Annotated in this window: 37 protein-coding genes, 2 pseudogenes and 1 riboswitch; of the genes and pseudogenes, 32 read left to right on the forward strand and 7 right to left on the reverse strand. The window is 28.5% G+C overall.

Features of this window, described 5'->3' with window-relative positions:
* Window positions 1-148: 148 nt before the first annotated feature.
* A complete protein-coding gene (locus KGF52_RS08255; RefSeq protein ID WP_227827844.1) occupies window positions 149-799 on the forward strand; it encodes a cyclic nucleotide-binding domain-containing protein in 651 nt (216 codons plus the stop codon).
* Between the two features lie 149 nt (window positions 800-948).
* On the opposite strand, the gene KGF52_RS08260 is transcribed toward KGF52_RS08255, so the two are convergent.
* Window positions 949-2,325 carry an MATE family efflux transporter gene (locus KGF52_RS08260; RefSeq protein WP_227839776.1) on the reverse strand — a complete coding sequence of 459 codons (1,377 nt, stop codon included), beginning with the start codon at window positions 2,323-2,325 and terminating at the stop codon, window positions 949-951.
* Between the two features lie 15 nt (window positions 2,326-2,340).
* Window positions 2,341-4,254, reverse strand: coding sequence for an ABC-F family ATP-binding cassette domain-containing protein (locus tag KGF52_RS08265; protein WP_227839777.1), 1,914 nt, complete (start codon window positions 4,252-4,254; stop codon window positions 2,341-2,343).
* Window positions 4,255-4,389: 135 nt separating this feature from the next.
* Between KGF52_RS08265 and KGF52_RS08270 the strand changes: the two genes are divergently transcribed.
* Both KGF52_RS08270 and KGF52_RS08275 read left to right on the forward strand, forming a co-directional pair.
* On the forward strand, window positions 4,390-5,022 hold the full coding sequence (locus tag KGF52_RS08270) for a redox-sensing transcriptional repressor Rex (RefSeq protein ID WP_227434586.1): 633 nt from the start codon (window positions 4,390-4,392) through the stop codon (window positions 5,020-5,022).
* Between the two features lie 146 nt (window positions 5,023-5,168).
* Entirely contained in the window at window positions 5,169-5,714 is a 546-nt protein-coding gene (locus KGF52_RS08275; protein WP_413894801.1) for an FmdE family protein, read from the forward strand.
* Between the two features lie 213 nt (window positions 5,715-5,927).
* Here the strand turns inward: KGF52_RS08275 and KGF52_RS08280 are convergent, their stop codons facing one another.
* On the reverse strand, window positions 5,928-6,098 hold the full coding sequence (locus KGF52_RS08280; protein WP_009888017.1) for a DUF362 domain-containing protein: 171 nt from the start codon (window positions 6,096-6,098) through the stop codon (window positions 5,928-5,930).
* Between the two features lie 283 nt (window positions 6,099-6,381).
* On the opposite strand from KGF52_RS08280, the gene KGF52_RS08285 reads away from it, so the two are divergent.
* From KGF52_RS08285 to KGF52_RS08300, 4 genes are all read left to right on the forward strand, one after another.
* Window positions 6,382-7,449, forward strand: a complete 1,068-nt coding sequence (locus tag KGF52_RS08285) for a CapA family protein (RefSeq protein WP_227839779.1) — start codon at window positions 6,382-6,384, stop codon at window positions 7,447-7,449.
* A 170-nt stretch (window positions 7,450-7,619) separates the two neighbouring features.
* Window positions 7,620-9,521 carry an anaerobic carbon-monoxide dehydrogenase catalytic subunit gene (gene cooS / locus KGF52_RS08290; protein WP_227839780.1) on the forward strand — a complete coding sequence of 634 codons (1,902 nt, stop codon included), beginning with the start codon at window positions 7,620-7,622 and terminating at the stop codon, window positions 9,519-9,521.
* Window positions 9,514-9,987, forward strand: a complete 474-nt coding sequence (locus KGF52_RS08295) for a 4Fe-4S dicluster domain-containing protein (RefSeq protein ID WP_227839781.1) — start codon at window positions 9,514-9,516, stop codon at window positions 9,985-9,987. Before cooS ends, KGF52_RS08295 begins: the two co-directional genes overlap by 8 nt.
* Window positions 9,962-11,188 carry an FAD-dependent oxidoreductase gene (locus tag KGF52_RS08300; protein ID WP_227839782.1) on the forward strand — a complete coding sequence of 409 codons (1,227 nt, stop codon included), beginning with the start codon at window positions 9,962-9,964 and terminating at the stop codon, window positions 11,186-11,188. The genes KGF52_RS08295 and KGF52_RS08300 overlap by 26 nt, the downstream gene beginning before the upstream one ends.
* Window positions 11,189-11,314: 126 nt before the next feature.
* Here KGF52_RS08300 and KGF52_RS08305 read toward each other — a convergent pair whose 3' ends face one another.
* Complete coding sequence (locus tag KGF52_RS08305) at window positions 11,315-12,502, reverse strand: SAM-dependent methyltransferase (protein WP_227827836.1); 1,188 nt, start codon at window positions 12,500-12,502, stop codon at window positions 11,315-11,317.
* A gap of 266 nt (window positions 12,503-12,768) precedes the next feature.
* On the opposite strand from KGF52_RS08305, the gene KGF52_RS08310 reads away from it, so the two are divergent.
* From KGF52_RS08310 to KGF52_RS08380, 16 genes and pseudogenes are all read left to right on the forward strand, one after another.
* Window positions 12,769-13,593 (forward strand): ATP-binding protein, encoded by an 825-nt coding sequence (locus KGF52_RS08310; RefSeq protein WP_227839783.1) that lies wholly within the window; start codon window positions 12,769-12,771, stop codon window positions 13,591-13,593.
* 127 nt (window positions 13,594-13,720) lie between these two features.
* On the forward strand, window positions 13,721-14,986 hold the full coding sequence (gene gluD, locus KGF52_RS08315; RefSeq protein WP_227434603.1) for a Glu/Leu/Phe/Val family dehydrogenase: 1,266 nt from the start codon (window positions 13,721-13,723) through the stop codon (window positions 14,984-14,986).
* A 410-nt stretch (window positions 14,987-15,396) separates the two neighbouring features.
* Window positions 15,397-16,162 (forward strand): annotated as a pseudogene (locus KGF52_RS08320) (M56 family metallopeptidase); the annotation flags it as partial.
* A 216-nt stretch (window positions 16,163-16,378) separates the two neighbouring features.
* Window positions 16,379-16,537: a hypothetical protein gene (locus KGF52_RS21615; protein WP_413894731.1), complete on the forward strand. Its 159-nt coding sequence runs from the start codon at window positions 16,379-16,381 to the stop codon at window positions 16,535-16,537.
* A 195-nt stretch (window positions 16,538-16,732) separates the two neighbouring features.
* Window positions 16,733-17,863 carry a M56 family metallopeptidase gene (locus KGF52_RS08325; RefSeq protein WP_227839784.1) on the forward strand — a complete coding sequence of 377 codons (1,131 nt, stop codon included), beginning with the start codon at window positions 16,733-16,735 and terminating at the stop codon, window positions 17,861-17,863.
* Window positions 17,864-18,299: 436 nt separating this feature from the next.
* A complete protein-coding gene (locus KGF52_RS08330) occupies window positions 18,300-19,328 on the forward strand; it encodes an NlpC/P60 family protein (protein WP_227827831.1) in 1,029 nt (342 codons plus the stop codon).
* A 290-nt stretch (window positions 19,329-19,618) separates the two neighbouring features.
* The gene (gene pyrB, locus KGF52_RS08335) at window positions 19,619-20,539 is read left to right on the forward strand and encodes an aspartate carbamoyltransferase (protein ID WP_227839785.1); all 921 of its coding nucleotides are present in this window, start codon (window positions 19,619-19,621) and stop codon (window positions 20,537-20,539) included.
* A 35-nt stretch (window positions 20,540-20,574) separates the two neighbouring features.
* Window positions 20,575-21,267, forward strand: coding sequence for a dihydroorotate dehydrogenase electron transfer subunit (locus KGF52_RS08340; RefSeq protein WP_227839786.1), 693 nt, complete (start codon window positions 20,575-20,577; stop codon window positions 21,265-21,267).
* A complete protein-coding gene (locus tag KGF52_RS08345; protein WP_227839787.1) occupies window positions 21,260-22,162 on the forward strand; it encodes a dihydroorotate dehydrogenase in 903 nt (300 codons plus the stop codon). Before KGF52_RS08340 ends, KGF52_RS08345 begins: the two co-directional genes overlap by 8 nt.
* Window positions 22,163-22,249: 87 nt before the next feature.
* Window positions 22,250-22,834 carry an orotate phosphoribosyltransferase gene (gene pyrE / locus KGF52_RS08350; protein ID WP_227827827.1) on the forward strand — a complete coding sequence of 195 codons (585 nt, stop codon included), beginning with the start codon at window positions 22,250-22,252 and terminating at the stop codon, window positions 22,832-22,834.
* 220 nt (window positions 22,835-23,054) lie between these two features.
* Window positions 23,055-23,981, forward strand: coding sequence for a ketopantoate reductase family protein (locus KGF52_RS08355; protein WP_227839788.1), 927 nt, complete (start codon window positions 23,055-23,057; stop codon window positions 23,979-23,981).
* A gap of 311 nt (window positions 23,982-24,292) precedes the next feature.
* Window positions 24,293-24,955, forward strand: coding sequence for a GntR family transcriptional regulator (locus KGF52_RS08360; RefSeq protein ID WP_227839789.1), 663 nt, complete (start codon window positions 24,293-24,295; stop codon window positions 24,953-24,955).
* 134 nt (window positions 24,956-25,089) lie between these two features.
* Entirely contained in the window at window positions 25,090-27,126 is a 2,037-nt protein-coding gene (locus tag KGF52_RS08365; protein ID WP_227839790.1) for an alpha/beta hydrolase family protein, read from the forward strand.
* Between the two features lie 18 nt (window positions 27,127-27,144).
* The gene (locus KGF52_RS08370) at window positions 27,145-29,100 is read left to right on the forward strand and encodes an alpha/beta hydrolase family protein (protein ID WP_227839791.1); all 1,956 of its coding nucleotides are present in this window, start codon (window positions 27,145-27,147) and stop codon (window positions 29,098-29,100) included.
* 15 nt (window positions 29,101-29,115) lie between these two features.
* Window positions 29,116-30,306: a permease gene (locus KGF52_RS08375; RefSeq protein WP_227839792.1), complete on the forward strand. Its 1,191-nt coding sequence runs from the start codon at window positions 29,116-29,118 to the stop codon at window positions 30,304-30,306.
* A 590-nt stretch (window positions 30,307-30,896) separates the two neighbouring features.
* A complete protein-coding gene (locus KGF52_RS08380; protein ID WP_227839793.1) occupies window positions 30,897-31,631 on the forward strand; it encodes an MBL fold metallo-hydrolase in 735 nt (244 codons plus the stop codon).
* Window positions 31,632-31,867: 236 nt separating this feature from the next.
* Here the strand turns inward: KGF52_RS08380 and KGF52_RS08385 are convergent, their stop codons facing one another.
* Window positions 31,868-32,764 (reverse strand): LysR family transcriptional regulator, encoded by an 897-nt coding sequence (locus KGF52_RS08385; RefSeq protein ID WP_227839794.1) that lies wholly within the window; start codon window positions 32,762-32,764, stop codon window positions 31,868-31,870.
* Between the two features lie 190 nt (window positions 32,765-32,954).
* On the opposite strand from KGF52_RS08385, the gene KGF52_RS08390 reads away from it, so the two are divergent.
* The 8 genes and pseudogenes from KGF52_RS08390 (at window position 32,955) to guaA (ending at window position 43,006) form a co-directional block, all read left to right on the forward strand.
* Complete coding sequence (locus KGF52_RS08390) at window positions 32,955-33,986, forward strand: putative sulfate exporter family transporter (RefSeq protein ID WP_227839795.1); 1,032 nt, start codon at window positions 32,955-32,957, stop codon at window positions 33,984-33,986.
* 293 nt (window positions 33,987-34,279) lie between these two features.
* A complete protein-coding gene (locus tag KGF52_RS08395; protein ID WP_227827818.1) occupies window positions 34,280-35,155 on the forward strand; it encodes a DNA-3-methyladenine glycosylase family protein in 876 nt (291 codons plus the stop codon).
* 19 nt (window positions 35,156-35,174) lie between these two features.
* Window positions 35,175-36,665: a cardiolipin synthase gene (cls, locus tag KGF52_RS08400; protein WP_227839796.1), complete on the forward strand. Its 1,491-nt coding sequence runs from the start codon at window positions 35,175-35,177 to the stop codon at window positions 36,663-36,665.
* Window positions 36,666-36,857: 192 nt separating this feature from the next.
* A complete protein-coding gene (gene groES, locus KGF52_RS08405; protein WP_003420907.1) occupies window positions 36,858-37,142 on the forward strand; it encodes a co-chaperone GroES in 285 nt (94 codons plus the stop codon).
* A 32-nt stretch (window positions 37,143-37,174) separates the two neighbouring features.
* Window positions 37,175-38,803: a chaperonin GroEL gene (gene groL / locus KGF52_RS08410; protein WP_227827816.1), complete on the forward strand. Its 1,629-nt coding sequence runs from the start codon at window positions 37,175-37,177 to the stop codon at window positions 38,801-38,803.
* Between the two features lie 266 nt (window positions 38,804-39,069).
* Window positions 39,070-39,810 (forward strand): nickel pincer cofactor biosynthesis protein LarB, encoded by a 741-nt coding sequence (gene larB, locus KGF52_RS08415; protein WP_227839797.1) that lies wholly within the window; start codon window positions 39,070-39,072, stop codon window positions 39,808-39,810.
* A 140-nt stretch (window positions 39,811-39,950) separates the two neighbouring features.
* Window positions 39,951-41,083: pseudogene (gene larC / locus KGF52_RS08420) on the forward strand (nickel pincer cofactor biosynthesis protein LarC).
* A gap of 59 nt (window positions 41,084-41,142) precedes the next feature.
* Window positions 41,143-41,244, forward strand: a riboswitch (purine riboswitch).
* Window positions 41,245-41,467: 223 nt separating this feature from the next.
* Entirely contained in the window at window positions 41,468-43,006 is a 1,539-nt protein-coding gene (guaA, locus tag KGF52_RS08425) for a glutamine-hydrolyzing GMP synthase (RefSeq protein ID WP_227434621.1), read from the forward strand.
* A 192-nt stretch (window positions 43,007-43,198) separates the two neighbouring features.
* On the opposite strand, the gene KGF52_RS08430 is transcribed toward guaA, so the two are convergent.
* Entirely contained in the window at window positions 43,199-43,678 is a 480-nt protein-coding gene (locus KGF52_RS08430; protein WP_227839798.1) for a MarR family transcriptional regulator, read from the reverse strand.
* Between the two features lie 161 nt (window positions 43,679-43,839).
* Here KGF52_RS08430 and KGF52_RS08435 point away from each other — a divergent pair, with 161 nt between their 5' ends.
* Window positions 43,840-44,739, forward strand: coding sequence for a hypothetical protein (locus KGF52_RS08435; RefSeq protein ID WP_227839799.1), 900 nt, complete (start codon window positions 43,840-43,842; stop codon window positions 44,737-44,739).
* A 168-nt stretch (window positions 44,740-44,907) separates the two neighbouring features.
* Here the strand turns inward: KGF52_RS08435 and KGF52_RS08440 are convergent, their stop codons facing one another.
* Entirely contained in the window at window positions 44,908-45,741 is an 834-nt protein-coding gene (locus KGF52_RS08440) for a serine aminopeptidase domain-containing protein (RefSeq protein WP_227839800.1), read from the reverse strand.
* Window positions 45,742-46,005 lie beyond the last annotated feature (264 nt).

A 46,005-nucleotide genomic window follows, 5' to 3' on the forward strand; every position in this document is an offset into this window, starting at 1 on the left:
AAATATATATGTATAAGTTTATTCTGCTTGAGTAGAATAGATTTGTCAAGATTAATTTAATTGTTATATTATCTTTTGTTAAAAATTAATCTAAATTAAAATATATAAATAGAATATTTTATACAATATATCATAAAAGGAGAATTTAATGAAAGCAGAAGAAACGAGCATATACCCAATTATTAAAAATAACTTAAATCAAGTATCCATTGTCGAATATAAAAAAGGGCAAAGATTTGTAGCGTCAGATGAAGATTTACAAGAAGTCTTTTTTATAATAGAGGGAGTTGCATTAGTAGAATGCTCTACTAGAGGAGGAAACAAATTTCTTGTTGATATTGTACCAGAAAATGAATTTATAGGTAAAATTAGTTATATATATGAACATAATTTGAAATGTGATATCTTTGCGAAAACTAATATAAAATTATTCCGATTTAAAAAAGATGTCTTTGATGACCTATACCTTAAAAGAGATTTTATTGAATTATTTCACAGTAAATGTACAAGAAGAATATATGAGTTGTACAAGACTAGAATGGTAAGAGAATTATTTTCTTGTACAGAAGTCATTGCATATTGTATATTAAAAAAACAAGAGAATAGTACATGTAAAGCAAAGTATATTCGTAATTTTAGTGAAATTTATTCAATCAGTAGAAAGAGTAGATACCACTCCCTATTGAATTTAATTGAAAAGGGTATAATTAAAAAAATAGATAGTACATATGAAGTTTTGAATTATGATAAATTATATAGATTAGCCTTTGAAGTAAAGGAATTTTTAGAAGATAAATAGTTATAAATATTATTGCTATTTCACTTAAATATAATATAATAATTTCTATAAAAAATAAAAAATAGCTTCACTGAAAACCAGAAATAATTTAGCTGTTTTCAGTGAGACTATTTTAAAGTATTATATACTACTAAAATATACTATTGTTATTAATCAATTTCTTTAACTATGTTAATAGCCCATTTTTTAGATAATGCTCTAGGTACACCAAATATAAATTTTACAACTTCTTCACTGTAAGTGAGTAGAACAAGGATAAATATAGGTGCCCCTTTAAATGCTGCTATAAAAGTTAAAGGAAGTGAAGCTAACCACATACATCCTAATTCTAAAAATAGAGCATATTTAGTATCTCCACCACTTCTCAAAATACCAATTATAATTAATGTATTAAATGATTTTAGAGCCATTAGTATACCCATTATAAAAAATATTTTAGTTATATCAGAAGACAAGCTATCAGAAACACTGAACATCTTTAATAATAATGGGATATTTAAAATTAAAATAATTCCAAGTATTAAACCAGCTAAAAACACTAGTATAGAAAATTTCTTAGCATATTCAATGGCTCTTTTGATATGGTCAGCACCAAGTTCATTACCAAGCATAATAGATGCACCAGATGCAATACATACAGCAGTCATTATAAAGAAGTTACCTGTACTAGTTGCTATTTGACTTGCCGCTATAGCAGATGTACCTGCCCTTGAATAGGCAACAGAATACAGAACAGTTCCAACTGCCCATGCAGAGTCATTTACAAATATAGGGAAACTCTTTGATGAAAAAGATTTGATAAAAATCTTATCAATAGCCTTTAGATTTTTCAAACTAAATTTTAATATATAGTCTTTTTTATAAAAATAGACATAAGTAAGCATTAAAATTAATTCGCATATTCTTGCAATTACAGTTGCTAAAGCAGCTCCTTTTACGCCTAATGCAGGAAGCCCTAAATTACCAAATATAAATCCATAATTTAAAATAACATTTGTTACAAGAGCAAATGCACTGCAAATCATACCTAACTTAGGATTCCTAACACCTCTAGAACCAGTACTAAACACTGTACTTATAGCTATCAATGGATAACTAAATACTGCAATGCTAAAATACTCTATACAAAGTCTTACAACCTCTGAATCATAAGAAAATATGTGTATTATTGGTTTTGGCGTTAGTAGAGCAGGGATAACAAATACAAAACTTAAAGCTAGTGCTAATATACAGGTAAGACCTGTAACCTTTTTTATATTACTAATATCTTTCTTTCCATAAAACTGTGAAATAAAAACTCCAGCTCCACCTGTAATACCAGATAGAGACATATTAAAAAGGAAGAAAAATTGGTTTGCAACTCCAACTGAAGCTACAGATACTTCACCTAAACTACTTATCATAACTGTATCTATTACATTTACAGATGTAGAAATTAAGTTTTGTATGATAATAGGTATACATAAAGATAGAAGTATCTTGTAAAACCTTTTATTTTCATCCTTTAAAGAAAACAATGCTTGCAAATAATCCTCTCCTTTTTACATAAACTCTTCCCACTCATCATATAGAGAGGAAAGGTCATTTTCTAAACTGATTTTTTCTTGACTGACTTCTTTAGCTTTCTCAGGATTAGAGTATACTTCTTCTTGACACAATAGCACATCTAATTCTTCAATTTTAAGTTCTAGCTTTTCAATTTCTTTTTCTATACTTTGCCTTTTTATTCTATTTTTCTTTTCTAATTCTCTTTGTTCTCTTTCTTTTCTTTTTTCATCCTTTATTTGAGTCCTTGTTTTTTCTTCTTTCTCTTCAACAATACTCATTTCCTGAACTTGTCTTTTCTTATCAATATAATAATCATAGTTACCTAAATATTCAGTAACTCCGTCTTCATCTAAAACAAGAATCTTATCTACAACAGTATTTAGAAAATATCTATCGTGTGATATTGTAAATATAGTACCATCATAATTAGTTAATGCTTCCTCAAGGACCTCTTTAGAATCAATATCTAGGTGGTTAGTAGGCTCATCTAACAATAAGAAATTTGCATTGGATAGTATAAGTTTAAGTATAGCCACTCTGGCTCTTTCTCCACCACTTAATGTAGAAATTTTCTTGAAAACTTCTTCATCAACAAATAAAAATGCTCCTAACATATTTCTTAAAGTGGTTTGAGTAAGATGATGATTATTTTCCCAAATTTCATCAATTATGGCGTTATCCAAATTAAGAGTTTTTTGTTCCTGATGGAAGTAAGAAACATGGACATTAGTTCCAAACTTAATATTACCATTAAGAGGTTGTAGTTCGTTAGTTATTATTTTAAATAATGTAGACTTACCAATACCATTTGCACCTATAAGAGCAACTTTTTCTCCTCTATATATGTCTAAGTTTAAATCTTTAAAAAGTATTCTTTTTCCATATCCCATAGATACATCTCTAATTTGAAGGACATCATTCCCACTTTGAACAGAGGGAGTAAACTGTATACGAGCTTTTTTTCTATAAGCTTCTGGCTTATCTAAAACATCTACTTTGTCCAATGCTTTTTCTTTGCTTCTCGCACGTTTTAGGTGCTTTTCCCGACCATACGCTTTTAGTCTTTCAATAGATTCTTCTTGTTTTTTTATTTCTTTTTGCTGGTCTTCGAATTTTTTTAGTTCTAGTTCTTTTTCTATTTTAGACAGCTCAACAAATTTAGAATAGTTACCATTATATACTTTAAGTCTTTTATTGTGAATTTCAAAAATTCTATTTACAGCTTGGTCTAAGAAATATCTATCATGAGATATTAGCATAACAGTACCTTTGTATTGTTTTAAAAATACTTCTAGCCATTCTATTGCTTCAGAATCTAAGTGGTTAGTAGGCTCGTCAAGTAATAATAAAGTTGGTTTTTTAAGAAGTAATTTTCCTAAAAGAACCCTAGTTTTTTCACCACCAGAAAGTATACTTATTGGTTTATCCATATCATTGTCACTAAATCCTAATCCTTTTAAAACTCCTTTAGCTTCAGACTTATATCCATATCCATTTAAATCTGAAAATAATTCTAACTTATGTGAATATTCATCCATGATTTTTTCTAAAATTGGAGAGTTTGTTTTTGTGCTTTCCTCAGATATTTTAACTTCCAATTCTCTTAAATAGGATTCCATATCTATCAAATCTTTAAAAACTTCCAACACTTCTTCTAAAATGGTATTATCCGAATAAAAATTGGTATTTTGTTCTAAATATCCGATTTCACAATCTTTAGAAGTGTAAATATCTCCACTATCATAGCCATAAATTCCCGATATTATTTTAAATAAAGTAGTTTTTCCAGTACCATTAATGCCAATTATACCAATTTTATCCCCTTCATTTACTGTAAAACTAATATTTTCCAATATAGAATCTATACCAAAACTTTTATTTAAGTTGTTGCATGACAAAACAATCATAAATTTCTACCTCCTTGAACTATCTAAAATTATAATGTTTTGATATAATATAATCAAGGTTATATGTATTAGTTTTGAAAAAGAAATATTTTATTGTGAATCAAACAAAAAAGAGGACACTTTTAGGAGGTGAAAATGTTGGGAAATAAAAATATATCAATGGCAGTTATAAGAAGGCTCCCAAAATATCATAGATATCTTGGAGACTTATTAGATAGGGATATACAAAGAATATCTTCTAAAGAATTGAGTGATATAATAGGTTTTACTGCTTCTCAAATAAGACAAGATTTAAATAACTTTGGTGGATTTGGACAACAAGGGTATGGTTATAATGTAGAGGCTCTTCATACTGAGATAGGTAAAATACTTGGATTAGACCGACCATATAATGCAGTTCTTGTAGGAGCGGGTAACTTGGGACAAGCTATAGCCAATTATGCAGGATTTAGAAAAGCTGGATTCGAGATAAAAGCTTTGTTTGATGCAAATCCTAGAATGATAGGTTTAAAGATAAGAGAATTTGAAGTGTTAGATTCAGACACTTTAGAAGAGTTTATAAAAAACAATGATATAGATATTGCTGTATTATGTATACCTAAAAATGGAGCACAAGAAGTTATTAATAGAGTTGTAAAAGCTGGAATAAAAGGTGTATGGAATTTTGCACCATTAGATTTAGAAGTTCCGAAAGGTGTTATAGTTGAAAATGTAAACCTAACAGAAAGCTTATTTACTTTATCATATTTGATGAAAGAAGGAAAGTAGACAACTTAAACATATTAATAATAAGTAACTATGAAGAGTATTGAGAAAGTCAGAAGATTTAATATTAAATCATCTGGCTTTTTAAAATATAAAAGCTAAAATTAATATAATATAGAAGTAAACTTAATATAAAGGGAGTGATGTTAGTGGAAGAGTTATGGCAAAAAGCTATTGAATTTCATGGTCATGAATGTCCAGGTCTAGCTATAGGATTTAAAGCGGCACTTGCAGCGAGAAAATATTTGGAATGTAATCAGTCAGGGGATGAAGAGATTGTATGTATTTCTGAAAATGATGCATGTGGAATAGATGGTATACAAGTGGTATTAAGTTGTACGATGGGTAAAGGGAATTTGCTACTTAGAATGACAGGTAAATCAGTATACCATTTTTTTAATAGGGAAAATGGAAAGTCTATAAGAATATATGTGAAATCAAAACCATTTGATATGGATAGAGAAGGGTATAAAAAATACTTATTAGAAAGTGAATTTGAAGATATATTTGAAATTACAGACACAAAATTAAGACTTCCAGAAAAGGCAAGAATATTTAAGTCTCTTAAATGTGAAGTGTGTGGAGAGTTTGCACCTGAGCAATATATAAGAATTCAAGATAGTAAGAAGGTATGCCTTGATTGTTTTAGCAAATACGAAAGATTTTATGAAGAAGGAAAAGAAACATCAAATTAAAAATATTAAGTTTATACATAGCAATGAAAGAGTCACAGCAAAGGATTATATACAATACTATTAAATTTATATAATAGAAATAAATGCTTTATTTTAATTGAGTAAAGTGATGATATTTAAAAATAAATGTTATTTAATTTATGCATAATAAAAAGAGACTGATTAATATTGATAAAATCAAATTAAGCCAGTCTCTTTATGAATAACCAATTATTATTCTGGTTGAGGTGCATCTACAGGACAAGCTCCTGCACAAGAACCACAGTCTATACAAGAACCAGCATCTATAACATATGCGTCGTCTCCAGCTGATATACAGCTAACAGGGCATTCAGCCTCACAAGCACCACAGCTTATACAAGCGTCAGTAATTTTATATGCCATTTTGAAATCCTCCCTTTTATATGTATTGTAATTCAATAACATTATAACAAATATTATTGAATATAACAATTAAATTAATTCTACAATAAAAACTTTATTGTGATATTCTTATTTTAAAGTTTTACAATAAATTTTAATCTGCTTATATTTTTATTTATCTTAGAGAAGTTTACCTTAAAAATAAAATTAAAGTTTAAAAGTTGTGTATGGAGTACATTTAAAAATGTTATACTCTTAAAGAGTACATTTTATTAAGAATTTGTTGATTTAAAGGAGATTTAATATGAAAAATAAGTTAGTTTACATATGTATTATGAGTTTATTGTTGCTTGTAGTGGGGTGTTCTAATAATTCGAATAAAGAAAATAATATTAAAAAAGATTCTAATAATAATCAAAGTCAGGTTGAAGAGCAAAAAAAAGAGCCTGTAATAAAAGATATAACTATAAGTTTTGCTGGTGATGTAACTATGGGAAACTATAAAGGTTCATCATACTATGGTAGTTTCGACCATGAATTTGAAAGACAAGGAAAGGACTATGATTATTTTCTTAAAAATGTAAAACCTATATTTGAAAAAGATGATTTGACAGTAGTTAACTTAGAAGGTCCTCTTACCAATGCATCAAAGGCGAAGGAGAAGAAGTTTGCATTTAAAGGCAAACCAGAATATATAAACATTTTGAAGTCTGGAAGTGTAGAGGCAGTAAGTGTTGCAAATAACCATTCAGAGGATTATTTTGAGGAAGGTATGAAGAATACTAAGTTTATATTGGATGAAAATAAGATAAATTACTTTGGTTTAGGTAAAGATGCAGTAATAGATGTTAATGGAATTAAAGTAGGTTTATTGGGATATAATGGATTGTCAACTGAATACAATGAAAAAAACTTAAAACAAATGGAAGATGAGATTAAAGCCCTAAAAGAGAAGTCAGATGTTGTTATGGTTTATTTTCACTGGGGAATAGAGCTGGAATATTCTCCAGATAAAAAACAAAAAGATTTCGCTCATTATGTGATAGATAAGGGTGCAGACTTAGTTATAGGTTCTCATCCTCATGTAGTTCAAGGTATAGAAAAGTATAAAGATAAGTATATAGCCTATAGTTTAGGAAATTTTTGTTTTGGAGGAAACAAGAATCCTTCTGATACAGACAGTTATATATATCAACAAACTTTTACCTTCTCAGATAATAAACTATCTTCAATTAAAGAGCCAAATATAATACCAACAGCAATAACATCTAGTAGCTCTAGAAATAATTATCAACCAAAAGTATTAGATGGAAGTGAGAAGGATAGGGTTTTAAATAAGCTAGAAAAAATAAGTAAAGATTTGAACAGTTAAAAGTGTAAAAAAAAATAAATATATATATTTATTTTAATAATTTATATTTTGTTTGAAGCTTGGGAAAACGTGGTATCAAATAAGTAGATTTTAATAGTTAAATTGTAGTCAATCACTATAATGCTATTAAATCTACTTTTTTAATATAAAAATATAAGGGGGAATTTGTAATGGCTTGTAACACTTGTAAAATGTGCGAAAGCGCAGACAAGAAATTAGAAAGTTTTGTAGCTTCAAAGGATGTTGAAACAGCATTTCATAGAACTGAAGATCAAAAGGTTAAATGTGGTTTTGGACTTCAAGGAGTCTGTTGTAGACTCTGTTCAAATGGACCATGTAGAGTAACTCCAAAGTCACCAAGAGGTATATGTGGAGCAGATGCAGATACTATAGTAGCAAGAAACTTTTTAAGAGCAGTAGCATCAGGGGCAGCTTGTTATTTACATGTGGTAGAAAATACAGCTAAGAATTTAAAAAATGTTGGAATAACTAAAGGTGTTATTAAGGGAGAAAAAACATTAAATCAATTAGCAGAGATGTTTGGAATAGAAAGTGATGAAAAATACGATAAATGTATAAAAGTAGCTGATAAAGTTATAAATGATTTATATAAATCAAGAGATGACAAGATGGAATTAGTAGAAAAAATAGCTTATGCACCTAGAGTAAAAAAATGGAAAGAGTTAGGTATAATGCCTGGTGGTGCAAAATCAGAAGTGTTTGATGCAATAGTAAAATCATCAACAAATTTAAACAGTGACCCAGTAGACATGTTAGTCAACTGTTTAAATTTAGGAATATCAACAGGGTTATATGGTCTTACTCTAACTAATCTTTTAAATGATGTTATGTTAGGAGAACCAGTTATAAGAATGGCTCCTGTAGGATTTAATGTAATAGACCCAGACTACATAAATATAATGATAACAGGTCATCAACATTCAACATTTGCAAATTTCCAAGACAGATTAAAAGATGAAGATGTTATAAAATTAGCTCAATCTGTTGGGGCAAAAGGATTTAAATTAGTAGGATGTACATGTGTTGGTCAAGATTTACAATTAAGAGGAGAACATTACCAAGAAGTATTTGCTGGTCATGCTGGTAACAACTTTACAAGTGAAGCTGTTTTATCAACTGGAGCAATAGATATAGTTCTTTCTGAATTTAACTGTACTATACCTGGACTTGAGCCAATAGCAGATAAATATAAAGTAAAAATGGTTTGCTTAGATGATGTTGCTAAAAAAGCAAATGCAGAATATATAGAATTAGATAGAAGTAATTTAGATGAACTTAGTAATTCATTAATACAAAAAGCACTAGAATCTTATAAAGATAGAAGAGGAAGTGTTGAAATAGATATACCAAAAGACCATGGATTTGAGCAGTCTTTAACTGGTGTAAGTGAAAAGAATCTAAAAGCATTTTTAGGAGATTCATGGAAACCTCTTATTAATTTAATTGCAGAAGGAAAAATTAAAGGGGTTGCAGCTGTTGTAGGATGTTCAAATATGACAGCAGGAGGTCATGATGTAAATACTGTTGAATTGACTAAGGAGTTAATTAAAAAAGATATTATAGTACTTTCAGCAGGATGTTCTACTGGAGGATTAGAAAATGTTGGTCTTATGTCACCTGGAGCAGAAGAATTAGCAGGAGAAAACTTAAAAGAAGTATGTAAGACTTTAGGAATACCACCAGTATTAAACTTTGGGCCATGTTTAGCTATAGGAAGACTTGAAATAGTAGCAACAGAGTTAGCAGCTGAGCTTGGAATAGATTTACCACAATTACCATTAGTGCTTTCAGCTCCACAATGGTTAGAAGAACAAGCATTAGCTGATGGAGCTTTTGGACTTGCTCTTGGTTTACCTCTTCATTTAGCATTACCTCCATTTATAACAGGAGGAAAATTAGTAACAGAGGTATTAACAGAAAAATTAAAAGACTTAACAGGAGGACATGTTATAGTGAATCCAGATCCTAAATCTTCAGCTGATCAATTAGAACAAATAATAATAGACAGAAGAAAAAATTTAGGGTTAAAGGATGTGGAATGTAATGCATAGAATTTTTATAAATAAAGATTTATGTACAGGCTGTAAAAGTTGTGTATTAGCTTGTATGTTAAAGCATAATAAAGATTATGACATGTATACTCTTGATTTAGAAAATATAGATAATGATAGTAGAGGGCATATAGAACTAGATAGCAAACATAATAATCCAGTTCCAATTCTTTGTAGACACTGTGATGAACCGGAATGTGCCTTAGCATGTATGAGTGGTGCAATGCATAAAGATAGTCAAAGTGGAATTGTTTCATATAATGAAGAAAAATGTGGTTCATGTTATATGTGTGTGATGTCTTGTCCATATGGATTATTAAAACCAGATGATAAAAGCAAGCAAAATATACTTAAATGTGATTTATGTAAAGATGAGGAATATCCTAGATGTGTAGCTAATTGTCCAAGTGGGGCAATTGAATTACAGAAGGAGGAAAATGATGAATTATGTAGTGTTAGGGGCTAGTGCTGCTGGTATAAATGCAGCAAAAACATTGAGAGAATTAGATAAAGATTCTAGTATAGTGATAATTTCTAAAGATGAAAATATATACTCAAGATGTATGCTACATCATGTTATATCTGAACACAGAACTTTAAAACAAATAAACTTTGTTGATGAAGACTTTATGGAGAAAAACAATATAAATTGGATTTCAGGTAAAACTGTTAAAGGAATAGACACAGATAAAAAACTAGTTCAAATGGAAGATGTCACTGTAAATTATGATAAGCTTTTAATAGCTACAGGTGCATCTTCTGCTATTCCTCCTATAAAGAATTTAAGAGAAGGAAATTTTGTATACTCTGTAAGAAACATAGATGATATTTATAAAATAAAAGAGAAGGCAGAAAAATCGAAGAAAGTTGTTATAATAGGTGCAGGACTAGTTGGGATAGATGCTTTAATTGGTTTATTTAAATATGAACAGCTAGATATTTCAGTGGCTTTTATGGAAAAATATATTTTAGATAGACAATTAGATGAATATACAGCATCAGTATATGAAAATAAATTTAAAGAAAAAGGCGTAAAATTTTATCCAAGTGCATCAATACAAGAAATTGTTTTAGATGATAGCAAAGATGTTAAAGGTGTTGCATTTTCAAACGGAGAAGTTCTTGATGCAGACATGGTAATCGTAGCTACAGGAGTGAAACCTAATGCTGACTTTTTGGATGAAACAGGAATAGAATATGACAGAGGCATAATAATAGATGATAGATGCCAAACAACACAAGAAGATATCTATGCAGCAGGGGATGTTGTAGGTAAAAATGCCATCTGGCCTATAGCTGTAAAACAAGGAATTATAGCTGCACACAATATGGTTGGAAAAGATAAAAAGATAGAAGATGAATTTGCTTTTAAAAATAGTATGAATTTTATGGATATACCAACCATTTCTATAGGCATGAATACACCTGTAGATGATAGTTATAAAGTATTAACTAGACATGGAAATGATTGTTATAAAAAGTTTATTTTTAAAGATAATATAATCTATGGAGCAGTTATACAAGGAGATATTTCATATGTAGGTGTATTAACTCATTTGATAAAAAATAAGGTTGAAATATCTGATTTAGAAAATAGGATATTTGATGTATGTTATGCAGACTTCTTTAACATAAAAGAAAATGGAGAGTTTTGTTACAGTGTATAATAGCTGAATTAAAACTTATAAATAGAGCTATTTTAAGATAAAAGATTTTAGTTTATAAAAAGCTTTACTTAAATATAGCTCTATTTTTATAATTAAGTTTAAATTTTGATTAATTTATAAAAGTACCTATTTTGAACAAGAGTACATATAATCTCTAGTTAGAGGTAAATCATTTTTGATACCTTTAGTGAAAAGTATCTGATGTATATCTATAATACCAGTATTGAAAGCAGCAGCACAAGAACAAAGATATAAATCCCACATTCTTATAAATTTATCATCAAACATTTCTTTAATCTTAGGAAGACTATCATAGAAGTTTTTATGCCAAGATAATAAAGTTTTTACATAATGTAATCTTAAACTTTCAACATCTATAGTATGATAGTTATAATCGCTACAGATATGTATCATTTCTCTTAAACTAGGAATAACTCCACCAGGGAAAATATATTTTTTTATCCAAGGGTCTCCATAAGATTCTTTTAAGCCACTTATATAGTGAAGCAAAAATAATCCACTATCTTTTAAGACAGCATTTACATTTTTAATAAAAAGCTCATAATTTTCTCTGCCAACATGTTCAAGCATACCAACGCTAACAACTCTATCAAATGTAAGATTTGATTCTTTAAGTTCTCTATAGTCCATAAGTTTTACTTCAAGGTAATCTTGAAGATTCTCTTCTTTAATTCTAATATTAAACTCTTTAAATTGTTCTTCGCTAAGTGTAATTCCCACACCATGAATTTTATATTTTTTTGCTGCTTCTATTAATAGAAATCCCCATCCACAACCAATATCAAGAAGACTCATACCTTCTTCTAAATTTAGTTTAGTTAATATGTGATGAACTTTATTAACCTGAGCATCATAAAGATTATCATTATCATCTTTAAAATATGCACAAGAATAACTAAGTGTTTTGTCTAGCCATAAACTATAAAAATCATTTCCAATGTCATAATGAGCGTGTATTTCTTTCTTTTGATGTCTCATCGAATTAGATGAATGTAACAAATGTTTTACAGCTGAGTTATCAATATTAAATTTGTCTATCTGTTTTAGGAGTAGATTTAAGGTTAAAAATAAATCTCCTTCAACCTCAATGTCTCTATTTATGTAGGCTTCTCCAAGTGCTAAAGATGTACTTTTTAATAATTCAGATTTGCTAATATCATTATTTACAATAACTTTAAATTGAGGAGAGCTATCTCCAACTAGAAATTCTTCCCCGTCTTTAAGCCTAACTAGAAATGGTGTTTCATTAAATCTTTCTAAATAGTCTTTTAAAAAATTTTTTGTAATGTTCATATTACCAGCTCCTTTTAATGTAAATCCAGTAAGTTTTACTTGCTTAAAGTATATTATATTCCTTTTTTTAAAAAAGTAAAATTTTTTTTGGTTAATTTTTACTTGAATGAACTTTTTATTTTATAAAGGAATTTTATCTTGTGGTATTTTATTTTATAAATTTTAGTATTGGATATAATATTCAATTAGTAATGATATAATAATTTTAATTAATAATAAAGTTTTGAAGCAATTAGTTTGAAACTATTTAATAAAGGAGATATCAAATGGAAGTATATGCTTTAGTTGGGTCAAGTGGTACAGGAAAAAGTTATAAGGCACTAGAGTTTGCATATGAAAATGACATAGATTATATAATTGATGATGGGATTTTAATATATAGAAATAAAGTTTTAGCAGGTATATCAGCAAAACAAGCAAAGACTACTATTGAGGCAGTTAAAAGAGCTATTTTTTATAATTTAGAACATCGACAAAAGGTTAGAGAGGTAATAGAGAAAGAAAATATAAATAGGATTCTTGTTATAGGAACTTCAAAAAAAATGATTAATCAGATTGTAGAGAGATTATCAATCGGAAAAGTTTATAAATTTATAAATATTCAAGATATAAGTACTAAATATGAAATAGAAATAGCAAAACAATCTAGAAAAGAAGGAAATCATGTAATTCCTGTTCCAGCAGTTGAAATAAAAAATATGACAAGTGGTCTTAGTATAAATCCATTAAAAAGACTTTTTAGAAAAGGAAATAATATAAATATGGTGGTTTTAGAAAAGACAATTATAAGACCTACTTTTAGTTACATTGGCAAAGTTTATATTGATGCAGATGTAATTAAACAAATAATTGAATATGAAGTGTACAACTTTGGAAGCATTGATAGAATAAATAAAACCAATATAGAGAATTGCAACAATTTTATGAATATTTTTGTAAGTATAAATATCAATGATTTAGAAGTTATAAAAAAAATTGAAAGTATGCAACATATAATAAAAAAGTCTATTGAGAGAATGACTTTAGTTAATGTACAAAAAATAGATATTAACATTCATAAAATTAAAAAAATAAACTTCCTCCCATGTTAAAAAATAAACTGAGAAAATGATATACTAATTTGCAATAAAGTGTGCTATAATTAAACTGTAAATTTAGGAAATGGTTTTTCTAAATGGAGTATACATAATTATAACGTATTTATAAGGGGGCTTTCAAATGTCAGGAAAAGATGTAAATGTCTTCGAGATGGCGCAATCTCAAGTAAAAAATGCATGTGATAAATTAGGTATGGAACCAGCAGTTTATGAATTACTAAAAGAACCTATGAGGGTTATTGAGGTTTCAATTCCAGTAAAAATGGATGACGGTTCTATAAAAACTTTTAAAGGATTTAGATCACAACATAATGATGCAGTAGGGCCAACAAAAGGTGGAATAAGATTCCATCCAAATGTTTCAAGAGACGAAGTAAAAGCTTTATCTATATGGATGACTTTCAAATGTTCTGTAACAGGTATACCATATGGTGGAGGTAAAGGTGGAATAATAGTAGATCCATCAACTTTATCTCAAGGTGAATTAGAAAGATTAAGTAGAGGATACATAGATGGAATATATAAATTAATAGGTGAAAAAGTTGACGTTCCTGCACCAGACGTAAACACTAATGGACAAATAATGTCTTGGATGGTTGATGAATATAATAAATTAACTGGACAAAGTGCTATAGGTGTTTTAACTGGTAAACCAGTTGAATTTGGTGGTTCTTTAGGAAGAACAGCTGCTACTGGATTTGGTGTTGCTGTAACTGCAAGAGAAGCTGCTGCTAAATTAGGAATAGATATGAAAAAAGCTAAATTAGCTGTTCAAGGTATAGGAAACGTTGGTTCTTACACAGTTCTTAACTGTGAAAAACTTGGTGGTACTGTTGTAGCTATGGCTGAATGGTGCAAATCAGAAGGTTCTTATGCTATATACAATGAAAATGGTTTAGATGGTCAAGCTATGTTAGACCATATGAAAGAACATGGTAACTTATTAAACTTCCCAGGAGCTAAGAGAATATCTTTAGAAGAGTTCTGGGCTTCAGATGTTGATATAGTAATACCAGCTGCATTAGAAAACTCTATAACTAAAGAAGTTGCTGAATCTATAAAAGCTAAATTAGTTTGTGAAGCTGCTAATGGACCAACTACTCCAGAAGCTGACGAAGTATTTGCTGAAAGAGGAATAGTTCTTACTCCAGACATATTAACTAATGCTGGTGGAGTTACAGTTTCTTACTTCGAGTGGGTACAAAACTTATATGGATACTACTGGTCAGAAGAAGAAGTAGAGCAAAAAGAAGAAGTAGCTATGGTTAAAGCATTTGAATCTATTTGGAAAATCAAAGAAGAATACAATGTTACAATGAGAGAAGCTGCTTATATGCATTCAATTAAGAGAGTTGCTGAAGCTATGAAATTAAGAGGATGGTACTAGAATTTACTCTTAATAAATAATAGGATATAATTATTTAATATATAAAAGGGCTGTACTATGTACAGCCCTTAAAAGTTGTATGACTCAAAATAATTTGGGTCATTTTTTATTTTGTAAGATATATTAATGTAATCTATGTAAAAAAATTAAATACAACTATAAGCAATAAAACTAAAGTTGATGTAATTAAAATTATTTACTTTCAAAACACTTATAATGTAATATTAGTAGGTTTTAGATAGAGTCTATATATTATTATAACTTAAACTAATTCTTGTCAATTGACGCACTAATTATGAATAAGATATAATTAAATAAAAATAGTTTTATAAACTTAATTGAAAAAATATTAAATAAAAATAAATATATTTCTAAATTAAATATGTTTCAAGTAAGATAGGAGAGAGTTGATGGCTAACTTAATTCTAAATGGGATTTCTAGAACAGTTATAGTGAGTAGTTTATGTATATTTTTAATATTAATTTTTAAGAAAAAGATATTTAAAAGATTTAGTAAGAAGTTCAATTATTATATATGGTTAATAGTAGTTCTTAAGTTGTTACTTCCATTTACCTATTATACCTTTACAGTTAATATTTTAAGAAATAAAACGAAAGCCAGTATTGATAATATTAACTTAGAACATTTTAATAGTGTTTCAACTTTAAGTAATAGTATTTTGATATATGTTTGGATTTCTACTGTAATAATATATTTAACTTATAATATCTTTAAATACATAAAACTAAAAAACTTAATAAATGACTTATCTTATGATGTTGAGGATGAAGAAATAATAAATCTTTATGTAAGTATATTAAAAGAATTTAATATCACAAAAGATATAAAGTTAAAATATTCTTATGAAGTTGAAACACCAGCATTTTTTGATTCATGTGTGCTTTTACCACCACATGATTATAAACTAAAAGAACTTGAATGGATTTTTAGACATGAGCTTATGCATTTTAAGAGTAAAGACCTTTGTTTGAAATATGTAGTGTTGTTTTTAAAAATAGTTTATTGGTTTAATCCAGTTATATATAATGGATAAACATATGGATTTAGATTGTGAACTTTATTGTGATGAGAGGGTTTTAAAAAAGTTTAGTACAGAAGATAAAAAAGACTATGCTTTAACAATTATAAATGCAATGAGAAGAAGCTCAAATTCTTCAAACAAATTTGTAGCTGGATTACATAAGAAATCTGATATTAAAAAGAGAGTAACGAATATGTTTAATGAAAAATATAAGAATGGTATATTAATAGCTTTAATTATATGTTTATTGTTTTCTGTTACGTTCTTTAAATTTGATTCAACTAGTCTTATTGAAGATACTGCTCCTTTAAATAAATCTGAGTGTGTATTTGAAGGAAGAGAGGAAGGAATGTTTATAACTATAGATTTTACATATGCAAATGCACCTGAAAAATTAAGAAGAGAGCATGAAGAAAACTGTAGAGCAGTTGGAATTATACCTAAAGATTCAGATTCAATAGAAGTTTTTCCCAGAGATTTTAGATATTGTTTGGATTTAAAAAAATAAAATTAACATCATAGAAGCTTTATATTTAAATTAAACAGTTAAAAAATTTAAGATTAATTACTAGAATATGATTTAAATAAGAAAAGAAGTAGTTTAGATTTAGTTTAAAAGGAGACATTTATATTAAGGATATAAAACTTAAAAAATAAGTAAATTGAAATACAAAATACTAATAAATAAGTTAGGTGAAAATATATGGTTAATTCAATTCTAAATGGGATTTTTAGAACTGTTATAGTAAGTAGCTTAAGTATTTTTCTGATATTGATTTTTAAGAAAAATGTATTCAAAAGATTTAGTAAAAAATTTAACTATTACATATGGATGATAGTTGTTATTAAGCTGTTGCTACCTTTTACATACTATACCTTTACAATAAATATCTTGAGAAGCAAAGAAAATATCAATATTAATAATATTAATTTAGAGGGATTCAATAATATTTCAAATTTAAAGAATAACATCTTATTATATGCTTGGCTTATAAGTGTAGTAATATATTTAATTTATACTATATTTAAATACATAAAACTTAAAAACTTAATAAATGATTTATCCTATGATGTTGAGGATGAAGAAATAATAAATCTTTATAAAGATATATTAAAAGAACTTAATATAACAAAAGATGTAAAACTAAAGTATTCTTATGAAGTTGAAACACCAGCATTTTTTAATTCATGTGTACTTTTGCCACCACATGACTATAATTTAAAAGAGCTCAATTGGATTTTTAGGCATGAACTTATGCATTTTAGGAGTAAAGACCTTTGTTTAAAGTATGTAATGATATTTTTAAAAATAGTATATTGGTTTAATCCATTTGTATATATAATGGACAAACATATAGATTTAGATTGTGAACTTTATTGTGATGAGAGGGTTTTAAAAAACCGTAGTGAAGAAGAAAAACAAGATTATGCTCTAACAATTATAAATGCAATGAGAAGAGGTTCAAATATTTCAAATAAATTTGTGGCTGGATTACATAAACAATCTGATATTAAAAAAAGAGTAATGAATATGTTTAATGAAAAATATAAAAATGGTATTTTAATGGCATTAACTTTATGTTTATTATCTTCTATTACTTTTTTAAAAGTAAATTCAACTAGTATTGCTAATTTAAATGTATTACCTAAAGATTTGGATTACTCAGAAACTACTAATAGAGCAATAATAGGCTTTATATCATTTACATATGCAGATGCTCCTGAAAAGGTTAGAAAAGAGCATAAAGAAAACTGTGAGTATTTGGGGAAGATTCCAAAAGATTCTGATGAAATAGAAGTTTATATAAAATTCTATAACAAATTAGAACCATAAGTAAACTTAGAAAAAACTATAATCTAAAAGTCACTTTTCTAAAAGTGGCTTTCTATAATAAGTTAAAAAATTCACTATATTTCTAACTTTATAGAAGTTTTATTAAAAAATATACGATACATAAAAACGCACAAAAAAACACATAAAACAATATTTATGCGTACTTTAGCTTCAAAAGGTACAAAATTCTTTACTTTTACAAACTCATATTATATAATTAAGTAAATAATGTATATTTAGGTGACATATTGGATAAGCTAATTAATTATTATTTATTAATATAATGATACTATAAAAGTTATATAAAGAGGTTTACAAAAAAGTTACAGATAGAGCTTTTATTAATGTATTGTGTATTAGTATTTTATCCTTAGGTACACTTCACCTACAAAATAGAATCATAAGATAATTATGGGAAAATTTTAGGAGGTTTATCGTGAAGAAAAAGATATTAATACCAGTATTTGCATCAGTTATGGCATTATCAGTAAGTTCAATTGTAAATGCAGATGAAATAAATGATTCATCTCAAAATAAAGATGATAAAACAAATACTGAATTAAATTTAGGCGAATATAAAGAAGTAAAATATAAAGTTGCAAGAATAAAAGATGGAGTAGCTATAAAGATAAGAGAAGAAGGTCAAGTTCAAAACATAGCTTATTCTGGAGACGAATTTACAGTCCTAGGAATCCAAGGAGAATGGGTTAAAGTTAAAGTTGAAGATGGCGAAGGTTGGTTGGCTACTAGATATGTAGATATATCTGAAGGGGTAGGATATACTAACGCTGATAAAGTAAACTTAAGAAAAGATAAAAGTGAAAATTCAGAAGTAATTGGGGAGCTAGAAAAAGGAAGCTCTTTATTGGTTTTAGAGGAAAATGGAGATTGGTTAAAAGTTAAAGATGGAGAAACAGAAGGATATGTAAAATCTTCTTATGTAACTGATAAAGCTCCAGTAATAGAAGAGCCACAAGTAGACCAAAATGTTACTCAAAATGGAGATTCTACAAACACAAATAACAATCAACAAAACAATACAAATAATAATCAACAAAATAATAATTCAAATGTGCCAACAGCTAACTCTAATGCAGTTCAAGCTGTGCTTAATTTGGCTTATTCTAAGCAAGGTTGCCCATATGTTTGGGGAGCAGAAGGGCCAAATACTTTTGACTGTTCAGGATTTACACAATATGTATACAGAAATGCAGTAGGAAAGAAGATACCAAGAACATCTAAGGCACAATCTAATTATGGACAAACTGTAAGTAAGGCAAATTTACAGCCAGGAGACTTAGTATTCTTTACAACTAATGGTTCTGGTTCTGTTAGTCATGTTGGTATATATGTAGGTGGAGGTAATATGATACATTCACCATCAACAGGAAAAACAGTTCGTGTAACTAGTATAAATTCAGCATACTATACAGCAAGATTTGTTACAGCAAAAAGAATCTTATAATCGATTTGTACTATAATAAATTGATAAATACATAAATACAAATGCTCTATATTATATTTAATTTAATCAGGAAATCTAAAATGATTATATGTTAAATGCAATATAGAGTTTTTTGCATTATCTTAAATTTTGATGTGGATTTATATTAATATTACTATTAAATAGTATTCTTTCCAGATAATGATTATTTGCGCAATACCTTGACAGGATAAGGTAAAGGTGATAAGCTACTAACAGTACAAAAATACTTTTAATTTTAGTTCAGAGAGGCTAAAAAAGGAGGACGAAAGATGTTAAAATCAAGAAATTTAATCCAACCAGAAGACTTTTCAATAGAAGAAATAGATGAAATATTAGAATTAGCTCAAAAAATAATTGACAATCCGTCAAAATATTCTCATATATGTGAAGGTAAACTATTAGCTACATTATTTTATGAACCATCAACAAGAACAAGATTAAGTTTTGAATCTGCTATGAACAGACTAGGAGGTCGTGTCGTAGGTTTTTCAGAGCCAAACTCATCATCTGCATCAAAGGGTGAAACTTTAGGTGATACGATGAGAATAGTATCTGGTTATGTTGATATAATAGCTATGAGACACCCTCAATCAGGTGCAGCTACAGAAGCATCAAAATTCACAGAAGTACCATTTATAAATGCAGGAGATGGCGGAAATCAGCATCCAACCCAAACACTTACAGATTTACTTACTATAAAATCATTAAAAGGAACTTTAGAAAATCACACAATAGGATTATGTGGTGATTTAAAATATGGAAGAACTGTACATTCTTTAGTTAAGGCTATGGCGAGATACAAAAATACTAAGTTTGTATTTATAGCACCTGAAGAACTAAAAATGCCAGACTATATAAAAGAAGCTATAAAGGGACATGCTTACTATGAAACTAATAATTTAGATGATGTTATAGGAAGTTTGGATGTTTTATATATGACTAGAATTCAACAAGAAAGATTTGAAGATAAATCAGAATACGAAAGATTGAAAAACTATTATATTTTAAATAAAGCTAAATTAGAAAAAGCATCTGAAAGTATGTTAGTAATGCATCCATTACCAAGAGTAAATGAAATAGATGTTGATGTAGATACAGATGATAGAGCTGTTTATTTTAAGCAAGCTAAATATGGAATGTTCGTTAGAATGGCATTAATAATAAAGCTTCTAGGTATAAATGAAGGCTAGTAGTTACATTATATAATAGTAAAGGAGATTTTGGGATGTATAAAATTCTAGAAAATATATACATAGGTGAAGATATGTATAGAATGAAAGTAAAAGGTACTTTTGAAGGTAAGATGGGACAATTTTATATGCTAAGAGCATGGGATACTTATCCAGTACTTTCAAGACCTATAAGTATACATGATATAGATGAAGAAGGTATAACTTTTCTTTATAAAGTAGTAGGAGAAGGAACTCAAATTATTAGTAATCTAAAAGTGAATGATACTATAAAGCTAGAAGGTCCTTATGGAAATGGATATAGTAAAGTTGATGGAAAAGTAGCTCTAGTAGGTGGTGGAATCGGTGTAGCACCATTGTATTTAGTTGCTAAAAATATAAAAGACTGCGATGCTTATCTTGGATTTAGAGAAGATGTTATATTAGAAAATGAATATAAAGAAGTTTGTAATGAGGTATATACAACAGTAGGAAATACGTTTGTAACAGACATAATTGATGTAGAAAAATATGACTATATATTAACATGTGGGCCAACTCCAATGATGGAAAAATTGGTTAAAATGGTAGAAGGTACTAAAACAAGGATTATGGTGTCACTTGAAAATCATATGGCATGTGGAGTAGGAGCATGTTTAGTATGTACATGTAAGACTACTAAAGGAAACAAAAAAACTTGCAAAGATGGTCCAGTATTTTGGGGAGAGGACGTGATTTTTAATGGCTAATTTGAACATAAAATTTGGAAATATTAATTTTAAAAATCCAGTAATAATGGCGTCTGGGACTTTTGGATTTGGAAGAGAATATAATGAAATTTATGATATACAAAAGCTTGGTGGTATAAGTAGTAAAGGTCTTACTTTAAATAAAAAACCTGGTAACAATGGTATGAGAGTTCATGAGACACCATCAGGTATGATGAATAGTGTTGGACTTGAAAATCCTGGAGTTCAAGGATTTATAGACAGTGAACTTCCTTTCTTCAGTGAGTTAGATTTAGTTAGAATTGCTAATGTTGGAGGTGGAACATTAGAAGATTATCTACTTGGGGTTAAGCTGTTAAATGACAAGCCTGTAGATATTATTGAATTAAACATATCTTGTCCAAATGTCAAAGCAGGAGGAATGGCTTTTGGTATAAAAAATGAAGTGGCAAGAGAAGTTGTTCGTGAGGTAAGAAACGTAACTAAACTACCTCTAGTAATAAAATTATCGCCTAATGCTGAAGATATTGTGGGTATGGCAAAAGTTTGTGAAGAAGAAGGTGCTGATGGAGTATCTTTAGTTAATACTTTTAAAGCAATGGCAATTGATATAAAAAATAGAAAGCCAGTATTTGAAAATGTATATGCTGGATTATCTGGCCCAGCTATAAAGCCTATAGCTCTTAGAATGGTACATGAAGTTTGTAAAAATGTAAATATACCAGTAATGGGAATGGGTGGAATAACTAAAGCTACAGATGCCATAGAATTTATAATGGCAGGAGCTACTTGTATTCAAGTTGGAACTGCAAATTTCATGAATCCTAAAATTGGTCTTGAGATAATAGATGGAATCAATGAATTTATGGATAGAGAAGGAATAAAGACTTTAGAAGAAATAAGAGGAATTATATAAGTCAGTGCAGGTATGATAAATAAGTATAACTAAAGCAAATAATATAAATTAAAATAAATATAATATTAACATGGAGGAAAAAATAATATGAGTAAAGTAGATGTAGTAGATATATTAAAGAAAAGTGATGCATTATTAGAGGGACATTTTTTATTATCTTCAGGAAAACACAGTAACAGATATGTGCAATGTGCAAAGTTATTAAGATTCCCAGAGTATGCAGCTGAGGTATTAAATACAGTTGTTGAACAAATTAAAGATTTAGGTATAGACTTAGTAGTTGGGCCAGCTATGGGTGGAGTAGTAGTTTCTTATGAGTTAGGAAGACAGTTAGGAAAAGAAGCTATATTCACTGAGAGAAAAGATAATACAATGGAGTTAAGAAGAGGATTTGAAGTTAAAAAAGGTGCAAAAATAATAATTGCTGAAGATGTTGTTACTACTGGTAAGTCAACTATGGAAACAAAAAGAGTATTAGAAGCATTAGGTGGAGAAGTTATAGGTGTTGCTTGTATAGCTGATAGAACTAATCATGATATAGGTATGCCTATATATAGTGCAGTAAAACTTGATATTCAAGTTTATGAAGCTGGTGAATGTCCTTTATGTAAAGAGGGAAAATTACCAGTTGTTAAACCTGGAAGTAGAGAGTTTAAAGAATTAGGAATGTAATAACTAATTAATTAAATTTAACATTATTTGAGGAAATACAAATTTTTTTGACTAAAAAAATATCAATTTAAATATATAAATAAGAGATAATAAACAGCTAGCTTTCATTTAAAAGGCTAGCTGTTTTTTGTTGAAAATATATTTACAAAACAGTAGCTAGTAGCAGTACAATATAATTATAAAATAAAAAATTATTATATATATTGGGGAGGGTTTCGGTATGAGTAATCAATTAAAGAAAAATCAAAAAAAGGTTGTATTTTTTGGTGTTGGTGCTGTTGGGGCTACCTTTGCAGAACAATTTTTAAATTCTAAATATGATTTTAAAATTCTTTGTGACCAAAAAAGAAAAAAAAGATATTTAGAAGATGGTTTTATAATAAATGGAAAAAGATATGACTTCGATTATATAACTAAAGATGAATATAAAAAAGAAGCTGATTTTATAATTATAGGTTTAAAATACAATAACCTAAAAGAAAATATAGAAGAGTTAGATGGATTGGTTGGAAAAGATACAGTAATAATGTCTTTATTAAATGGAGTTAATAGTGAAGAGATAATAGGAGAAAGATTTGGAATTGAAAAAATGGTATATTCATATGTAACAAATATAGATGCAAAAAAAATAGAAAATAATATTATACATACTACAGATGGAATAATTGTATTTGGAAATAAAGATAATAGTGAAGATAGAAAAACAGATATAATAACTGAAGTTTTTGATAGTGTAAATATAGAATATGTATTATCAAAAAATATTCAAAAAGATATGTGGTGGAAATACATGGTTAATATTGGGGTAAATCAAACTTCAGCTATACTTGGAGCTTCTTATGGAGTGTTTCAAGATTCTGAATATCTAAGAGAGTTAGCAAAATCTGCAATGAGAGAAGTTGTTGATATAGCTGAAGTAAAAGGTATATGTCTTACAGAAGATGATGTAGAAAATTCATTACATAGAATACTAGAACATTCAAGAGAAGGTAGAACATCAATGCTTCAGGATGTAGAGGCTCATAGACTTACAGAAGTAGATATGTTTTCTAAGAATATTTGTGAACTTGGAAGAAAGTATAACATACCAACTCCTATAAATCAGACTCTTTTTTATATGATAAAAGTAATTGAAAGTAGATTTTAGAAAATTTTTAGAAAAAAATTGAGGCTGTGAGTAAATCTGTGTAAAACAAATTTATCTACAGCTTTTTTAGTAGACACAATTGGTAAAAATGGTTATAAGTCAAATTATGAATACTAAAAAAATAAAAAATTTTAAATTTTTTATTTATTGCAAAAAAAAGGAAGAAATGCTATACTTTTTGTAATATATTATTTCAGTTGTTATGATACAGTAAATTTTTATAATTTAATCTGTCTAATAATGTCTTATAGTTTATGTTTTTATTATATTATAACAAAATAATATAAATAAAGTGATAGTATAGAAATAAGGTGATAGTATTGAAAGTAAAGTCAAATTTAGATGAAATTTTATATCATAAGATTATTGAAAGTCTTATACGTGGTGAATACTCTGTAGGTCAGAAAATTTTACTTAATGACCTTTGCGAAAAGTTTGAAGTTAGCCGAACACCAGTCGTACAGGCAGTAAAAATGTTAAATAAAGACGGTGTGCTTACTATTATGACAAATGGTAAAGTGTATGTACCAGAGTATGAATATGATATGGTAAAACAAGTTTGTGAAACAAGGACATTGATTGAAACATATGCTTTAGAAAAAATGATGAAGGAAGAAGATGATGAGGTTTTCCAACAAAAGCTAGATACGATAAAAAAATATTCTGCTAAATGCGAAATATTTTATCAACAAGGAAAATCGGTAGAACTTGCTCTTACAGATTTAAAATTACATAAAGCTATTGTTGAAGGTGCAAATAATAAAATTTTAAAAGATGTCTATGTTGGTATACAAGGAAGATTTATAGTAGTAAATTATTTGATACGACCATTAAAAAATCGTAATTATGAGGGAACAGTGCAAGACCATTTTGAAATATTGGAATACATTGAAAAGAGAGATACAAAAAAAGCAGTTGAGAAATTAAGAAATCATATACAAGGAACTATTAAACGATTTTGTGAAGATGAATAAGAGACTTCAAGATTCCTATATAGTACAGGAAGCCATATGGCTTCCTAAAAAATTAACCTTTTATAAAAAATTTTTTATTTTAAATTTAAAATTTTAAATTTAAAATAAAAAATTTGAAAGAGGTGATAGGAACTTTGAATAAAATTATTACAGAAGGGATAGAAAATACTATGAAAAAGCTATTTACAAGTGAAACATTTTTGGAATTTCAGTTTATCAGTGACTGCCAACTGTCTCCAGATGGAGGATATACAGCCTTTGTTATAAAGAAAGCTGATATCAAAGAGAATGGTTACACAAGCCAACTTTATGTATTAGACAATAAAAGTGGAGAATTAAAACAAATAACTTCTATAGATTCTGTAGGAGCATATGCTTGGGAAAATGAAAATACGATTTTGTTCCCTGCTTTGAGAAATGAAAAAGTAAAAGAAGGTATTAAAAATGGCAAGCAATGTATGAGTTACTATGCTTTATCTTTACATGGTGGAGAAGCAGAAGAACTTTTTAGATTACCCATCAAAGGTGGTAAATTGAATCCTATAGGAAAAGGTTTGTATGCAGTAATTGATTCTTATGATAATGACCAACCTGCTATGGAAGGATTGTCAGAAGAAGAACAGCAGAAAAAAATAAATGCTTATAATAAAAGACAATATGAACACTTTAAAGAAATTCCTTATGCTATCAATGGTGAAGGATATATTAGTAGGAAAAGAAAGCGCCTGTACTTATATAACAATAATACAAAGGAATTAAAGCCAATTACAGCCCCAATGTTTAATGTGGTAGATATGAAAATAAATGATGGCAAAATATTATATGTAGGACAGGAGTTTGAAAATGTAAAAGGTTTAAAAAATGGAGTTTATGTGTTTGATACTAAGAATAATACAAATGTTTGTATATTAGAAAAAGATAATTATATTATAAAAGGTTTTGAATTATATAAAAATAAAGCAGTGTTAAATTTAACAGATGCTTTGTCTTATGGTAATGGCGAAAATGGAGATTTTTATACCATTGATATTGATACAAAAGAAATGAAACTTCTTTCAGAACATCAACATCATTGTATAGGAAATACAATAACATCTGATATTAAAATAGGTACAGGGCAGACAACAAAAGTAGATGGTGAATATATTTATTATACCTCTACAGTAAATATGGACTGCATTATTGAGAGAATACATATTCCAACAGGAAAACAGGAAAAAGTTACAAAAACAGGTTCTGTTGATTTTATCGATGTGAAAGATGGCAATATTGTATGTGTAGCTTGTACAGGAAATCAATTACCTGAAGTTTATACAGTAGAAAATGAAACTTTATGCAAGAAAACATATTTGAATGAACATATTCTACAGGAATATAAAATTTCTGAACCAGAATATATGGAATCAAAAGGAAGTTCTAACTGGGAAATACAAGGATATGTATTTAAACCAGTAGATTATGAAGTAGGAAAAAAATATCCAGCTATATTGGCAATTCATGGTGGGCCAAGATTGACATATGGACCATATTTTATGCATGAAATACAGGTATTTGCAAGTTCAGGATATTTTGTATTCTTCTGTAATCCAAGAGGTTCCGAAGGTCGAGGGAATGATTTTGCTGATATTAGAAAACAATTTGGAGATATTGATTACATAGATTTTATGGAGTTTACAGATGCTGTACTTGAAAAATATCCTGATATTGATGAAACGAAGTTGGCTGTAGAAGGTGGAAGCTATGGCGGATTTATGACAAACTGGATAATTGGTCATACAAATCGTTTTGCTGCTGCTTGTGCTCAGCGTTCTATTGCAAACTGGAGTGGTATGGAGGGTACAACAGACATTGGTTATTATTTCTGCAAAGGGCAAACAGGAGCTTCTCACATGGAAAATCATGAGCTTCAATGGAAACAATCTCCTCTTGCTTACGCTGATAAATGTGTTACTCCAACTTTATTCTTACATGGGGAAAAAGATTATCGTTGCTATATGCAAGAAGCATTCCAGATGTTTTCTGCATTGAAAATTCATGAATGCCCTACAAAACTTTGTCTTTTTGCAGGAGAAAATCATGAGTTATCACGTTCTGGCAGACCAAAACAAAAACTACAAAGATTAGTAGAAATGTTAAATTGGTTTTCAATATATGTTAAAAAAGAGCAGTAAAGAGAGGAGAATATAAAAATGGAAAAACTAAAAATTGAAAGTTCAGATATTTACGAATATTTATTTCCTCATGATATTTCTTGTTCCCCTGATGGAAAGTATATTGCTTATATTATATCAAATATCAATGAGGAAAAAGATTGTTATGAACATGACTTATATGTTATGGAAATAAAAACAAAAAAACAAATACATTTAACTCAAACAAGAGATGTAACAGCATTTAGCTGGATTTCTAATACAGAATTATTTTTTACTTCAAAAAGAGATAAACCAAAAGCAGGTACAACAGATTTTTACACTATTTCTATACAAGGAGGAGAAGCAAAAAGAGCATTTTCTATCCCCAAAGCCTGTGGTCTACCTGTATCATTGGGAAATAAATTGTGGTTATTGATGACAAAAAATCCAACAGATGCTAAAAAATCAGAACCAGATAGAGCGGTAGAAGGTGTGGACTATTGGACATTTACAGATAAACCTTTTATAAGAGATGGAGAAAGTTTTTCTCAAAGAAGACGTGTTACTTTAGAGTTGTATCAAGAAGGAAAAAATGAAACAAAAGCTATTACACCAAAATATTGTGAGGTAGCAAGTTTAGATGTTTCTTCTGACAAAAAAAGAATTTTATATATTGGTCAGATTTATGAAGATTGTGCGACACCTTTTTCTGGTCTTTGGGAGTATCATTTAGAAACTGGAGAAACAAAAGAACTTGTTCCACAGGGAAAGTATCAAATTAGCTTGGCTAAATATGTTGGTGAAAATAAAGTAATGTTGCAGGCTTCTACATTAGACCGTTCTATTACACAGAACCATGATATTTTTATGCTTAACTTGGATAATGGTGCAATGAATATGATTGCAAGCCCAGATGGTATGTATGCTACATTATTGGATGTAGATGCTGTATATGGTGGTGGGCGTAGTAATAAAGTCATAGGAGATAAGTTTATTGGTGCAAGAATTTGCAGAACTATGACAGAGTTTAATGAATTTGACACAAAAACAGGTAATATACGCATTATTACAAAAGTAGATGCTTTTACCTCTTTTGATGTTTATGACAACACAATGTATGTAGTTATGCTGAAAGACTATGAATTAGCAGAAATATACAGCATTGATATGATGACAGGAGAAATGATAAAAATGACTACTTTTTCTAAACCATACTTAGATAGTCATAAAGTATCTTTACCTGAAAAATTAACATTTGTGGCAAAAAATGGAGAGGAAGTAGATGGTTTTGTAATACCACCTGTAGATGTTAAAGAAGGTGAAAAATATCCAGCTGTATTATTTATCCATGGTGGACCTAAATGGGCATATGGTTATATGTTTACACATTTGAAACAGTGTGTAGCATCAAAAGGAATGTATGTTATTTACTGTAATCCTCATGGAGGCGATGGATATGGTGAAAAATTCTTGGAGATGGTAGAAAGATGGGGTTATGTTGATTATGAACATCTCATGGAATTTGTAGATACCTGTATTGAAAAATATCCTGGTATTGATGCAGACCGCCTAGGTGTGACAGGAGGAAGTTATGGTGGTTATATGGCAAACTGGATAATTGGCCATACAGACCGTTTCAAAGCAGTTGCTTCTCAAAGAGGTATTAGTAACTTAGTTACAGCGTCTTTGATTATTGACTTTGGTGATAGAATTATGAAGCAAACTTGTGGTGATAAGACACCTTGGAATCATGAGGAAGTTCTTTGGAATCATTCGCCTATTAAATATGTAAAAAATGTTAAAACACCAACTTTGTTCTTACATAGCGATAGAGATTATAGATGTTTTATGGGAGATACTTTCCAAATGTTCACAGCATTAAAACAGCTTGGTGTAGATACAGAAATGTATTTATTCCATGGAGATACACACGGATTGTCTAGAAATGGCAGACCATCTAATAGAATTGTACGTGCTGATGCCATTGTAGATTGGTTTGAAAGATATTTATAATAAGGGGGTTATTTTATGAGTGAAATGTTATTATGGTTTAGTGTTGTATTAGTTTTGTTTGCTATTGGAGATTTAATTGCAAGTAAAACAAAAGCAAAAGTTTCTGCTGTATTTGTCACATTACTTTTATTTTTGATTCTCTTTGTTACAAAAGTGATACCAGCAGATATTATTGAAAAAGCAGGTATGACTGCAGCGGCAAGTTGGAGTGTTCCAATGATTATGTTCAGTATGGGAACAATGTTGAATGTCAAACAGTTTATAGACGAATGGAGAACTGTGTTGACAGCATGGCTTGGAATTTTGGCAGTTATCATTTGTGTTTCATTGTGTATTCCTCTGTTTGGAAAAGCAACAGTATTGACAAGTATACCAGTTATAAATGGGGCTTTACCTGCTACCACTATTATGACACAGGCAGCGTTAGAAAAAGGATTGACACTTGCAGCAGCTACAGCAACAGTTGTATTTGCAATTCAGAAATTTGTTGGTACACCAATTGCCTCTAGAGCTGCACTACAGGAAGCCAACCGTCTTTTAATAGAATATCATGAAGCAAAAGGAAAAGGAATTGATTTAGCAAATGTGAGTGGTGACAATAAAGAAACAGAAGGTACAGCAAAAAAAGCAAAACAAGTTTTCTGTGAAAAATATGATAAATATTATTCTACAAATGTTTGTATATTTTTTATAGCTATATTCTCTTATTTAGGATATGAGTTTTCAGAGATTATTCATGTGAATTATTCGATTGTATGTCTTGTTGTTGGTGTTCTTGTAACTCGTATTGGTATTGTACCAAAAGACATTTTAGAAAAAGGAAAAATAAAGGGGTTTATTAACATGGTTGTGTTTGCGGCTGTTATTCCTTCTTTAGCGAAGGTTTCTTTGACAGATTTAGTTAGTCTTTTTGTACCAATTGTAGGTATGTTTGCAGTTTCTATTATTGGTATATTTATTACAATGAAGGTATTACCTGGATGGAAAATTATTGGTTCTAAACCTCTTGCCTTTGGTGTAGGATTTTGCCAGATGCTGGGATTCCCAACAACATATTTGATTTCAAATGAAGTATGTAATGCCATTGGAGAAACAGAAGAAGAAAGAGCATATTTGATGTCTAAAATAATGCCTAAGCTAGTAGTTGGTGGTATGGCTTGTATGATTTCTATAGTGGTAGCTGGTATTATTGTACCAATGCTATAAATAAATTTTGTAATTAAATAGTAAATAGGAAAAGGGATAATTATTTATTGGGATAGGTTATAATATAAAAAGGATTCTAAAAGTCATAAAAAGCTTGTAGAATCTTTTTTTATGTTAACTTAAATAATGAACGCATAAGTTTAAGGGAAATACTCATAGCTATAACATGAGAATGATAAATAAAATTAAAAATTCTAATACATATGCAGTATTTAAAATTTCTTCTGTTATGTCATGTTTGATTTTTAATAACTCTTTCACGTTTTATCTAAAATAAAAAACACTCAAATATGACTAAGAGCGGTTTGAAATTCAATGTTAATTTAATTTTAGAATTATCCATCTTATAATATATAAAAGATGAATTGAAAAATATTTTTAATAGCTATAACTATTGATATTACTTATTTTTATATTAACTACTATATCATAAAATAACAAAAAAATCAAGTCGAGTAATCTCTCTGTTTCAGTGATATACTAGGTTTTAATAGTTTTTAATAAACATAATGTAACTAGAGGATAATCTATGTTTTTTAATTTTTTTGATTAAAGTTATCTCTAGCTCAATAATTATAAGGAGAAATATTATGAATTTGAAAAAAGGATTAGATATTTTAGAAATTCCATCAAGTATATTAGGTAAGGGTAAAGTTATATATATTCCAGTAATCTATACAGAAGATGAGGCAACCATTGTTGATACTGGACTTCCAGGTCAAGGAGAGTTAATAATTGATGCTCTTAATAAGAGTAATACAAGTTTTAATAAATTAAAAAATATCATAATAACTCACCATGATATAGACCATATAGGAAATATAAAATATTTAAGAGAAAAATCTAAAAATGATATAAAGGTATATGCATACAAAAGTGAAGTTAACTATATAACAGGAGAGGAAACACCATTTAAACTTTGCATATTAGAGCAAGAAATAGATAATTTTAATGACAAAATGCTTGATATGTTAAATGCTATGAAACTTGGATTTAAGTCATCATATACGACAGTAGATGTATCTTTAAATAACCATGAGGTTTTACATTTAAGTGAAGAAGTAGAGGTTATACACACAGGTGGTCATACTAGGGGTCATATATGTCTTTATTTAAAGAAATCTAAAGTACTTATTGCTGGAGATTTATTAGAGATAAAAGATGGTAAACTTAGACCAGTTGATGTAATGCATAGTGACAAGCAAGAATTGATAAAAGCTATTAAGAAATTAAGTAACTATGATATAGAGGAAATAGTTTTTAGTCATGGTGGATTATATAAAAAAAATATAATTGAAACATTAAAAAATATAGTTATTGAATAATGTTACATGATTGAAAATACTCTCCAGCTCTTTATGAAAAATTTATCTATATAAATAATTAAATATGAGAAGGAAAGAAACAAAAAATGTATAAATAATTATTTACTTGATATTTTGAGAATAAAAATATTACTGGAATCAGAAATTTCCAGTAATATTGAGTAGGAAAAAATATATTTACACAAATCTATAAACATTCTCAAAAAACTTATAATTATTGTTAGTTTTAAATTATATTAATCTTCAATGCTATTTAAATTACTAAATATTTTTAACTCTTCAATGAAAATACTTGCTGCTTTTGATAAAGTTATATCTTTTGGAAAGATATATGAAAAATGTCTGTTATAGTTGCTTCCAAGTTCTATAACAGATAGTTCGTTATTTAAAACAGGTAAGCTTGTTACTAGATTAGATACTATTGTAATCCCTAAATTATTTCTAACTGATTCTTTGACAGCATAGTTACTTCCAAAGACCATCATACTTTTTGGAATAATTTCCTTAACACTTAAAAACATATCCAAATAGTCTCTAGTTCCAGAACCATCTTCTCTGACTATCCATTTCTGATTTTGAAGCTTATCAAAACTAAAATCTTTTAATAAAGGACTATTATATGGAAGTGCTAAAACCATCTTATCTTCAAAAAAATATTCTTGCATAAATGTGGGTGAAGAACAAGTCCCTTCGATAAGTCCAATATCTAAAATATAATCCTTAACATGAGAAGATACAATAGATGTATTTTCTATGAAAATTTCTATATCTATGTCAGGATACTTTTGAGAAAATAGTGCAAGAAAATTAGGAAGAATATATTCTCCAATAGTTAAACTTGCGCCAATCTTTAAACGTCCAGTTATAGCATCTGAAACCTGACTTACATCATGATATGTAACACTTAAAAGATTTAGTATTTCTTTGGCTCTTTTATATAATATTTGTCCACTTTCTGTGATAAAAATAGTTTTTTGTTTAATAGACCTATTTATAAGTACAACTTTAAAGTAGTTTTCTAAGTTTTTAATATGTTTACTTACACTTGGTTGTGATAAATTTAGATATTCACCAGCCTTAGTGAAATTTTTATATTCAACAACAGCCACAAACGTTTTTAATTCTTCAAACAATTTTTTATATCTCCTTTGCATAACAAAAATTTTGTATTTTTTATAAGTTACTTACAGATAATTGTAATATATACATTAATCATTAAAAATATTAATCATTACGATATTATATATTTATTTTACTTATGGTTATTACAATTATATACTATTATTGTAAAGAAAACTATATTAATTGGAAGGTAGGTATATTATGTTAAAAAATAAAAGTAGTTTTACATTAAAGAATATAAAAGAAATATTACCTGGGTTGTTTGTATCAGTATTAGTAGGTTATATTAGTATATTTATTTCGATATTAATACCTAAGGTAGGAGCAGCATCAATCTCTATATTTTTGGGTATGTTTGTAGGAAATTTATTTTTAAACCAGAAAGTATTTCAAAAGGGTTATAAATTTTCAGAAACAGATTTGCTATCATATTCAATAGTATTATTAGGAGCAACACTTAGTATATCTACTCTAATAGATTTAAAGATTTCAGGTATATTGTTTATAATATTACAAATGACAATAACAATAGTATCAGCACTTTATATAGGTAAAAAGCTAGGTTTTGGTGAAAACTTTAGATTTCTTATGGCAAGTGGAAATGCAGTATGTGGTTCTTCTGCTATAGCAGCAACAGTTCCAGTAGTTAATGCTACAGACAAAGAAAAAGGAATAGCAATAACTATTGTAAATGTTACTGGTATATTTCTTATGTTTTTACTTCCAATAATATCTCAATTCTTATATAGTCATGAACTTGTAAAAACATCAGCAATGATAGGTGGTACATTACAATCAATTGGTCAAGTTGTGGCAAGTGGAGCTATAGTTGGGGAAAATGTAAAGGATTTAGCAACTATTTTCAAAATAATGAGAGTAATATTCTTAGTTGTAGTTGTTTTAGTATTTGGACATTTGAAAAATAAGTCTAACAGTGAAATTATTGAAGAAGAAAAAGATGAAATAAAAAAGAAAAAAATAAATATACCATGGTATGTACTTGGGTTTTTCATAACTTGTGCACTTTTTTCAATTAATATCATACCAAAAGAAGTATCTGTATTGTGCAAAGAAATAAGTAATAAATTTGAAATAATAGCACTAGCAGCAATTGGATTAAAAGTTAATGTAAAAGACTTAGTAAGACAAGGTAAAGCAGTTTCTTTATATGGTTTATTTGTAGGAACAGTACAAGTTATATCAGCGATAGTTTTGATAAAGATATTTATATAGAATAAAAGTATTGATTATAATATCAATCTACTTAATCAAAATAATATGTTATTAATAATCGATAATATAAATAAAAAATGAATTCTAATAAGCGTAGATGGGTATAAGCTTATTGGAGTTCATTTTTTATTTATAGTGAAAATTTAAAGTAAAATATTATTTTACATAATAATAACATTATAAATTTTGAAATTAGTTATCTTTGTGTTAAAATAAGAAAAATGCACATATCACAGTTAAGTATTTAAGCAGATAAATAAAATAAAAATATAAATATTAAGGAGATTTTTTATATGAATGTTTATGAAAAGAATAATGTAGTTATACTAGAAGGAGTAACAGATTTTGATCCAAAACATATATTTGAGTGTGGTCAATGTTTTAGATGGCAAAAGCAAGAAGATGGCTCATACACAGGAGTTGCGAAAGGTAGAATATTAAATGTAAAAAAAGAAGATGATAAAGTATATTTAAATAATACAAATTTAGAGGAGTTTAATAGTATTTGGTATAATTACTTTGATTTAGGGACTGATTATACAGAAATAAAAAACAATCTAAAAAGTATGGATGAATATTTAAATAAAGCTACTGAATTTGGATGGGGAATAAGAATATTGAGACAAGATGGATGGGAAATGCTTATATCATTCATAATTTCTTCTAATAATAGAATTCCTATGATACAAAGAGCTATAGAAAACTTATCAAAAAGTTTTGGTAAATACATAGGTGAGTATGAAGGTAAAGAATACTATGCATTTCCAACACCAGAAGAGTTAAATAAAGCCTCACAAGAGCAAATAAGAGCATGTCAAACAGGTTTTAGAGACAAGTACATAAAGAGTACTACACAAGCTGTTATAGAAAATAATGATAAGGTATCTGAATATGTAAATCTAAGTACAGATGATTGTAGAAAAGAGCTTTTAAAATTTAATGGAGTAGGTCCAAAGGTATGTGATTGTATTGCGTTATTTGGCATGCAAAAATATGACTCTTTTCCAGTTGATGTATGGGTTAAGAGAGTTATGCAAGAGTTCTACATAAATGAAGATATGAGTTTACCTAAAATGAGAACTTATGGGATTGATAAATTTGGAGAAATGTCTGGATTTGCACAACAATATCTATTTTACTATGCAAGAGAGCTTGGTATAGGAAAATAGACTTAAGGGGGAAGGAATTATGGGAGTGATAGGCACAATATTTCTGTTCTATTTAATTATATCATATCTAGCTGGAGCCATAATTTCTGTAATTATATTACTTGAAAATAGAGATCCTGCAAAAACCATGTCTTGGTTATTGATGTTTATCATATTTCCTGGGATAGGGTTAATTATATATGCTATTTCGGGTAGAAATATTAGAAAACGAAAATTATTTAAAACTCAAAAACTAGCTAATAATATAAAAGAAAAGAAACTTTTTGATACATTAGAAAAGATAACAGAAATTGTTGAACTAGAAAAAGAATCTATAAGGCAAAATAAGCTTTTAAGAGATGAAGAAGATGGTAGCTATAGAAAAAGAGTCATAAGCATGCTACTAAAGACTGGGATGTTTCCATTTACTAAAAACAATAAAGTAGATGTTTTTGTAGATGGAAATGAAAAATTTAAGAGACTTATAGAAGATATAAGAGAAGCTAAAGACCATATTCATTTAGAGTACTTTATAATCAAAGACAGTGAAATAGGTAGGGTGTTAAAAGAAGAACTTATAAAAAAAGCTAAGGAAGGTATTAAAATAAGAATTTTATATGATGATGTAGGGTGTTGGAGATTTTGGTTTAATAGAAAATTTTTCCGAGAAATGAGAGAAGTAGGTATAGAAATAGCAGCTTTTTTACCTACAAAATTCCCTATAATAGGAGGAAAGTTAAACTATAGGAATCATAGAAAAATTGTTGTTATTGATGGAATAATTGGATATACAGGTGGAATAAATATAGGAGATGAATATTTAGGAAAAAATGAGAAGTTTGGGTATTGGAGAGATACTCATATTAGAATTAAAGGAATTTCTGTATATATGCTTCAAATGACATTTTTGATTGATTGGTATTATACAACAAAAGAGGTTTTAGTCACTAAAAATTACTTTCCAAGTGTCGGAAATGTAGGTGAAAGTATGATACAAGTGGTAGCTAGCGGACCAGATAGTGATTGGGAAGACATTCATTATGCTTATTTTTCTGCTATATGTCAAGCTAAACAAAATGTTTATATAGAAACTCCATACTTTATTCCGGATGAGAGTCTGCTGAAAGCTATAAAAAGTGCTGCACTTAGTGGTGTAGATGTAAGAATAATATTTCCTAAAATTGCAGACCACAAAATAGTTAATATAGCATCTTATTCATATTTTGAAGAAATATTAAGAGCAGGTGGTAAAGTCTATTTGTATAAAAAAGGATTTATACATTCCAAAGTAGTAATAATAGATGATAAAATTGCTTCTGCGGGTACAGCAAACATGGACTTAAGAAGTTTTATGCTCAACTTTGAAGTGAATGCTTTTATTTATGATGAAGATGTTATCAAGGTAATGACAGATGATTTCTTTGAAGATTTAAGTTATTGTGAAGAGCTTAATTTAGAGGTATTCATGAACAGAAATATTGTACAAAAAATTAAAGAATCTGTAGCCAGATTATTTTCACCAATATTATAAAAAATTATTAAAAAAGGTATTGAAAATTATGTGTGATTGGTATATTATAATAATTGTTAGCACTCTAGTAGATAGAGTGATAATAAATAAAAAGTATATATATAAATCTACATACAAAAGTAGTATTAATTTAAAAATAACTAAAAACATAGGCAAACTAGTCTATACTTAATATTTTAGGAGGCGTGAATAATGAAAATAAGACCATTAGCTGACAGAGTAGTAATTAAAAAAGTAGAAGCAGAAGAAAAGACTGCAAGTGGAATAGTTTTACCAGGAGCAGCTAAAGAGCAACCTCAAATAGCTGAAGTTGTAGAAGTTGGACCAGGTGGAATAGTTGAAGGAAAAGAAATAAAGATGGAATTGACAGTTGGAGACAAAGTTATATTCCAAAAATATTCTGGAACAGAAGTTAAAATAGAAGGGCAAGAATATACAATACTAAGACAAAGTGATGTATTGGCTGTTATTGAATAAATATAGAATAAATTTATTAGGAGGGGTTTAAAATGGCTAAAGAAATTAAATTTTCAGAGGAAGCAAGAAGAGCTTTAGAAGCTGGTGTAAATAAATTAGCAGATACAGTAAAAGTAACATTAGGACCTAAAGGAAGAAATGTTATATTAGATAAAAAATTTGGTTCTCCACTTATAACTAATGATGGTGTAACTATAGCAAAAGAAATAGAATTAGAAGATAGATTTGAAAATATGGGAGCTCAGTTAGTTAAAGAAGTAGCAACTAAAACTAACGATGTAGCTGGAGATGGTACTACAACTGCTACAGTTTTAGCACAAGCTATAATCAGAGAAGGTTTAAAAAATGTAACAGCAGGTGCTAACCCAATACTTTTAAGAAAAGGAATACAAAAAGCAGTAACAGTAGCAGTAGAAGAATTAAAAAATCAATCAAGAATAGTAGAAACACAAGAAGCTATATCTCAAGTTGCTTCTATATCTGCTGGTGATGAAGAAGTTGGAAAATTAATAGCAGAAGCTATGGAAATAGTAGGTAAAGATGGAGTTATAACTGTTGAAGAATCTCAAACTATGAATACTGAATTGGATGCTGTTGAAGGTATGCAATTTGACAGAGGATTCGTTTCTGCATACATGGTTACAGATGTAGACAAGATGGAAGCAGTTTTAAACGACCCATATATATTAATTACTGATAAAAAAATATCTAACATACAAGAACTATTACCAATTCTTGAACAAATAGTTCAACAAGGTAAAAAGCTACTAATAATCGCTGAAGATGTAGAAGGTGAAGCATTATCTACATTAGTTGTTAATAAATTAAGAGGAACATTTGATGTAGTAGCAGTTAAAGCTCCAGGATTTGGAGATAGAAGAAAAGAAATGCTTCAAGATATAGCTATACTTACAGGTGGTCAAGTAATATCAGAAGAATTAGGATATGATTTAAAAGAAGCTGATTTATCTATGTTAGGTAGAGCTTCATCTGTTAAAGTAACTAAAGAAAACACTACAATAGTAGATGGTTCTGGAGATAAAAAAGCTATAGAAGATAGAGTAAATCAAATCAAACATCAAGTAGAGCAAACTACTTCAGATTTTGATAGAGAAAAATTAATGGAAAGATTAGCTAAGCTTGCTGGTGGGGTAGCTGTTGTAAAAGTTGGAGCTGCTACAGAGGTTGAGTTAAAAGAACGAAAATTAAGAATAGAAGATGCTCTTAATGCAACTAGAGCTGCTGTAGAAGAAGGAATAGTAGCTGGTGGAGGAACTGCTTTTGTTAGTGTTATACCAGCAATAGGAACACTAGTTGATAGTTTAACTGGAGAAGTTAAACTAGGAGCTCAAATAGTTAAAAAAGCATTAGAAGAACCATTAAGACAAATAGCTATAAATGCTGGTCTTGAAGGTGCTGTAATTGTACAAAATGTTGTTAATGCTGAAGCAGAAACTGGATTTGATGCTTTAAATGAAACATATGTAAATATGATAGAAGCTGGTATAGTTGACCCAACTAAAGTTAGTAGAAGTGCTTTACAAAATGCTGCATCAATAGCAAGTACTTTCTTAACTACTGAAGCTGCTGTTGCTGATCTTCCTGAAAAAGAAGATGTAGGAATGCCAGGAATGGGTGGCGGTATGCCAGGAATGATGTAATCTTAAAATATTTAAAAATATAAATTTTAAGATAGAGAACTATTTTGACTTAGATTTTAATATCTAAGTTGAAATAGTTCTTTTGTATGTATCTAATTTTTTATGTATTTACAACTTTAATATATATATTTGGATAATTAGTATCTAGACTATAATAATATCTTTGAAGTGGTATTGTTATTTTTTAGGTTATGATGTTAGATATATATTAATTAAGGTATAATTGTTGGTAGAGAATAAATCAAAGTTTAAAAGGATGCGATAATATGGATTTAAGAAAATTGCTTGAACAGGTTAAAAATGAAAACATTGATATAGATGTTGCATTAGAACAATTAAAAGATTTACCCTATGAAGACCTTGGATATGCAAATATAGACCATCATAGAGAATTAAGAAATGGATATCCAGAAGTAATTTATTGTGAAGGTAAAAGTGATGAACATATTTTAGGAATTATTGATAAAATGAATCAAAAAGGTTCTAATATATTGGGGACAAGATGTAGAAAAGAAACATTTTTAAAAGTTAAAGAAATTTATAGTCATGCTGAATATGAGGAATTATCTAAAATTCTTAAAATTCAAAATCATGTTATAGAGAATATTGGAAAAGGCAAAATTGTAATTGCAACAGGAGGAACTTCTGATATACCAGTAGCAGATGAAGCATATTATACAGCTAAATTTTTAGGTAATGATGTTGATAGAATATATGATGTTGGAGTGGCTGGTATACATAGACTTTTAAATAAGAGACATAAAATAGATAGTGCCAGGGTAGTAGTAGCTGTTGCAGGAATGGAAGGTGCACTTGCAAGTGTAATTGGAGGTCTAGTTGATGTTCCAGTAATAGCTGTCCCAACATCTGTCGGATATGGAGCCAATTTTGGAGGATTAGCAGCATTATTGGCTATGTTAAATAGTTGTGCGTCTGGAATATCTGTTGTAAATATTGATAATGGTTTTGGAGCAGGATATTTGGCAGCTATGATAAACAAATTATAATAAATATATTGATATAAATTAGACATAAATTATACGATATTAATCTAATGTTTATTAGATTTTTCATTATTAAAACTGAGGAGAAATATATGAGTGAAAAAATACTTTATTTTGATATAGTAAGTGGTATATCAGGGGATATGACCCTTGCAAGCTTATTAAATTTAGGTGTACCTAAGGAAATTTTTTTGGATGAAATTCATAAACTAAAAATGAGCGATGAATTTAATATAAATATAAGCTCAAAAAATGAAAGTGGAATATCAGGTACAACAGTAAAAGTAATTACGAAAGAAACACATATTCACAGGAATTTAGTGGATATATTTGAAATTATAGATGAAAGTGATTTAAATGAAAATGTAAAATCTAATGCTAAAAAAATATTTATGGTAATTGGAGAAGCAGAAGCAAATGTTCATGGAACTACGATAGATAAGATACACTTCCATGAGGTAGGGGCTATAGATTCAATTGTAGATATCGTAGGAGCATCTATATTAGTTGATTTACTTTGTATAGATAAGATTTATTCTAGTACAGTGTCTGTTGGCTCGGGATTTGTAAAATGTGACCATGGAGTCATGCCTGTACCTGCACCTGCAACTATGGAAATATTAAGAGGTGTACCAATTAAATTAAATAATGTAAGAGGAGAATGTACAACTCCAACAGGAGCTGCAATAATAAAAGTTCTGTGTGATGAGTTTACAGAGGATTTTGAGTTTTCTCCAATACAAATTGGATATGGAATAGGTCATAAGAAATTTGAAGTACCTAATATGCTAAGAACAGTATTAGGCGAAAAAAAAAAGAAGAATTAATTTATGAAATTAGTGCAAATATCGATGATATGTCTTCGGAAGTATATTCTTATTTGTATGAAAAAATATTAGACGAGAAAGCGTTAGATATTTATACAGAAAGCATTTATATGAAAAAGAATAGACCTGCAACGAAAATATCGATTTTATGTAATAAAGTAGATTTAGAAAAATTTATTGAAATATTGCTTTTAGAAACTAGCACTTTTGGAGTACGATATAATGCGTACAACAGAGAAATTTTAGATAGAAAGTTTGTAAAATTAGATACAGAATATGGATTAGTTACAGTAAAACTAGGGTATTACAAAGATAAACTAGTTAAAGCTACTCCAGAATATAATGAATGTAAAACTATAGCAAAAAATGAAGATATTCCTATAAAAAAAGTGTTTGCTGATATAAATTTTAGAATAAAAGAAGAATTTAGTGAAAACTTATTGACATAAGTAATAAATTTTGATAAATTAATACTCAGCCTTAATAAATAAAAGTAAACAGAAAAAAATATATAAAATATAAACTCACTCGTATATGCTCAGAGATATGGTCTGAGAGTCTCTACCAAGATACCGTAAATATCTTGACTATGAGTGAAATTATTATACCAAAAGACCTAGTTAAGTAAATGTGTAGGCTGAGTTATACTCCCTATATGTTGGCTATAAGATAAGGGCCATTTTGGAAGCCTGTATAGTAATTTCACTTTTGTTAGAAATTATGGAAGTTACTATACAGGTTTTTTGTGTAAAAAGATTTAATATAATTTAGACTGTATTGTGTTAAAATAAATATATATAAAAACTATATTATACAAGGAGAGATGTAAATTTATGAAACATGAATTAGTACTTGTAATAGATTTTGGAGGTCAATATAATCAGTTAATAGCTAGAAGAGTTAGAGAAAACAACGTATATTGTGAAATACTTCCATGTACTGCAAGCATAGAAAGAATAAAAGCAAAAAATCCTAAAGGGATAATATTTACAGGTGGGCCAAATAGTGCATACTTAGAAGATTCTCCAACAATATCAAAAGAAATATTTGAACTAGGAGTACCAATACTTGGTATATGTTATGGAGTTCAAATAATGTCTCATGTATTAGGTGGAGTTGTAAGAAAAGGCAACAAACAAGAAAAAGAATATGGAAAAACATCTATAACTTATGGAAAATCATCATTATTTGAAGGGATTACTACAAATAGTGTTTGGATGAGTCATACTGATTTAATAGAAAAGGCTCCAGAAGGATTTACTATAGTTGCAAACACTAAAGATTGTCCAGTAGCGGCTATGGAAAATGTAGAACAAAAACTATATGGAGTTCAATTCCATCCAGAAGTAGAACATTGTTTAGAAGGGGATAAGATACTTAAAAATTTCTTATACAATGTATGTGAAGTAAAAGGTGACTGGACTACAGATTCATTTATAGAAGATAAAATAAAAGAATTAAAAGAAAAAATAGGCGACAAAAAAGCTTTATGTGCTTTAAGTGGAGGCGTTGACTCTTCTGTTGCCGCAGTTCTTATTCATAGAGCAATTGGGGATAACTTGACTTGTATATTTGTTGACCATGGTTTGCTTAGAAAAAATGAAGGAGACGATGTAGAAAGAATATTCAGAGAGAAATTCGATATAAATTTAATAAGAGTTAATGCAGAAGATAGATTCTTATCTAAATTAAAAGGAATTTCTGAGCCAGAAGCTAAGAGAAAGATAATTGGTGAAGAATTTATAAGAGTATTTGAAGAAGAATCAAATAAATTAGGAAAAATGGATTTCTTAGTTCAAGGAACAATTTATCCAGATGTTATAGAAAGTGGACATGGAAATGGTGCTGCTACTATAAAATCTCACCATAATGTTGGTGGAATTCCTGAAGATGTAGATTTCCAAGAAATAGTTGAGCCATTAAGAGAACTATTTAAGGATGAAGTTAGAAAAATAGGATTAGAGCTTGGTATAGAAGAAGGATTAATATTTAGACATCCTTTCCCAGGGCCAGGTCTTGGAATAAGAGTTATAGGTGATGTAACTAAAGAAAAATGTGATATATTAAGAGAAGCAGATGCTGTCTATATGGACGAGCTTAGAAAAGCTGGTTTATATAGAGAAATATGGCAAGCTTTTGCAACATTACCAGATGTTAAGACTGTTGGAGTTATGGGAGATGAAAGAACATATGCTTATTTAGTTGGCTTAAGAGCAGTTACTTCTTCTGATGGAATGACTTCTGACTGGTATAAGATGCCTTATGATGTTTTAGAGAAAATTTCTAATAGAATAATCAATGAAGTTGATGGAGTAAATAGAGTAGTTTATGATATTACTTCTAAACCACCTGGAACTATCGAGTGGGAATAATTAATATTGAGCTAGAAGACCTTTAAATAGGGCATTTCTAGCTCTTTTTCTGTCCATTTTTTATGTGTTTTTATACATATCGTGCTGTGTAAATATTCTTTTGGGTTATATTTATGTTTTCAATGGAATGTGTAAAATTCAAAGTCATAATATATCTTAATTGAGCTAGACTTTGTGCTATAAATAATTATTTTACTCATAATGTTTTTCTTCTCTTTCAACTCCTGTATATAGTTTTGTAATCATTTGATAAAACAGACTGATTTCTTCATTTGAATAATCCTGAAATATATTGTTTAATTTCTCAGTATGAAGTTCCTGTACTTTTTGTGAATATTCATCTGCTTTTTTTGTTAATACAATAGAAGTATTTCTTTTATTATTGGGTTCATGCTCAATAGCTATAAACCCTTTGTTTTCAAGAGAAACAGCTAGTTTTTTTATATTTTGACGTGAAGACCCTAAGAGTTTTCCAAGATAAGTAAAAGTAGTTTTTTCATCAGCATGCTTTACCATTGTAAGAAGCATAAATTGTTTTAAAGTAAGATGTTCATCTGCTTTATCAAAAATAGTTTGTAATCGGTTTTGTAAAATAAATATGCTTGCAAAAATACCTCGAACTTCATTATTTCTTTCACCACTAAAATTTTTAATCATATTTTTAATTTGCATAAGATACTCCTTTCATGTGAAATCTACTATTTACATTATAGTAATAAGTTGCTATAGTGTAAATAGTAACTTATTACTATAATTTACACAAGGTATTTTTCAGTTGCCTTAACTAACAACACTCAGAATCTTTAAATACTTTACCTTAGGGAGGAAATCAAATGATAAGGAAAAAACAAATGACCTGGCTAAATATTTCAGCAACCATTATATTCATACTATTGCTAATCATTACAGTTTGTGGAATATTTTCATTTTCTATAGATAATAAATATGAGGCAATAAACCTATATGGGCAAGTTATTGAGATGTATGGTACAGGTATCTATCAATATGACTCATATTTCAAGGCGCCTATATTGATAGGTTCAGACTTAGTAATGTTTTTAATTGTTGTTCCAGTTATTGGTTCATACATATTTCGTGATATAGATACAGTAGAACAAAAAACAAATTTTCTCACAATTCTAGGTATCGTTTTGTATTATGCTTTTAGTATTTCGTTTGGTGTTGCACATAATCAGTTACAACTAGTATATATTTTGTTAACTTCAATTTCATTTTTCACTCTATTTACTTTACTGATGGATATTTATGGAATATCACTTTGCTATAACTGTTCTTTCTATTTAAGAAAGGTAGAATACATGTTTTTGATATTAGCAGGTACTTCAAATATTATTGCATGGTTACCAGATGTATTACATTCATTATTTACAAGTAGTACACTTGAGAGAATAGAAATGTATACTACAGAAATTACTTATGTGCTTGATATGGGAATTATTAGCCCTTTGGTTTTTATTATTATTTATCTATTAATAAAAAAGAAAAGCTATATTTCATTAGTTTTATATAGAATGATATTAGTAACATTAAAAGTTATTGGGGTAATGCTTCCAATACAAACTCTTGTACAGCTACGAGCAGGCATTTATATTCCAATTCCTGAATTGGTTACGAAAGTTGCTATTTTTGTGACACTTGCGATAATCTCTATCTATTTTGATAAGTTAAATAAAAAAAGAATTACAGTGATTCTGTCAAATAATAATTTTTAGTTTCACAGGATGCAAGCTCAAAACAAGTAGAATATATCATGGTAAATTGTTTTTATCATATGCATTTTAAAAGGTATATGTCGTAATGACATATACCCCTTACTCAGTTTATTTTATTATATATTAATCATTAAACTTGAATTTTATGTTTAGTATTTTTGTTGTATTCTATTGATTTTCTATAAACCACTCATATACTGTCTGACAAAACTTTTCACTATTTAAATAGTAGCTATTATGAACATCATCAATTTCAACAAGCTTTTTTTTACAGCTCAACGAATTATAATAGCTATCAAAATACTTAGGTTTGAAATATCTATCATGAAGCGTTTTAAAAACAAGTGTTGGAATATTAACTCCATTTTTTATTACACTATCTTGTGCGACAAAACATTCTAACATTGTATTCATTACCTTTGTGCTATTTTTCCAAATATTAGGATTGTCTTGCTCAATCATTTTGTAAAACGCATTATCATGGGCTTCATTATAACCTTCATATTTAGGTGGTTTTACTGTTATATGAAAATTAGGAAGGAGTTTGAGGAAAAAGTTTAATAATTTAACAGTGGGATAAGGATAACCTACTCCTGACGTATTTTTATAATCAACACAGGCAAACTGGGCAAAACTTTTTAACTTATTGCTTGTACATGCATAATACTGTGCAAACATGCCACCAATACCTGCATTTCCGTATAGATGTATGTTGGAAGAATAATTCTTTTCTATATACGCAATGACAGAGTCTAAGTCTTTTACAATTGAATTACGTGAAAAATCTTTCTCATTACCACCGCTTTTACCTGTTCCTGAAAAATCAAAGGCAAAGACATTTACATCATATTGGGAAAGAGGTTCGTATGCTAACTGTAAATCAAGCGTAGTCACAATAGGAGTATGTGTAACAATAATATTCATAGATGATTTTCCACTAATGAATGAATTACAAAAAATCACTGTATTTCCGTTTGGTATTTTTATATGTTGCCAACTCACTTACTTTTCCTCTCTTTCATATGTAAAATATTAGAATAATCAAATTATAAATTATTTATTGGTCATATTTTATCACAGTTACATATTAAAGTCATTTATTTTTTAGTTGTATTATAATATTAATAATAAAGCAGTATATTAGAATGAAATTTATATAGTGAAATTCATATAATAAAATTTATTTTCAGGATAATTAAAAACTACCTTTTAATTTTAGATTAAAATCTTGATATTTTTACAAAGGTAGTAGAGTAAAGAATAGTC

It is taken from the genome of Clostridioides sp. ZZV15-6597 (assembly GCF_020657815.1).
Lineage (GTDB): Bacteria > Bacillota > Clostridia > Peptostreptococcales > Peptostreptococcaceae > Clostridioides.

Excerpts from the sequence above, each read along its gene's own strand:
- KGF52_RS08255 (WP_227827844.1), top strand. The coding sequence starts at position 149 with ATGAAAGCAGAAGAAACGAGCATATACCCAATTATTAAAAATAACTTA.
- KGF52_RS08265 (WP_227839777.1), bottom strand. The coding sequence starts at position 4,254 with ATGATTGTTTTGTCATGCAACAACTTAAATAAAAGTTTTGGTATAGAT.
- KGF52_RS08270 (WP_227434586.1), top strand. The coding sequence starts at position 4,390 with ATGTTGGGAAATAAAAATATATCAATGGCAGTTATAAGAAGGCTCCCA.
- KGF52_RS08280 (WP_009888017.1), bottom strand. The coding sequence starts at position 6,098 with ATGGCATATAAAATTACTGACGCTTGTATAAGCTGTGGTGCTTGTGAG.
- KGF52_RS08285 (WP_227839779.1), top strand. The coding sequence starts at position 6,382 with ATGAAAAATAAGTTAGTTTACATATGTATTATGAGTTTATTGTTGCTT.
- cooS (WP_227839780.1), top strand. The coding sequence starts at position 7,620 with ATGGCTTGTAACACTTGTAAAATGTGCGAAAGCGCAGACAAGAAATTA.
- KGF52_RS08295 (WP_227839781.1), top strand. The coding sequence starts at position 9,514 with ATGCATAGAATTTTTATAAATAAAGATTTATGTACAGGCTGTAAAAGT.
- KGF52_RS08300 (WP_227839782.1), top strand. The coding sequence starts at position 9,962 with ATGAATTATGTAGTGTTAGGGGCTAGTGCTGCTGGTATAAATGCAGCA.
- KGF52_RS08305 (WP_227827836.1), bottom strand. The coding sequence starts at position 12,502 with ATGAACATTACAAAAAATTTTTTAAAAGACTATTTAGAAAGATTTAAT.
- KGF52_RS08310 (WP_227839783.1), top strand. The coding sequence starts at position 12,769 with ATGGAAGTATATGCTTTAGTTGGGTCAAGTGGTACAGGAAAAAGTTAT.
- gluD (WP_227434603.1), top strand. The coding sequence starts at position 13,721 with ATGTCAGGAAAAGATGTAAATGTCTTCGAGATGGCGCAATCTCAAGTA.
- KGF52_RS21615 (WP_413894731.1), top strand. The coding sequence starts at position 16,379 with ATGTTTATAACTATAGATTTTACATATGCAAATGCACCTGAAAAATTA.
- KGF52_RS08325 (WP_227839784.1), top strand. The coding sequence starts at position 16,733 with ATGGTTAATTCAATTCTAAATGGGATTTTTAGAACTGTTATAGTAAGT.
- pyrB (WP_227839785.1), top strand. The coding sequence starts at position 19,619 with ATGTTAAAATCAAGAAATTTAATCCAACCAGAAGACTTTTCAATAGAA.
- KGF52_RS08340 (WP_227839786.1), top strand. The coding sequence starts at position 20,575 with ATGTATAAAATTCTAGAAAATATATACATAGGTGAAGATATGTATAGA.
- KGF52_RS08345 (WP_227839787.1), top strand. The coding sequence starts at position 21,260 with ATGGCTAATTTGAACATAAAATTTGGAAATATTAATTTTAAAAATCCA.
- pyrE (WP_227827827.1), top strand. The coding sequence starts at position 22,250 with ATGAGTAAAGTAGATGTAGTAGATATATTAAAGAAAAGTGATGCATTA.
- KGF52_RS08355 (WP_227839788.1), top strand. The coding sequence starts at position 23,055 with ATGAGTAATCAATTAAAGAAAAATCAAAAAAAGGTTGTATTTTTTGGT.
- KGF52_RS08370 (WP_227839791.1), top strand. The coding sequence starts at position 27,145 with ATGGAAAAACTAAAAATTGAAAGTTCAGATATTTACGAATATTTATTT.
- KGF52_RS08375 (WP_227839792.1), top strand. The coding sequence starts at position 29,116 with ATGAGTGAAATGTTATTATGGTTTAGTGTTGTATTAGTTTTGTTTGCT.
- KGF52_RS08380 (WP_227839793.1), top strand. The coding sequence starts at position 30,897 with ATGAATTTGAAAAAAGGATTAGATATTTTAGAAATTCCATCAAGTATA.
- KGF52_RS08390 (WP_227839795.1), top strand. The coding sequence starts at position 32,955 with ATGTTAAAAAATAAAAGTAGTTTTACATTAAAGAATATAAAAGAAATA.
- KGF52_RS08395 (WP_227827818.1), top strand. The coding sequence starts at position 34,280 with ATGAATGTTTATGAAAAGAATAATGTAGTTATACTAGAAGGAGTAACA.
- cls (WP_227839796.1), top strand. The coding sequence starts at position 35,175 with ATGGGAGTGATAGGCACAATATTTCTGTTCTATTTAATTATATCATAT.
- groES (WP_003420907.1), top strand. The coding sequence starts at position 36,858 with ATGAAAATAAGACCATTAGCTGACAGAGTAGTAATTAAAAAAGTAGAA.
- groL (WP_227827816.1), top strand. The coding sequence starts at position 37,175 with ATGGCTAAAGAAATTAAATTTTCAGAGGAAGCAAGAAGAGCTTTAGAA.
- larB (WP_227839797.1), top strand. The coding sequence starts at position 39,070 with ATGGATTTAAGAAAATTGCTTGAACAGGTTAAAAATGAAAACATTGAT.
- guaA (WP_227434621.1), top strand. The coding sequence starts at position 41,468 with ATGAAACATGAATTAGTACTTGTAATAGATTTTGGAGGTCAATATAAT.
- KGF52_RS08430 (WP_227839798.1), bottom strand. The coding sequence starts at position 43,678 with ATGCAAATTAAAAATATGATTAAAAATTTTAGTGGTGAAAGAAATAAT.
- KGF52_RS08435 (WP_227839799.1), top strand. The coding sequence starts at position 43,840 with ATGATAAGGAAAAAACAAATGACCTGGCTAAATATTTCAGCAACCATT.